Origin of the sequence: Massilia pseudoviolaceinigra, from assembly GCF_030846505.1 — a bacterium.
GTDB lineage: Bacteria > Pseudomonadota > Gammaproteobacteria > Burkholderiales > Burkholderiaceae_D > Telluria_A > Telluria_A violaceinigra.
This window is the reverse complement of sequence record NZ_JAVCWL010000028.1, coordinates 1-57,671: the sequence shown is the minus strand read 5'-3', so window position 1 is coordinate 57,671 and position 57,671 is coordinate 1. Positions and strand designations below refer to the sequence as shown.

The 57,671-nt window shown below is 63.8% G+C and carries 50 protein-coding genes and 1 pseudogene (1 of these 51 running past the window's edge); 27 read left to right on the top strand and 24 right to left on the bottom strand.

The features are described 5' to 3' along the window. Positions 1-137 carry the 5' end (the start) of a hypothetical protein gene (locus RBA40_RS24265; RefSeq protein WP_306650646.1) on the bottom strand. The gene continues 172 nt to the left of window position 1, outside the view, so only the first 137 of its 309 coding nucleotides appear in the window; its start codon is at positions 135-137; its stop codon lies off the left edge, out of view. A 252-nt stretch (positions 138-389) separates the two neighbouring features. On the opposite strand from RBA40_RS24265, the gene RBA40_RS24260 reads away from it, so the two are divergent. From RBA40_RS24260 to can, 8 genes are all read left to right on the top strand, one after another. Further along, positions 390-1,292, top strand: coding sequence for an NAD kinase (locus RBA40_RS24260; protein ID WP_306650644.1), 903 nt, complete (start codon positions 390-392; stop codon positions 1,290-1,292). Between the two features lie 53 nt (positions 1,293-1,345). Beyond that, positions 1,346-3,016, top strand: coding sequence for a DNA repair protein RecN (gene recN, locus RBA40_RS24255; RefSeq protein ID WP_306650642.1), 1,671 nt, complete (start codon positions 1,346-1,348; stop codon positions 3,014-3,016). 298 nt (positions 3,017-3,314) lie between these two features. Next, positions 3,315-4,421: a ferrochelatase gene (gene hemH, locus RBA40_RS24250; RefSeq protein ID WP_306650640.1), complete on the top strand. Its 1,107-nt coding sequence runs from the start codon at positions 3,315-3,317 to the stop codon at positions 4,419-4,421. 92 nt (positions 4,422-4,513) lie between these two features. Continuing rightward, on the top strand, positions 4,514-4,660 hold the full coding sequence (locus RBA40_RS24245) for a hypothetical protein (protein WP_306650637.1): 147 nt from the start codon (positions 4,514-4,516) through the stop codon (positions 4,658-4,660). 154 nt (positions 4,661-4,814) lie between these two features. Further along, entirely contained in the window at positions 4,815-5,351 is a 537-nt protein-coding gene (grpE, locus tag RBA40_RS24240) for a nucleotide exchange factor GrpE (RefSeq protein ID WP_306621977.1), read from the top strand. 91 nt (positions 5,352-5,442) lie between these two features. Further along, entirely contained in the window at positions 5,443-7,383 is a 1,941-nt protein-coding gene (gene dnaK, locus RBA40_RS24235) for a molecular chaperone DnaK (protein WP_099874925.1), read from the top strand. A 139-nt stretch (positions 7,384-7,522) separates the two neighbouring features. Next, a complete protein-coding gene (gene dnaJ, locus RBA40_RS24230; RefSeq protein WP_099874926.1) occupies positions 7,523-8,656 on the top strand; it encodes a molecular chaperone DnaJ in 1,134 nt (377 codons plus the stop codon). A gap of 88 nt (positions 8,657-8,744) precedes the next feature. Next, complete coding sequence (gene can, locus RBA40_RS24225) at positions 8,745-9,404, top strand: carbonate dehydratase (RefSeq protein ID WP_306650635.1); 660 nt, start codon at positions 8,745-8,747, stop codon at positions 9,402-9,404. A 95-nt stretch (positions 9,405-9,499) separates the two neighbouring features. Here can and RBA40_RS24220 read toward each other — a convergent pair whose 3' ends face one another. After that, positions 9,500-10,267: a carbonic anhydrase gene (locus RBA40_RS24220; protein ID WP_306650633.1), complete on the bottom strand. Its 768-nt coding sequence runs from the start codon at positions 10,265-10,267 to the stop codon at positions 9,500-9,502. A gap of 183 nt (positions 10,268-10,450) precedes the next feature. Between RBA40_RS24220 and RBA40_RS24215 the strand changes: the two genes are divergently transcribed. After that, a complete protein-coding gene (locus RBA40_RS24215) occupies positions 10,451-10,819 on the top strand; it encodes a nucleotide pyrophosphohydrolase (RefSeq protein ID WP_099874929.1) in 369 nt (122 codons plus the stop codon). A gap of 26 nt (positions 10,820-10,845) precedes the next feature. On the opposite strand, the gene gabD is transcribed toward RBA40_RS24215, so the two are convergent. After that, positions 10,846-12,300: an NADP-dependent succinate-semialdehyde dehydrogenase gene (gene gabD, locus RBA40_RS24210; RefSeq protein ID WP_306650631.1), complete on the bottom strand. Its 1,455-nt coding sequence runs from the start codon at positions 12,298-12,300 to the stop codon at positions 10,846-10,848. A gap of 455 nt (positions 12,301-12,755) precedes the next feature. Between gabD and RBA40_RS24205 the strand changes: the two genes are divergently transcribed. The 10 genes and pseudogenes from RBA40_RS24205 to RBA40_RS24160 all read left to right on the top strand — a co-directional run. Beyond that, a complete protein-coding gene (locus RBA40_RS24205; protein WP_306650629.1) occupies positions 12,756-13,520 on the top strand; it encodes a gamma-glutamyl-gamma-aminobutyrate hydrolase family protein in 765 nt (254 codons plus the stop codon). A gap of 146 nt (positions 13,521-13,666) precedes the next feature. Then, on the top strand, positions 13,667-15,037 hold the full coding sequence (locus RBA40_RS24200; RefSeq protein WP_306650628.1) for a glutamine synthetase family protein: 1,371 nt from the start codon (positions 13,667-13,669) through the stop codon (positions 15,035-15,037). A 58-nt stretch (positions 15,038-15,095) separates the two neighbouring features. After that, positions 15,096-16,529, top strand: a complete 1,434-nt coding sequence (locus tag RBA40_RS24195; protein ID WP_374710546.1) for an aspartate aminotransferase family protein — start codon at positions 15,096-15,098, stop codon at positions 16,527-16,529. Between the two features lie 23 nt (positions 16,530-16,552). Continuing rightward, complete coding sequence (locus RBA40_RS24190) at positions 16,553-17,662, top strand: polyamine ABC transporter substrate-binding protein (RefSeq protein WP_374710544.1); 1,110 nt, start codon at positions 16,553-16,555, stop codon at positions 17,660-17,662. Between the two features lie 67 nt (positions 17,663-17,729). After that, positions 17,730-18,863, top strand: coding sequence for an ABC transporter ATP-binding protein (locus RBA40_RS24185; RefSeq protein WP_306650625.1), 1,134 nt, complete (start codon positions 17,730-17,732; stop codon positions 18,861-18,863). A 7-nt stretch (positions 18,864-18,870) separates the two neighbouring features. Next, complete coding sequence (locus tag RBA40_RS24180; RefSeq protein ID WP_306650624.1) at positions 18,871-19,776, top strand: ABC transporter permease subunit; 906 nt, start codon at positions 18,871-18,873, stop codon at positions 19,774-19,776. Then, positions 19,773-20,636 carry an ABC transporter permease subunit gene (locus RBA40_RS24175; protein WP_374710543.1) on the top strand — a complete coding sequence of 288 codons (864 nt, stop codon included), beginning with the start codon at positions 19,773-19,775 and terminating at the stop codon, positions 20,634-20,636. Before RBA40_RS24180 ends, RBA40_RS24175 begins: the two co-directional genes overlap by 4 nt. A gap of 76 nt (positions 20,637-20,712) precedes the next feature. Beyond that, positions 20,713-22,083, top strand: coding sequence for a DUF3138 family protein (locus RBA40_RS24170; RefSeq protein WP_306650623.1), 1,371 nt, complete (start codon positions 20,713-20,715; stop codon positions 22,081-22,083). 10 nt (positions 22,084-22,093) lie between these two features. Further along, positions 22,094-23,593 carry an aldehyde dehydrogenase gene (locus RBA40_RS24165; protein WP_306650621.1) on the top strand — a complete coding sequence of 500 codons (1,500 nt, stop codon included), beginning with the start codon at positions 22,094-22,096 and terminating at the stop codon, positions 23,591-23,593. Continuing rightward, a pseudogene (locus tag RBA40_RS24160) lies at positions 23,586-24,134 on the top strand (HAD hydrolase-like protein); the annotation flags it as partial. The gene RBA40_RS24165 and the pseudogene RBA40_RS24160, both read left to right, overlap by 8 nt. Before the next feature lie 118 nt (positions 24,135-24,252). On the opposite strand, the gene RBA40_RS24155 reads toward RBA40_RS24160, so the two are convergent. Together RBA40_RS24155 and RBA40_RS24150 are read right to left on the bottom strand one after the other, a co-directional pair. After that, the gene (locus RBA40_RS24155; RefSeq protein WP_306650619.1) at positions 24,253-25,107 is read right to left on the bottom strand and encodes a fatty acid desaturase; all 855 of its coding nucleotides are present in this window, start codon (positions 25,105-25,107) and stop codon (positions 24,253-24,255) included. An 8-nt stretch (positions 25,108-25,115) separates the two neighbouring features. Continuing rightward, the gene (locus RBA40_RS24150; RefSeq protein WP_306650617.1) at positions 25,116-25,709 is read right to left on the bottom strand and encodes a hypothetical protein; all 594 of its coding nucleotides are present in this window, start codon (positions 25,707-25,709) and stop codon (positions 25,116-25,118) included. A 194-nt stretch (positions 25,710-25,903) separates the two neighbouring features. On the opposite strand from RBA40_RS24150, the gene RBA40_RS24145 reads away from it, so the two are divergent. Beyond that, positions 25,904-27,769: a sensor histidine kinase gene (locus tag RBA40_RS24145; RefSeq protein ID WP_306650616.1), complete on the top strand. Its 1,866-nt coding sequence runs from the start codon at positions 25,904-25,906 to the stop codon at positions 27,767-27,769. Beyond that, on the top strand, positions 27,766-29,109 hold the full coding sequence (locus tag RBA40_RS24140) for a sigma-54-dependent transcriptional regulator (protein ID WP_306650614.1): 1,344 nt from the start codon (positions 27,766-27,768) through the stop codon (positions 29,107-29,109). The genes RBA40_RS24145 and RBA40_RS24140 overlap by 4 nt, the downstream gene beginning before the upstream one ends. A gap of 50 nt (positions 29,110-29,159) precedes the next feature. Here the strand turns inward: RBA40_RS24140 and panB are convergent, their stop codons facing one another. From panB to hda, 6 genes are all read right to left on the bottom strand, one after another. After that, positions 29,160-30,020 (bottom strand): 3-methyl-2-oxobutanoate hydroxymethyltransferase, encoded by an 861-nt coding sequence (gene panB, locus RBA40_RS24135; RefSeq protein WP_306650612.1) that lies wholly within the window; start codon positions 30,018-30,020, stop codon positions 29,160-29,162. Positions 30,021-30,757: 737 nt separating this feature from the next. Then, positions 30,758-31,105 carry a DMT family protein gene (locus RBA40_RS24130; protein WP_306650611.1) on the bottom strand — a complete coding sequence of 116 codons (348 nt, stop codon included), beginning with the start codon at positions 31,103-31,105 and terminating at the stop codon, positions 30,758-30,760. Position 31,106: 1 nt separating this feature from the next. Continuing rightward, entirely contained in the window at positions 31,107-31,580 is a 474-nt protein-coding gene (gene folK, locus RBA40_RS24125) for a 2-amino-4-hydroxy-6-hydroxymethyldihydropteridine diphosphokinase (protein ID WP_306650609.1), read from the bottom strand. Then, positions 31,577-32,974 (bottom strand): polynucleotide adenylyltransferase PcnB, encoded by a 1,398-nt coding sequence (gene pcnB, locus RBA40_RS24120; RefSeq protein WP_306650606.1) that lies wholly within the window; start codon positions 32,972-32,974, stop codon positions 31,577-31,579. Before pcnB ends, folK begins: the two co-directional genes overlap by 4 nt. Further along, positions 32,967-33,641, bottom strand: coding sequence for a histidinol-phosphatase (locus tag RBA40_RS24115; RefSeq protein ID WP_306650604.1), 675 nt, complete (start codon positions 33,639-33,641; stop codon positions 32,967-32,969). The genes pcnB and RBA40_RS24115 overlap by 8 nt, the downstream gene beginning before the upstream one ends. Further along, complete coding sequence (hda, locus tag RBA40_RS24110) at positions 33,638-34,321, bottom strand: DnaA regulatory inactivator Hda (RefSeq protein ID WP_099874947.1); 684 nt, start codon at positions 34,319-34,321, stop codon at positions 33,638-33,640. The genes RBA40_RS24115 and hda overlap by 4 nt, the downstream gene beginning before the upstream one ends. Positions 34,322-34,584: 263 nt before the next feature. Between hda and purM the strand changes: the two genes are divergently transcribed. Continuing rightward, complete coding sequence (gene purM / locus RBA40_RS24105) at positions 34,585-35,628, top strand: phosphoribosylformylglycinamidine cyclo-ligase (protein WP_206090503.1); 1,044 nt, start codon at positions 34,585-34,587, stop codon at positions 35,626-35,628. Between the two features lie 482 nt (positions 35,629-36,110). After that, entirely contained in the window at positions 36,111-36,635 is a 525-nt protein-coding gene (locus RBA40_RS24095; protein ID WP_306650598.1) for a helix-turn-helix transcriptional regulator, read from the top strand. Between the two features lie 48 nt (positions 36,636-36,683). On the opposite strand, the gene RBA40_RS24090 is transcribed toward RBA40_RS24095, so the two are convergent. The 13 genes from RBA40_RS24090 to RBA40_RS24030 all read right to left on the bottom strand — a co-directional run bounded on the left by RBA40_RS24090 (position 36,684) and on the right by RBA40_RS24030 (position 54,579). After that, positions 36,684-37,514, bottom strand: coding sequence for an alpha/beta hydrolase (locus RBA40_RS24090; protein WP_306650597.1), 831 nt, complete (start codon positions 37,512-37,514; stop codon positions 36,684-36,686). 135 nt (positions 37,515-37,649) lie between these two features. After that, positions 37,650-37,910: a hypothetical protein gene (locus RBA40_RS24085; RefSeq protein ID WP_306650595.1), complete on the bottom strand. Its 261-nt coding sequence runs from the start codon at positions 37,908-37,910 to the stop codon at positions 37,650-37,652. A gap of 104 nt (positions 37,911-38,014) precedes the next feature. Beyond that, positions 38,015-40,450, bottom strand: a complete 2,436-nt coding sequence (locus RBA40_RS24080; protein WP_306650593.1) for an acylase — start codon at positions 40,448-40,450, stop codon at positions 38,015-38,017. 155 nt (positions 40,451-40,605) lie between these two features. Next, positions 40,606-41,247: a PEP-CTERM sorting domain-containing protein gene (locus tag RBA40_RS24075; RefSeq protein ID WP_306650591.1), complete on the bottom strand. Its 642-nt coding sequence runs from the start codon at positions 41,245-41,247 to the stop codon at positions 40,606-40,608. Between the two features lie 61 nt (positions 41,248-41,308). After that, the gene (locus RBA40_RS24070) at positions 41,309-42,526 is read right to left on the bottom strand and encodes a 6-phosphofructokinase (protein ID WP_099874953.1); all 1,218 of its coding nucleotides are present in this window, start codon (positions 42,524-42,526) and stop codon (positions 41,309-41,311) included. Positions 42,527-42,613: 87 nt separating this feature from the next. Next, entirely contained in the window at positions 42,614-45,073 is a 2,460-nt protein-coding gene (locus tag RBA40_RS24065) for an acylase (RefSeq protein WP_306650589.1), read from the bottom strand. A gap of 153 nt (positions 45,074-45,226) precedes the next feature. Beyond that, positions 45,227-45,592: an MmcQ/YjbR family DNA-binding protein gene (locus RBA40_RS24060; protein WP_306650588.1), complete on the bottom strand. Its 366-nt coding sequence runs from the start codon at positions 45,590-45,592 to the stop codon at positions 45,227-45,229. A gap of 15 nt (positions 45,593-45,607) precedes the next feature. Further along, a complete protein-coding gene (locus RBA40_RS24055; protein ID WP_306650586.1) occupies positions 45,608-47,623 on the bottom strand; it encodes an alpha/beta hydrolase family protein in 2,016 nt (671 codons plus the stop codon). 107 nt (positions 47,624-47,730) lie between these two features. Beyond that, positions 47,731-49,878, bottom strand: a complete 2,148-nt coding sequence (locus RBA40_RS24050; protein ID WP_306650584.1) for a S9 family peptidase — start codon at positions 49,876-49,878, stop codon at positions 47,731-47,733. Between the two features lie 135 nt (positions 49,879-50,013). Next, a complete protein-coding gene (locus RBA40_RS24045) occupies positions 50,014-52,062 on the bottom strand; it encodes a sodium:solute symporter family protein (protein ID WP_306650582.1) in 2,049 nt (682 codons plus the stop codon). Further along, entirely contained in the window at positions 52,059-52,355 is a 297-nt protein-coding gene (locus RBA40_RS24040; protein WP_306650581.1) for a DUF4212 domain-containing protein, read from the bottom strand. Before RBA40_RS24040 ends, RBA40_RS24045 begins: the two co-directional genes overlap by 4 nt. After that, the gene (locus RBA40_RS24035) at positions 52,355-53,872 is read right to left on the bottom strand and encodes a sensor histidine kinase (protein ID WP_306650580.1); all 1,518 of its coding nucleotides are present in this window, start codon (positions 53,870-53,872) and stop codon (positions 52,355-52,357) included. The genes RBA40_RS24040 and RBA40_RS24035 overlap by 1 nt, the downstream gene beginning before the upstream one ends. Continuing rightward, a complete protein-coding gene (locus RBA40_RS24030) occupies positions 53,869-54,579 on the bottom strand; it encodes a response regulator (protein WP_306650578.1) in 711 nt (236 codons plus the stop codon). Before RBA40_RS24030 ends, RBA40_RS24035 begins: the two co-directional genes overlap by 4 nt. A gap of 174 nt (positions 54,580-54,753) precedes the next feature. Here RBA40_RS24030 and recA point away from each other — a divergent pair, with 174 nt between their 5' ends. The 4 genes from recA to RBA40_RS24015 form a co-directional block, all read left to right on the top strand. Beyond that, entirely contained in the window at positions 54,754-55,833 is a 1,080-nt protein-coding gene (gene recA / locus RBA40_RS24025; protein WP_099874959.1) for a recombinase RecA, read from the top strand. Between the two features lie 15 nt (positions 55,834-55,848). Beyond that, complete coding sequence (gene recX, locus RBA40_RS24020) at positions 55,849-56,304, top strand: recombination regulator RecX (RefSeq protein ID WP_099874960.1); 456 nt, start codon at positions 55,849-55,851, stop codon at positions 56,302-56,304. 517 nt (positions 56,305-56,821) lie between these two features. Continuing rightward, on the top strand, positions 56,822-57,211 hold the full coding sequence (locus RBA40_RS33600) for a helix-turn-helix domain-containing protein (RefSeq protein ID WP_374710542.1): 390 nt from the start codon (positions 56,822-56,824) through the stop codon (positions 57,209-57,211). Between the two features lie 198 nt (positions 57,212-57,409). Next, a partial coding sequence (locus RBA40_RS24015; RefSeq protein WP_306650576.1) for a transposase occupies positions 57,410-57,671 on the top strand: 262 nt, incomplete at its 3' end.

Below are 57,671 nucleotides of genomic sequence, written 5' to 3'. Positions count from 1 at the left end.
GCCTGCTTCATGACGCCGCGCGGTTCCTTGTCGTGGCCGTCGGGCGACTCGTCGCGCTCGTGCGGCAGGCGCTTGACGTCGTCGTCATGGGTCTTGGCGTCGGTGTTGATTTTACGGTCTCGTGTTTCGGCTACCATGGCGCTGCTCCCTGTGGGTGAACTCATTGTGCAAATGGTATCGCTTCGTCGGGAAGGTGGCCGTTCAATTGACACGCCTGCGCACGGCGCCGATGCGCATCGCATGCACGCGCGACTTGCCCGCGCGCGCCGCCGCACTTATACTGCGCCACTGTGGATGCATACAGTATTGCCGCCGACAGCGGCCGTATGGCAGAAGCAGGCATTATGGGGTAATCTCCTGCGTGTCGCCCCTCAACCGCCGAGAAGTCTATGCCCGCTACGCCTGAATCGCACCAAACCATCGCGCTCGTCGTGCGGCATAACACGGCCGGCATCGGCGAGCCGGTCGGCCGCCTGCTCGCCTTCCTGCAGCAGGCCGGCTACCGCGTGGTGTTCGAGAGCGAAACCGCGGCCCACCTCGGCCTGCCCGGGATCGAGGCGATGAGCGTGAGCGGCATCGGCGCGGTGGCCTGCGCCGTCATCGTCATGGGCGGCGACGGCACCATGCTCGGCATCGCGCGCCAGCTCGCGCCGTTCGACGTGCCGCTGATCGGCATCAACCTGGGGCGCCTGGGCTTCATGACCGATATTCCCGTCGAGCGCATGATCCCGGTCGTCGGCGACATCCTCGGCGGCAAGGCGCGCGCCGAAAAGCGCACCCTGCTCGAAGGGCGCGTGCTGCGCGGCGGCGCCATGATCGCCTGCGGGCTGGCGGTCAACGATGTGGTGGTGGCGCGCGGCGCCGGCGCCGGCATGGTCGAGCTGAAAGTGGCCGTGGACGGCAACTTCATGTACAACCAGCGCTCCGACGGCCTGATCATCTCGACTCCGACCGGCTCGACCGCCTACGCGCTCTCGGCCGGCGGCCCGCTGCTCCATCCCAGCCTGGGCGGCATCGTGCTGGTGCCGATCGCGCCGCACGCGCTGTCGAACCGGCCGATCGTGGTACCCGACAGCAGCGAGATCGTGATCGAGATCGTCAGCGGGCGCGATACCAGCGTCAATTTCGACATGCAGACCTTCGCCAGCCTCGCGCATGGCGACCAGATCGTCATTTCGCGCGCGCCGAACCACATCACCTTCCTGCATCCGGAAGGCTGGAGCTATTACGACACCCTGCGCGAAAAATTGCACTGGAACGAATATCCGTCGGGCGAGGGCAAGCTGCGCTAACCGCGCTGTCCCGCACGCCATTCCCCATTCGAATACTGGACTGACACACCTTCATGCTGCGTACCCTTACCATCCGTGATTTCGTCATTGTCGATACCATCGAGCTTGAATTTTCCAGCGGTTTTTCCGTCTTTACCGGCGAGACCGGGGCCGGCAAGTCGATCCTGATCGATGCGCTGCAGCTGGCGCTGGGCGGGCGCGGCGACGCCAGCGTGGTGCGCGAGGGGGCGGCCAAGGCTGACATCACGGCCGATTTTTCGGTCGCCGCCTCCGCCCCGGCGCGTGAGTGGCTGGAACAGAACGAATTCGCCGTCGAAGAGGGCGGCGCCCTGCTGCGCCGCGTGATCGACAACGCCGGGCGCTCCAAGGCGTTCATCAACGGCGTCGCCGCCACCGCCGCCCAGCTGCGCGACCTGGGCGACATGCTGGTCGATATCCACGGCCAGCACGCGCACCAGTCGCTGCTCAAAAGCGACGCCCAGCGCGCGCTGCTCGATAACCAGGCCGCCTTCAAGGATGCCGGGGCCGGCGCCGATGCCCAGACCGTGGCCGCCACCCACAAGGCCTGGCGCGCCCTGGCCCGCCAGCGCGAGGAATTCGAAACCAATGCCAAGAATGTGCTGATCGAGCGCGAGCGCCTCGAATGGCAGGTGGCCGAGCTGCAGAAGCTGGCCGTGAAGCCGGGTGAATGGAGCGAAATCACCAACGAGCACAGCCGCCTGTCGCACGCCGCCAGCCTGCTCGAAGGCGCGCAGGAAGCGCTGGCCGCCATTTCCGAATCGGACCATCCGATCCTGTCGCAGCTGTCCTCGCTCAACCAGAAGCTGGGCAAGCTGGTGGCCGTGGATGCGCAATTGCAGACCGTGCTCGACTGCATGGAACCGGCCCGCATCCAGCTGCAGGAAGCGGTGTATGCACTGAATAATTACCTGGACCGGGTCGACCTCGATCCCGAGCGCCTGCGCCAGGTCGACGCGCGCATGGAAGCCATCCACACGACGGCGCGCAAGTTCCGCGTCACGCCCGACGAGTTGCCGGACGAATGCGCGAGCCTGTCGGAGCGCCTCCAGCAACTGGCCGAGGCCAGCGACCTGGACGGCCTGCGCGAGCAGGAAGAAAAAATCAAGGCCAGTTACATGACGGCCGCGGCGCGCCTGTCGGCTACGCGCGCGGTGGCGGCCAAGCTGCTGGGCACGCAGGTGACGGCGGCCATGCAGGAGCTGAACATGACCGGCGGCAGTTTCGTGGCCGGGCTCAACGCCTGCGAGCCGACCAGCAATGGCGTCGAGCAGGTGGAGTTTCTGGTGGCGGGCCATGCCGGCGTGGCGCCGCGTCCGCTGGCCAAGGTGGCTTCGGGCGGCGAGCTGGCGCGGATCGCGCTGGCCATTTCGGTCATCACCTCGAATGCGACCACCACCCCGACCCTGATTTTCGATGAGGTCGACAGCGGCATCGGCGGCGCCGTGGCGGAAGTGGTGGGGCGCCTGCTCAAGCGCCTGGGGCAGGAGCGCCAGGTGCTGTGCGTGACCCACTTGCCGCAGGTGGCCAGCCAGGCCAACCAGCATTTCCAGGTGGCCAAGGGGACGACGGGGGAGGGCAAGACCGTCTCGCACATCGACGTGCTCGACAACAAGGCGCGGGTGGAAGAGGTGGCGCGCATGCTCGGTGGGGTGGAGATTACGGCGACCACGCGCAAGCATGCGCGGGAATTGCTGGCGCTATAAGTTCCACAATACGATCGACCGCCGACCGCCGACCGCCGACCGCCGACCGCCGACCGCCGACCGTATAGCCGTCGTTCCTGCCATTGGCAGAAACGACTTCCCGCGCAGGCGGGAACCCATAGCACCTTCGTTTAGCAAAGGTGCTATGGATCCCCGCCTTCGCGGGGATGACGGAGCTACGAGCGGTGATCCCATCGGGTCATCCGCTCCTAAAACCGGTTCAACACGCGCTAAATAGTGCTGGGATTGAACCCAGAACCCTATAATATCGGCTCTCCTTCTCATGATCGCCGCTCCCATGCCCTTCCGCAAAGAACCCCCCTTCACCCACGGCACGCCGACCCGCAACGCCGTGGTGCTGGTCAACCTGGGCACGCCCGACGCGCCGACCACGCCGGCGGTTCGGCGCTACCTGAAGGAATTCCTGTCGGACCCGCGCGTGGTGGAAATTCCGCGCGCCATCTGGTGGCTGATCCTGCACCTGATCATCCTGCCGTTCCGGTCCAGCAAGTCGGCCGCCAAGTACGCCTCGATCTGGACCAAGGAAGGCTCGCCCCTCAAGGTGCACACCCAGAAACAGGCGATCCTGCTGCGCGGCCTGCTGGGCCAGCGCGGCCATGATTCGGTGAACGTGGTGATGGCGATGCGCTACGGCTCGCCCTCGCTGCCGGAAGTGCTGGACCAGCTCAAGGCCGAAAACTGCGACCGCATCGCGATTTTGCCGGCTTACCCGCAGTATTCGGGCACCACCACCGGCTCCATCAGCGACGCCGTGTTCGCCCACTACGCCGGGGTGCGCAACGTGCCCGAACTGCGCATGATCAAGCACTACCACGACCACGATGGCTATATCGACGCCCTGCGCGACACCGTGCTGGCGCACTGGAAAATCAATGGCCGCGGCGACAAGCTGGTGATGAGTTTCCACGGCGTGCCGAAGCGCACCCTGATGCTGGGCGACCCCTACCACTGCGAGTGCCACAAGACCGCGCGCCTGCTGGCGGCCAAGCTGGGCCTCTCAAGCGAACAATACCTGGTGACCTTCCAGTCGCGCTTCGGCAAGGCCGAGTGGCTGCAGCCGTACACGGCGCCGACCCTGGTGCGGATGGCCAAGGATGGCTTGAAACGCGTCGACCTGATTTGCCCAGGCTTTACCAGCGACTGCCTGGAAACGCTGGAAGAAATCGCGATGGAAGCGAAGCACGATTTCGAGGCGGCCGGCGGACGCGAGTTCCACTACATCCCGTGCCTGAACGAGTCGCCGACCTGGATCGCCGGCCTGGCGGACATCACCGAGCAGCACCTGCTGGGCTGGGACACCAAAGCCACGCCAGCGCAACGCGAGGCGCAAAAGCAGGACAAGGAAGCGGGACGGCGCAGCGCAGCCGCGCTCGGCGCAAGCTAGGCCAGCACGCCTCGCGGGCGTGAAATTGACAGGCTCTAATTGCCGCCTGTTAAAATAGCGACCCGTGCCCACTCAGACCGGCGTAGCAGATCATGACCAGCGCAAGCACGGTGTACGCAACAACGCTGGCGGCAATCAACGGCAACTTCATGTCGAACTCCCTGAAACAGCTTCGCGCGAGCGGGATTCGCGCGTGCAAGCTGGGTAACTTCATGGTAGTCCTGGCCGTCCTGAAATGAATCTCCTTATTGGTAAGATTTGTAACATTGCATGAAAAAGCAACGCTTCAGGATTCCCCTTGAAAATGTAGGTTATAGCCCCATCTGGGTGGCTGTGTGGTTAGCACGACACGTCAAACAAATCGCTAAGTCATTGATTCCAGGAGTTTTTCCGATGCAAGACCAAGAAAATCAGGAAGTGCAACAACCATCCGACGATGCCGTGCAGGCGGCAGCTCCGGTCAACGGCGAGCCGAGCCTCGAAGAGCAGTTGAGCGCCACCGAAGCCAAACTGGCTGAAATGCACGACGCCTTCATGCGCGCCAAGGCCGAAGGCGAGAACATCCGCCGCCGGGCCCAGGAAGATGTCAACAAGGCGCACAAATTCGCCATCGAGAGTTTCGCCGAAGCCATGGTGCCGGTGCGCGACAGCCTCGAAATGGCGCTCAAGGTCGAAACCCCATCGGTCGAGTCGCTGAAAGAAGGCGTCGAAATGACCCTCAAGCAACTGACTTCGGCGTTCGAGAAGAACAAGCTGGTCGAAGTGCTGCCGGCCCAGGGCGACAAGCTCGATCCGATGAAGCACCAGGCCGTCGCCGTGGTCCCGGCCGATCAGGAAGCCAATACCGTGGTCACCGTGCTGCAAAAAGGCTATATGATCGCCGACCGCTTATTGCGCCCTGCCATCGTTACCGCAGCGCAAGCAAAATAAATACAGCGTGCTCTCTTGCAAGGTCTTGAAAGCACGCAGTTTTTCCACATATTCAAGTCATCTGAAACTAAGTAATTAAAAGGAAAACATCATGGGCAGAATTATCGGTATTGACCTGGGCACGACGAACTCTTGCGTGGCCATCATGGAAAACGGTCAGCCAAAGGTAATCGAGAACGCAGAAGGCGCGCGTACGACGCCTTCCATTATTGCTTACCAAGAAGATGGCGAGATCCTCGTTGGCGCGCCGGCCAAGCGCCAGGCGGTCACCAACCCGAAGAACACGCTGTTCGCGGTCAAGCGCCTGATCGGCCGTAAGTTCGACGAAAAAGAAGTCCAGAAAGATATCGGCCTGATGCCGTATTCGATCATCAAAGCCGACAATGGCGATGCATGGATCGGCGTGCGCGACAAGAAACTGGCTGCACAGCAAATTTCCGCTGAAGTCCTGCGCAAGATGAAGAAAACCGCCGAAGACTACCTCGGCGAAGAAGTGACCGAAGCGGTCATTACCGTCCCTGCGTACTTCAACGATTCGCAGCGCCAGGCCACCAAGGATGCCGGCCGTATCGCCGGTCTGGACGTCAAGCGCATCATCAACGAGCCGACCGCGGCCGCGCTGGCTTTCGGCCTGGACAAGACCGACAAGGGCGACCGCAAGATTGCCGTGTATGACCTGGGCGGCGGCACGTTCGACGTCTCGATCATCGAAATCGCCGACGTCGATGGCGAAAAGCAGTTCGAAGTACTCTCGACCAACGGCGACACCTTCCTCGGCGGCGAAGACTTCGACCAGCGCATCATCGATTACATCATCGACGAATTCAAGAAGATCAACGGCCTGGACCTGAAAAAAGATCCGATCGCCCTGCAGCGCATCAAGGCCTCGGCCGAGCGCGCGAAGATCGAACTGTCGTCCTCGCAGCAAACCGAAATCAACGAGCCGTACATCGCCATGGCCAACGGCGCGCCGGTCCACCTGAACCTGAAAATGACCCGCGCCAAGCTCGAGTCGCTGGTTGAGGAACTGATCGCGGCCACCATCGAGCCATGCAAGATGGCGATCAAGGATGCCGGCGTAAAAGTCTCCGACATCGACGACATCATCCTGGTCGGCGGTATGACCCGTATGCCGAAGGTGCAGGAAAAGGTCAAGGAATTCTTCGGCAAGGATCCGCGCAAGGATGTGAACCCGGACGAAGCCGTCGCTGTCGGCGCCGCCATCCAGGGCGCCGTGCTGTCGGGCGAGCGCAAGGACTTGCTGCTGCTGGACGTGACCCCGCTGTCGCTGGGTATCGAAACCATGGGCGGCGTGATGACCAAGATGATTCACAAGAACACGACCATCCCGACCAAGTTCAGCCAGGTGTTCTCGACCGCCGAAGACAACCAGCCTGCGGTGACGATCAAGGTATTCCAGGGCGAGCGTGAAATCGCGTCCGGCAACAAGGGCCTGGGCGAATTCAATCTGGAAGGCATCCCGCCGGCATCGCGCGGCACGCCACAGATCGAAGTGACCTTCGACATCGACGCCAATGGTATTCTGCACGTCGGCGCGAAAGACAAGGCCACCGGCAAAGAGAACAAGATCACGATCAAGGCCAACTCCGGCCTGACCGAAGCGGAAATCCAGAAGATGGTGAAAGACGCCGAAGTCAACGCCGAAGAAGACAAGAAGGTCAAGGAACTGGCCGAATCGCGCAACCAGGCCGATGGCCTGGTGCACTCGACCCGCAAGTCGCTGACCGAATACGGCGACAAGCTCGAAGCGGGCGAGAAGGAAGCCATCGAAGCGGCCATCGCTGAAGTGGAAGCCTCGATCAAGGCTGGCGACAAGGCCGAGATCGATGCCAAGATCGAAACGCTGTCGACCGTCTCGCAGAAGCTGGGCGAGAAGATGTATGCCGACATGCAAGCCAAGCAGGCCGCGGGCGGGGCCGAAGGCGGCCAGCAGTCGGGCGGCAATGAAGGCAAGCCGGCGCAGGATGACGTCATCGATGCCGACTTCAAGGAAGTCAAAGACGCCAAGTAATGCCGGAGCCGGGTGCGGGCCGCTGCAGCTAAGCGGGCCGCACCGGATCGAGCAAAGGCCACGACAAGCCGAGCCCCCCAGCGGCTCGGTTTTTTTGCATAAACAGTAGCGTAGTAGCTAGACAGCAAGGTGCCGACAAATGGCAAAGCGTGATTTTTACCAGATCCTCGGGGTCGCCAAGAATGCTTCTGAAGAAGAGATCAAGAAGTCGTATCGCAAGCTTGCGATGAAATACCATCCGGACCGCAATCCGGACAGTAAGGAATCGGAAGACAAGTTCAAGGAAGTCAAAGAAGCGTACGAAATGCTGACCAATCCGGAGAAGCGCGAAGCGTACGACCGTTACGGTCACGCGGGCGTCGATCCGAACATGGGCGGCGGCGGTGGCTTCGGCGGCGCCGGTGCGGGCGGCTTCGCGGACAGTTTCGGCGATATTTTCGGCGATATTTTCGGCGGCGGCGCGCGCGGACGCAGTTCCGGACCGCAGGTGTACCGCGGCACCGATTTGCGCTTCAACCTTGAAATCACGCTGGAGCAGGCGGCGCACGGCCATACGCAAGACATCCGCGTGCCGAGCTGGGAAAAGTGCGACACCTGCCACGGCAGCGGCGCCAAGCCGGGCACCTCGCCCGTGACCTGCACCACCTGCGGCGGCAACGGCCAGGTGCGCATGCAGCAAGGCTTTTTCAGCATCCAGCAGACCTGCCCGAAGTGTCATGGCAACGGCAAGATCATCGCCGATCCATGCGCGCCGTGCGGCGGCGAAGGCCGGATCAAGCGCAGCAAGACGCTGGAAGTGAATATTCCGGCCGGTATCGACAACGGCATGCGCATCCGTTTCACGGGTAGCGGCGAGCCGGGCACCAACGGCGGGCCGCCGGGCGACCTGTATGTGGAAGTGCACATCAAGCCGCACGCGGTGTTCCAGCGCGAAGGCGACGACCTGCATTGCGAAATGCCGATCTCGTTCGTCAAGGCGACCCTGGGCGGCGAAATCGAAGTGCCGACCCTGTCCGGCAAGGTCTCGTTTACGATCCCTGAAGGCACGCAATCGGGCAAGACGTTCCGCCTGAAAGCGAAAGGCATCAAGGGCATGCGCTCCGGTTACGCGGGCGACCTGTTCTGCCACGTGGCGGTCGAAACGCCGGTCAAGCTGACCGACAAGCAAAAAGACCTGCTGCGCGAATTCGAGCGCCTGACGGTGGAAGGTGGCGGCAAGCACAGCCCGCAGAGCAAGGGCTGGATGGACAAGGTGAAAGATTTTTTCGAATAAGGCGGGCTTAAGCACGCCTTTTCATCCGAACCGCTGAATTCGGCCCTTGGGCCTCTCAGCGGTTTTTTTTGAGCAAACAGGACTGAACATGACTCAAGCACAACAAGAAATGGACGCGCTATTCAAACGCAATCGCGACTGGGCGGCGGCGATGGTGGCCAGGGATGAAAACTTCTTCAAGGCGCTCACTGCCCAGCAGTCGCCGCAGTATCTGTGGATTGGCTGTTCCGACAGCCGCGTGCCGGCCAATGAGTTGCTCGGACTGGCACCGGGCGAACTGTTCGTCCATCGCAACATCGCCAACGTGGTCGTGCATTCCGACCTGAACTGCCTGACGGTGCTGCAGTTCGCCATCGACGTGTTGAAGGTCAAGCACGTGATCATTTGCGGCCATTACGGCTGCTCGGGCGTGCATGCGGCCATGATCAACAAGCGCGTGGGGCTGGCCGACAATTGGCTGCGCCATGTGCAGGATGTGCAGCAAAAGCACGACAAATACCTGGGCGATGCCTTGCCGTCGCGCGCGCGTGCGGACCGTTTGTGCGAGTTGAACGTGACGGAGCAGGTGGTCAACACCGCGCAGACGACGGTGGTGCAGGATGCGTGGGAACGCGGGCAGCCGCTGACCGTGCACGGCTGGGTGTACGGCTTGCACGACGGCTTGCTGCGCGACCTTGGCATGAGCGTGAGCGGGGCCGATGAACTGGCGCCGAAGCTGGCGTCGCGCTTGCTGGAGTATCAGGAGTAACTGCTGCACCGTCGCCCACGCGCGCCTGCGCGGGGGCGACGGTGCCTTAAAGACGGCTCAAAAAAACCACGTCGACGTTCTGTGGATCCAGCTGATTAGTTGCTTTCCTTAACGACGCGCCCGTTCAGATGCTGCACCGGACGCGCATTGTGCTTGTACAGCTTGTGAAACTGCGCCAGCTGCGCTTTCGACATTTCCACCGGCGTTTTAAGCACGAACCAATTCGCTTCCTCGCTGCATGGCGGCGTGGTCAGCGATCCCGGGAAATTGTAATACCCTTGGGTCGGCGGCAGAATCTGCATCATGTTGATCGTCACGCCCTCGACGGCCTGCTCGACTTCGGCTTCCTTGGGCAGGTTGTTGAAGATAGTGGTCAACGCCGGGTTTTCCTTGCCCAGCTTGAACAGCAGCGCGACCACGGCCAGCTTGTTGTCCGCATTCCGGTGTACCAGGTGTAATCCCAACGGATACTGCTTGCCATTGATGCGCTCTTCGCTTGGCGTATGGAAGTGGAACTGCAGCAATTCATGACGCACGCCACCAATCGACATCCCGCTGCCCGGCGCATAATTGACTTGCACCGTATGGCCGTTGTCGATGATTTTGAGGGGCGATGGCTGGTACTCGAATACGATCGGATCGAGGTCGGCCTTGACGTTCGTCCTGGTGTGGATATCGATCGGCGACTGCTGGTGGCCTGTTTTGCAGGTCACATAATCGGACTTGATGCCGCCCCATTTCGCCGGTCCGGTGGCGCCCGCGTAAGTCCATTCGTGCTGGGCATGCTGGGCATGTTGCGCCTGGGCGGACAGCGGAAGAAGGGCGGACAGCGCCAGCGAAACGACGGTCATGCGTGAAATCATGTTCTTTCCTTGTAGTCGAATGGGGTACCGTAACGGAGTGGCCTCGTTGCGCGCTCTGTCTGGTCATAATATATTTCCTTGCAACAAGTAAATACAAAAAACTACACTTGCTGCAACAAAGCAACAAGATGCTGTCTTCTTCCGTCCTAGCCAAGTGTGGAAAATACTTAATGGAGATGAAATTTGAATCACGGAAACAACCACCTGCACGAGATCCGCGCCCTGGCGCGCACCTTTGTCGCCGAGCGCGACTGGGGACAGTTCCATACGCCGAAGAACCTGTCGTCGGCGCTATCGGTGGAAGCGGCCGAGCTGCTGGAACATTTCCAGTGGCTCAAGACGGGGACGCAGGAAGAGCTGGGCGCGGACAAGCTGACGCAAGTGCGTCATGAAATGGCTGATGTGCTGGTCTACCTGGTGCTGCTGGCGGACCAGCTCGATGTCGACCTGGGCGCGGCGGTGGAAGAAAAGATGGCGCTCAACCGGGCCAAGTACCCGGCCGACAAGGTGCGCGGCGATGCGCGCAAATACCACGAATACCCGCCGGACTGAGCCGGCGGGAGGCGTTCAGGGAGTGCTTACAGTCCGGCCATGCAGATGTACTTGATCACCAGATAGTCATCGATGCCGTAGCGCGAGCCTTCGCGTCCCAGTCCCGACTGCTTGACGCCGCCGAACGGCGCCACCTCGGTTGAAATCAGGCCCGTGTTGACCCCGACCATGCCGGACTCGAGCGCATCGGCCACGCGCCACACGCGCCCGATGTCGCGCGAGTAGAAGTAGGCCGCCAGCCCGAATTCGGTGTCGTTGGCCATGGCGATGACATCGTCCTCGGTATCGAAGCGGAACAGCGGCGCCAGCGGGCCGAAGGTTTCCTCGGTCGCCACCTGCATCGCGGAGGTCACGTCGGCGATCACGGTCGGCTCGAAAAAGCTGTGTCCCAGAGCATGGCGCTTGCCGCCGGTCAGCAGGCGTGCGCCCTTGGACAGCGCGTCGGCGATATGCTGCTCGACCTTCTGCACGGCCTTTTCCTCGATCAGCGGGCCTTGCGTCACGCCCATATCCTGGCCGTTGCCGACATTCAGTTTCTGCACCGCCGCCACCAGTTTCTCGGCGAAGCGCTCGTACACCCCATCCTGCACGTACAGACGGTTGGCGCATACGCAGGTCTGGCCGGCGTTGCGGTATTTCGACGCGATGGCGCCTTCGACCGCCGCATCGAGGTCGGCATCGTCGAACACGATGAAGGGTGCATTGCCGCCCAGTTCCAGCGACAGCTTCTTGATGGTCGGGGCGCACTGTTCCATCAGCACGCGGCCGACCTGGGTCGACCCCGTGAAGCTCAGTTTGCGCACCAGCGCATTGCCGGTCATTTCGCCGCCAATCGCTTTCGAATCCCCCGTGACGACGCTGAACACACCCTTGGGCATGCCGGCGCGCTCGGCCAGTTCGGCCAGGGCCAGGGCCGAGAACGGGGTCAATTCGGCCGGTTTGACCACCATTGGGCAGCCGGCCGCTAGTGCGGGCCCGGCCTTGCGCGTGATCATCGCCGCCGGAAAATTCCACGGGGTAATTGCCGCACAGACGCCGATCGGCTCCTTGGTCACCACCAGGCGGCGGTCGGCCCAGGGCGACTGCAGGGTATCGCCTTCGATGCGCTTGCCTTCCTCGGCGAACCACTCGATGAAGGAGGCGGCGTAAGCGATCTCGCCCTTCGATTCGAGCAGCGGTTTGCCCTGTTCGGCGGTCATGATCACGGCCAGGTCGTCGGCGTTCTCGATGATCAGATCGTTCCATTCGCGCAGGATGACGCTGCGTTCGCGCGCGCTCTTCTTGCGCCAGGCCGGCCAGGCCGCGTTGGCCGCCGCGATGGCGCGCGCCGTTTCCGCGGCGCCCATGCGCGGCACCGTGCCCAGCGTCTCGCCGGTGGCCGGATTGGTGACCGTGATGGTGGCCGCATTGTCCGCATCGCACCATTCGCCGTCGATAAAACATTGCTGCCGCAGCAGCGCAGGGTCTTTCAGATTCAACATAGGGGTGCTTTCGTCAGAGGCTTGGCGCGCAGGCCGGGCAACCATCTTAGCGGTTTTCCTCATCGATTGCCCGGCAGCGCGCGCGCCGGCGTGATGATGCCAACAAGCAGCATCCGGCCACTGCCGTCTTGACCGGGCGCAGGCCGCACGCCGCCGGCACGGCACCTTTTGTCACCGCACAAGCGTGGCCGCGCTGCCGGGACCATGCTCAACGGTGACGGTGCCGCGTGCGGCGTTGCAGTCGCCAAACTAGTTGCTGCAGTGGAAGATGGAGGTCCCCGGCGGTTCGTGTTGGCATGTTTGACAACTTGCCGGTAAGCTCTAACGGTGGCTCGATGCATTGACCTGCGTCAAGCCTATGTCGTCCATTTGAGATGGATCAAGCAGCACTCGCCATCAGGCCGATTAGCCATTATGATGAAACGAGTGCGTCATTCGTTCCTATACCGACAATCATGCGCCGCCCTATCGTCCTCGTTCCTGCCTGCACGCGCCAGATCGGACCTCATCCGTATCACGCCGCGCAGCTTAAATATGTCGACGCCGTCGTCCTCGGCGCCGACTGTGCCCCCATGATCCTGCCCGCGCTCGGCGCCGCGCTCGACCTCGAGGCGTCCCTGTCCGTGTGCGACGGCATCATGCTCACCGGCTCGGCCTCGAACGTGCACCCGAGTTACTACGACCAGGACGTGCTCGACCCGACCCTGCCGCAGGACCCGGCGCGCGATGCCACCACCTTGCCGCTGATCCGCGCCGCCCTCGAACGCGGCATCCCCCTGATCGCGGTGTGCCGCGGTTTCCAGGAGATGAACGTGGCCCTCGGCGGCAGCCTGCATCAGGCGGTGCAGGAAGTCGAAGGCAAGATGGACCACCGCGAAGACCCCGATGCGTCCATCGACGACCAGTACGGTCCGGCCCACGACGTCATCCTCACTCCCGGCGGGGCCTTCCAGCGCATGCTCGGCGGCGTAGAGCGCATCGCCGTCAATTCGCTGCACGGGCAGGGCGTGGACCGGCTCGCGCCCGGCATCGCCATCGAAGCGGTGTCGCACGATGGCCTGGTGGAAGCGTTTTCGGTGCCGTCCGCGCCCGGCTTTACCCTGGCCGTGCAGTGGCATCCCGAGTGGCAGATCCTCGACAACCCCGCCTCGATGAACATGTTCGGCGCCTTCGGCCAGGCTTGCCGCGCTTTCCAGGCCAGGCGCGAGGGGCGCGCATGAACACGCACGCCACCAGTCATTACGAAAAGTGGGCCTTGCGCAGCGTGCCGTAGCGCCGCTTGCCATCCTCGGTTCCACCGCACGACGGCGGCATCTGCCCGCACGCGTACGAGCAAATTACAAGCGCAAACTACAGAGAGAACATCATGGCAATTCGCGAAAACTTTACCTATACCGACATGGACCTGTGGCTCAACGAGAAACGGGTCACCGAAATCGAATGCCTGATCCCCGACTTGACCGGGGTCGCCCGCGGCAAGATCCTCCCGCGCGGCAAATTCACGCAGGAGCGCGGCATGCGCATTCCCGAAGCGGTGCTGGGCATGACCGTGACCGGCAACTATCCCGTAGACGACGAGGCTTACGACCGCGCCATCTCGGCCACCGACCGCGACATGATCCTCAAGGCCGACCCGACCACCATCACCATGGTGCCGTGGGCGGTCGACCCGACCGCGCAGGTGATCCACGACTGCTATTTCGCCGACGGCAAACTGGTCGACTTCGCCCCGCGCACGGTGCTGCGCCGCGTGCTGAAACTGTACGCCGACAAGGGCTGGAAGCCGGTCGTCGCGCCCGAACTCGAGTTCTACCTGACCGCCAAGAACATCGATCCGGACCTGCCGCTCAAACCGCCGATCGGCCGCAGCGGCCGCGCCGAAACCAGCCGCCAGGTCTACAGCATCGACGCCGTCAACGAATTCGATCCGCTGTTCGAGGATATCTACGATTACTGCGACCTGATGAACCTCGACGTCGACACCCTGATCCACGAAATCGGTGCCGGCCAGATGGAAATCAACTTCCTGCATGGCGATCCGCTCGGCCTGGCCGACAAGGTGTTCTTCTTCAAGCGCACCTTGCGCGAAGCGGCCCTCAAGCACGACATGTACGCCACCTTCATGGCCAAGCCGATGGCGGGCGAACCCGGATCGGCCATGCACGTGCACCAGAGCGTGGTCGATACCAAGACGGGCCTCAATATCTTCAGCAGCGAGGACGGTTCGGCTTCGCCCCTGTTCAAGCAGTACATCGGCGGCCTGCAGCGCTACATGCCGTCGGCCATGGCGATCGTCGCGCCGTACGTCAATTCGTACCGCCGCATCGTGCGCCACACGGCCGCGCCCATCAATATCCAGTGGGGCCTGGATAACCGCACGGTGGGCTTTCGCGTGCCCGAATCGGGCGTGCAGGACCGGCGCGTGGAAAACCGCATCATCGGCGCCGACGCCAATCCCTACCTGGCATTGGCCGTCACGCTGGCCTGCGGCTACCTCGGCATGACCGAGCAGCTCGAACCGACCCCGATGATGAACGGCAGCGCCTACGAAATGCCGTTCGAGCTGCCCCAGGGCTTGCCCGAAGCGCTGCATCTGCTGCGCGCCGAGGACAAGCTGCGCACGGTGCTGGGCGAGCGCTTCATCGACGTCTATGCGGCCATCAAGGACCTCGAACACCAGGAATTCATGACCGTCATCAGCCCGTGGGAACGCGAACATCTGCTGCTGCACGTTTAACCATCACGCAAGACCAACAACAATAACTACAACGAGGTTCATCATGACAGCCAATCCCATGGTCCCGAGCGCCGCGCTGGTCGCGTCGGTCAAGGCCGCCACCCACGACGTCTACGACACCGCCGAAATCCAGCGCCAGGATGCGGCGCACTACATGCATCCCTTCACCGACCACAAGGCGCTGGGCGAGCGTGGCGCGCGCGTGATGGTGCGCGGCGACGGCATCTATCTGTGGGATTCGGAAGGGCAGAAGATCCTCGACGGGATGTCCGGCCTGTGGTGCGTCAATGTCGGCTACGGGCGCACCAGCATCTCCGACGCGGTGTACCGCCAGATGCAGACGCTGCCCTTCTATAACAGCTTCTTCAACACCACCAACGTGCCGGCCACGCGCCTGGCCGCGCTGCTGGTGGAGATTTCGCCGCCCCAGTTCAACCACGTGTTCTTCACCGGCTCCGGCTCGGAAGCGAACGACACCAACCTGCGCATGGTGCGCCGCTACTGGGACCTGAAAGGCTTCCCGCAGCGTCGCACCATCATCAGCCGCTATAACGCCTACCACGGCAGCACCCTGGCCGGCGCGGCGCTGGGCGGCATGGCGGGCATGCACGAGCAGGGCGGCATGATCCCCGGGATCGAGCATATCGGCCAGCCGAACTACCTGGAAAACGGCGGCGGCATGAGCGCCGACCAGTTCGGCATCGTGGCCGCCGGCTGGCTGGAAACGAAAATCCTCGAACTCGGCCCGGAAAAAGTGGCCGCCTTCATCGGCGAACCGGTGCAGGGCGCCGGCGGCGTGATCATTCCGCCGGCCACTTATTGGCCTGAAATCCAGCGCATCTGCGACAAATACGGCGTGCTCCTGATCGCCGATGAAGTCATTTGCGGCTTTGGCCGTCTTGGTACATGGTTTGGCTCCGAGTTGATGCAGATCAAACCTGATCTGATTACGTTCGCCAAGGGGGTGACCTCGGGATATGTTCCTCTGGGTGGCGTGCTGGTCGGTGACCGGGTTGCGGACGTGCTGATCCACGAGGGCGGCGACTTCAATCACGGTTTTACGTATTCGGGCCACCCGGTGGCCTGTGCGGCGGCGCTGGAGAACATCCGCATCTTGATGGACGAGCGCCTGGTGCAGCAGGTGGCGCACGATACCGGCCCGTACCTGAAGGAGAAGTTCGAAGCGCTGATGGACCATCCGCTGGTGGGCTACGCCGACACCTGCGGTTTCGTGGCGGGGCTGAACCTGGTGCGCAAGAAGGCCGAAGCGGTGCACGACTGCGAGTTCTTCGACCCGGACCAGGGCGTGGGAATGCTGTGCCGCGGCTACATGTTCGCCAACGGGATCATCATGCGCGCCGTGGGCGACCGCATGATCATCGCGCCGCCGCTGGTGATGACGCGCGCGCAGATCGATGAAATGATTTTCAAGATCAGGTACTGCCTCGAGGCCACGCTGATCGACTTGCAGCAGCGGGGCTGGGTAGTTTGAACCGACGTTGAACCGGAGGCACGATGAAGACGATACGCCGCATCGCACAGTGCTTCATCCTCGGCCTCGCGGCCGCCGCCATGTTGGCGCGCGCTGCCCCGCCGGAAGAAAAAATCCTCAACGTCTACAACTGGTCCGACTACATCGCCGAGGATACGGTCCGCAACTTTGAAAAAGAAACCGGCATCAAGGTCCGCTACGACCTGTTCGACAGCAACGAGGTCCTGCACGCCAAGCTCACCGCCGGCAAAACCGGCTACGACATCGTGGTCCCCACGGCCCACTGGGCGCGCCTGCAGATCGACGGCGGCCTGCTGCGCCCCCTCGACAAGGCCAGCCTGCCCAACCTGGCCAATCTCGATCCGGCGCTGCAAGCGCTGATCGGCCGGCTCGACCCGGACAACAAGCACCTGGTGGTCTGGCTGTGGGGCTACACCACGCTCGGCATCAACGTCGACAAGGTCAAGGCGGCCCTGGGCAGCCTGCCGATGCCCGACAATGTGTGGGACCTGGTGTTCGATGCGCGCTACGCCAGCAAGCTCAAATCGTGCGGGATTTCCTTTCTCGATTCCCCGTCCGAGGTGCTGCCCGCCGCGCTGCTCTACATCGGCAAGCCCGCCTACTCGAAAAACAGCGCCGACTACCAGGACGCCGCCCGCATGCTGCAGGCGATCCGTCCATCGGTGACCCTGTTCAGTTCCGCCGGCTACATCAACGACCTGGCCAACGGCGCCCTGTGCGTCTCGCTCGGCTGGTCGGGCGACATCAACATCGCGCGCCAGCGCGCCATCGACAGCAAGAACGGCCAGAACATCGTGGCGCTGGTGCCCAAGAGCGCCGCCCTGATGTTCGACACCATGGCCATTCCGGCCGACGCCCCGCATCCGAACAACGCCCATCTGTGGATCAACTACATCCTGCGCCCGGACGTGCACGCGAGCCTGACCAACAAGGTCTTTTACGCCAACCCGAATGCGGCCGCCACGCGCCTGGTGCGGCCCGACATTGCCGGCAACCGCACGGTCTACCTGCCCGACGCCGACAAGCAGCGCATGGTGGTGCCCGAGCCCCTGAGTGCCGACGCGCGCCGCACCATGACGCGGGTATTCACGCGATTTAAGACCGGAATGTAATCATTTTGCCTGCATACCGGCGTATGTCCGATAAAATTGCGGTTTTGCCTATTCTTTCATCATTCATATGACGAATGCACAACCCGCAAGAGCGCAGCCTTTTCTCCTGATCCGCAACCTCGTCAAGGACTTCGACGGCGTGCGCGCCGTGAACGACATTTCGCTCGCCATCGACAAGGGCGAGATCTTCGCGCTGCTGGGCAGCTCCGGCTGCGGCAAATCGACCTTGCTGCGCATGCTGGCCGGCTTCGAGACCCCGACCGCGGGCGCGATCGAACTGGCCGGCCAGGACCTGGTCGGCGTGCCGCCCTACGAGCGCCCGGTCAACATGATGTTCCAGTCGTACGCGCTGTTCCCGCACCTGACGGTGTGGGATAACGTCGCCTTCGGCCTGCGCCGCGACGGCCTGCCCAAGGCGGAAGTGGCCGAACGGGTCGACCAGATGCTGGCGCTGGTGCAGCTGGGCGCCTACGCCAAACGCAAGCCGCACCAGCTCTCGGGCGGGCAGCAGCAGCGCGTGGCGCTGGCGCGCAGCCTGGCCAAGCGCCCCCAGTTGCTGCTGCTCGACGAGCCGCTCGGCGCGCTCGACAAAAAACTGCGCGAGCAGACCCAGATGGAACTGGTCAATATCATCGAGCAGGTCGGCGTGACCTGCGTGATGGTCACCCACGACCAGGACGAGGCCATGAGCATGGCCACCCGCATCGCCGTCATGAGCGAAGGGCGCATCCTGCAGGTGGGCGCGCCGGGCGACATCTACGAAACGCCGAATTGCCGCTTCGTGGCCGATTTCATCGGCAGCGTCAACATGTTCCACGGCCACGTGCGGGTCGACCAGCCCGACCACGTCATCGTCGAAACGCCCGAATGCCGCCATTACGTCAGCCACGGCATCAGCGGCACCAATAACATGCCGGTCAGCGTGGCGGTGCGGCCCGAAAAAATCGCCCTCCAGCGCGACATGCCGGGCGTGGAGCAGCGCGCCTCGGCCGCCGAAGACGGCTACAACTGCGTGGCCGGCGAGATCGCCAACGTCTCCTACTTCGGCAACGAGACCCACTACCAGGTGCGCCTGGCGCAGGGCGGCATCCTCAAGGTGGCGCGCACCAACGCCGCGCGCCATGAAGAGGCCCGCCTCGAACGCGGCCAGCACGTGATCGCGTGGTGGGATGGCAGCGACATCGTGGTCCTGACCAATTGAGGCGGCCATGAGTACAATCCTGCGCCCCCCGGCGGCCGGCCGCCGCTTCGTCATCGGCCTGCCCTTCGTCTGGCTGACGATCGCCTTCCTGATCCCGTTCCTGATCGTGCTGCGCATGAGTTTTGCGGAACTCGACGACACCGGCAGCCCGTTCGGTCCTTTGCTCACCTTTAGCGATGGGGTGATCAGCATCAAGGCCAAGATCGTCAACTACGTCGCCCTCACCGAGGACGACAACTACCTGTGGACCTTCCTGCGTTCGCTCGCCTACGCGGGCCTGACCATGGTCCTGTGCCTGGTGACCGGCTACCCCTTCGCCTACTTCATGGCGCGCGCCAAACCGGCGTATCGTCCGGTGCTGCTGATGATGGTGATGCTGCCGTTCTGGACATCCTTCCTGCTGCGCATCTACGCCTGGAAGGGCATCCTGGCCAACCAGGGCCTGCTCAACAATCTGCTGCTGTGGCTCGGCGTGATTACCGAACCGCTGAAAATGATGAACACCCCGTTCGCGCTGGTGCTGGGGATGTTCTATGCCTACCTGCCGTTCATGATCCTGCCGCTGTACGCCAACCTGGTGAAGATGGACGTGCGCTTCCTGGAAGCGGCGGCCGACCTGGGCGCCACCCCGTGGCAAGCCTTCTGGCGCATCACCGTGCCGCTGTCGAAATCGGGCATCATCGCCGGCGCCATGCTGGTGTTCATTCCGGCGGTGGGAGAATTCGTCATTCCCGAGCTGCTCGGCGGCCCCGAGACGCTGATGATCGGACGCCTGCTGTGGGACGAATTTTTCGTCAACACCGATTGGCCGCGCGCCTCGGCGCTGGCGGTGGTGGCGATCATGCTAATCCTGGTGCCGATGGCGATCTTCAATAAATACAAAGCCGAACAGGAAGCGGAGGGCCGCGCATGAGCAAGCAACTGAACAAGCGAATGGACAAGACCGCGCTGGCCCGCTGGTTCGGCTGCGGATGGCTCTCGCTGGGCTACCTGTTCCTGTACCTGCCGCTCGTGGTGCTGGTCGTGTTTTCGTTTAACAGCTCGCGCCAGGACATGGTGTGGAGCGGCTTTTCCACCCAGTGGTACCCGGAACTGTTCAACGATGCGGAACTGGTCAGCGGCTTCGTGCTGTCGCTGAAAATCGCCCTGATGAGCGCCACATCGGCCGTGGTGCTGGGGACCTTTGCCGCCTTTGCCCTGAACCGCTACAAGCGCTTTCCCGGCCGCCTGCTGTTTTCCGGGATGGTCAGCGCGCCGCTGGTCATGCCCGAGGTGATCATCGGCCTGTCGCTGCTGCTGATGCTGGTGTCGGTGCAGAAGATGTTCGGCTTTCCCGAACGCGGCGCCTTCACCATCTGGATCGGGCACACGCTGCTCGGCATGGCGTATGCGGCCGTGGTGGTGCAGTCGCGCCTGCGCGAAATGAACCGCTCGCTCGAAGAAGCGGCCATGGACCTCGGCTGCCGCCCGCACCAGGTTTTCTTTCTGGTGACGCTGCCGAACATCACGCAGTCGCTGGCTTCGGCCTGGCTGCTCACGTTTACGCTCTCGCTCGACGATGTGGTGCTGTCGAACTTCCTGTCCGGTCCGGGCGCGACGACCCTGCCGCTGGTGATCATGTCACGTGCGCGCCTGGGCCTGGACCCGCGCGTGAACGCGGTGGCGGCATTGACAATTCTGGTGGTGTCGACCGGCGTGATCGTCGCCGCCATCATGATGGCGCGCGCCGAGCGGCAGCGCCAGAAGCAGGTGGCGGCCGCAGTCAAGTCATAGCACGCTCTTCGGCCGCTGTTTACGGTGGTGGGCACGGCGTGCCCACCACCCTCACCGTTGGCCCGAGGAGTGATCCATGCACGTCTACCGCAACGCCGTCATCGCCATCGCCGCAGCTTGTCCCGTCATCGCGCAAGCCCAGACCACCCAAGAACTCAAGGCCGAACTCGACGCCCTCAAGGCGCACGTGCACAAGCTCGAAGCGATGATCGAAAGGTCCGAACGGTCCCAATCGGAGGACTCGGCCGAACTGGCGCGCCTGCGCGTCAAGAGCGACGCTGCCGACGATGCCGCCGAGACCAGCGGCTTGAAGGGCCTGAAGATCTCTGGCTATATCGATCCGACCTATATCCGCAACCGCAACGCCAGCACGTCGAGCTTCGTCTTCCTGAACAATAACAGCTCGGTCAACGGGTCCGGCGAGAGCTTCGGCTACGACAATACCTACTTCGGCAGCGCCATGCTCAATGTCGACAAGGAGCTCGAAGGGGGCGCCAGGCTGAAAATCTCCCTCATGCCCAGCAAGGGCACGGCGGCCGGCTACAACTTCGGCAACCTGGTGCATGAAGCGTCGGTCTCGATTCCGCTGGGCGGTTTGTCGACGCGCGTGTTCGCCGGCCAGATTCCCGACTGGAGCGGCTACGAATACATTGCCTCGACCCAGAACAAGCTCATTACCCACAACCTGTTGTTCGATTTCTCGGCCGCGAATTTCTATACCGGGGCCGGCCTGCAGTTCGTGCGCGGCAAATTCGATACCAAAATCATGGCCGGCAATATGAACAGCGCCCGCATCGACCACGCGCGCGAGAAAACCCCGGGCCTGTTCTACCGCGTCGATTACGCCAAAAGCGAGTTCGCCGGGCTGGGCATGTCAGGCACCCACTCGGGCTTCGACGACGACAGCTCGTTTGGGCGCCTCGACCTGCTGGAAGTGGACGGCTACCACACGCGTGGCGACTGGAATTTCCAGGGTCAGTTAAGCTATGGGCGCCAGCAGGCCACCCCCGCCAATCGCTACAACGTGCCGCGCCAGCGCTGGTACGGCCTGTCGTCGCTGATGTCGTACAAGGTCATGCCGCGCCTCGAAGCCATCGCCCGGCTCGACTACATCCACAACAGCAGGGGCGGAGGTGGCGTGTTCGGATCGACCCTGGGCAGCGGCTGCAAGGACCTGGGCGGGCTTGAAGCGAACTGCCCGGACGGGCGCAACGGCTTTGGCGCCGGCATGGTCTGGAGCGGCGAGGACTGGGTGGTGCTCGACCCCACCCGTGGCGCCAACCGCGCGGCGCTCTCGCTGGGCACGCAGTACTTGCTCATGCCGGGCGTGAGCGTGAAGGGCGAATACCGCTACGACCGCGCCAACGCCAGGGTATTCAAGACATCGGACGACCAGTACCGCCGCGGCAATCATGTTATCGGCGTATCGACAGTAGTGAGTTTTTAGGGAGCACAGCATGGCAGCTACACAATCGAACAAACAATGGCACGAACGGGCGGCAGCCCTCAGCATCGACGGGCGCGCATTCATCGGCGGTGAGCGCGTCTGGGCCAGATCGGAACAGCGGTTCGATAATCTCTCGCCCATCGACGGCCGCCAGCTGGGCCTTGTCGCGCGCTGCGACGGCCTCGATGTCGACGCGGCCGTGGCGGCGGCGCGCGCGGCGTTCGAGGACCGGCGCTGGGCCGGCCAGGCTCCGGCGGCGAGAAAGCGCGTCCTGATCAAATTCGCTGACCTGATCCTGGCGCACGCCGACGAACTGGCCTTGCTGGAGACGCTCGACATGGGCAAACCGATCAAGTACAGCCAGAGCGTGGACGTGCCGGCGGCGGCCAACTGCATCCGCTGGTACGGCGAGGCGATCGACAAGATCTACGACGAAATCGCGCCCACGGGCGAGAACAGCCTGGCGCTGATCACGCGCGAGCCGGTCGGCGTGGTGGCGGCCATCGTGCCGTGGAACTACCCGATGATCATGGCGGCCTGGAAGATCGCCCCGGCGCTCGCCGCCGGCAACAGCGTGATCCTCAAGCCGTCCGAAAAGTCGCCCCTGACGGCGCTGCGGCTGGCCGAAATCGCGCTCGAAGCCGGGCTGCCGGCGGGCGTGTTTAACGTCGTTCCCGGCTATGGCCATGAAGCCGGGGCGGCGCTGGCGCTGCACATGGATGTCGATTGCATCGGCTTTACGGGCTCCACCAAGGTCGGCAAGCAGATATTGCAGATGGCCGGGCAATCGAACCTCAAGCGCGCCTGGACCGAATTGGGCGGCAAATCGGCCAACATCGTCTGCGCCGACTGTCCCGATCTCGATGCGGCGGTGAGCGCGGCCGTCGGCTCGATCTACTTCAACCAGGGCGAAAGCTGCAATGCGCCTTCGCGCCTGTTCGTCGAGGCCTCGATCAAGGATGCCTTTCTTGAAAAAGCGCTGGCGCTGGTGCCCGATTTTGCGCCGGGCGACCCGCTCGACGAGGCCACCATCATGGGCGCCATCGTCGATGCGGCCCAGATGAAGACCGTGATGGGCTACATCGAGCAGGGCAAGCAGGCCGGCGCCAAGCTGCTGGCCGGCGGCGTGGCCGCACGTACCGACAGCGGCGGCTTCTACGTGGCGCCGACGCTGTTCGACCAGGTCGACGGCAGCATGAGCATCGCGCGCGAAGAGATCTTCGGACCGGTGCTGTCGGTGCTCAGTTTCACCGACATCGACGACGCCGTGCGCCAGGCCAATTCGACCCAGTACGGCTTGCAGGCAGCCGTGTGGACGGCCGATCTGAGCCGCGCGATCAAGACCGCGCGCGCCCTGCGCGCCGGAACGGTGCACGTGAACCAGTACGATGGCGACGACATCACGGTGCCGTTCGGCGGCGTCAAGCAGTCGGGCAACGGGCGCGATAAATCGCTGCACGCTTTCGACAAGTACACGGAACTGAAAACCACATGGATCCAGATTGGATGAGCGCACAGCAGCCCCGCGCCTGAAGTACCGGCTGGTCATTTTCGACTTCGACGGTACCCTGGCCGACTCGTTCCCTTTCTTCCAGAGCGTGTACAACGGCCTGGCGGACAAGCATGGTCTCACGCGCATCGAGGGCGATCAGGTGGCGCTGATGCGCAGCATGGGCACGCGCGAGATCATGCGCTACATCGGCATGCCTGCCTGGAAAATGCCGGTGGTCGCGAAAAGCTTCATCGGCTTGATGAGCGAGAATGCGGACAGCATTGCCCTGTTCGGCGGCGTGGCCGATGCCTTGCTGGCGCTGGCTGACGCCGGCGTCGTGCTGGCGGTGGTGTCGTCCAACTCGGAGCAGAATGTGCGTTGCGTGCTCGGGCCGGAGTTAAGTGGGCTGTTCAGCCGTTTCGAGTGCGGCATGTCGGTCTTCGGCAAAGCCTCGCGCATCCGCAAGGTGGCCAGGCAATGCCAGGTTGACGCGGGCGACGCGCTGTACGTCGGCGACCAGGGCACCGATGCCGACGCGGCCACGAAGGCAGGCGTGGCGTTCGGCGCCGTGGCGTGGGGATATGCGCCGCCCGAGGTATTGCGCGCGCATGGCCCGGCCGAAGAGTTTGAATCGGTATCGGCGATGCTGGCGATATGTTTAGCCGCCGGCGCGACGCTCAGTACACCTGCGTCGGCCGCAGTCCGCGCGCCTCGAAATGCGGGTCGAGCCGGCGCGACAGGCGCCGCAGATTCATCGTCGGCACTTGCGGATACAGATGATGCTCTAGGTGGTAAGTCAGGTTCATGAACAGCGCCGGAACGATGGCGCCGCGCATGGTGCGGGCCTGTTCGAGCGGCTTGCTGCCCGGTTTGTAGTGTGGCAGATAAGCCGTCGCCAGCGGATAGAACCAGCCGCCGATCCAGGCCATGGCGGCGTAGACCAGCGGCCCGTTGCTCCAGCGTGTCAGCCACAGGGCCAGCTGCGCCAGCGCCAACGCGGTGGCCAGTTCGGCGACCATCCAGCGCCGGTCGCGCGCCGCCCGGATCTTGCGCAGCGATTCGCGCCACAGGCGGGGCAGGTACAGCGGGCCGCAAAGCAGCGCGCCGAGCAGGCCGCCGCGTGCCGGTGCGCCTTCCAGGTCGTCATCTTCCAGGCAGTGGGCATGGTGGTGCAGATGCGTGTAGCGGAATGCATGCCCGCTTTGCAGCACCAGTACGCTGACGATGAACAGCGCCCAGTGCGTGGCGCGCGCATCGAGGCCCGCCGAGCCGTGCGCCACGTCGTGCAGGTAGGCCACCGTGACCACGAAGTGCATCAGCATCACCACCGGCAGCGCCAGATAAGCACCGTGCGCGTACAGCACTGCGAACGCGGCCAGCGTCAGCGCGGGCAGGGCGGCGAGGGCGATGCGCTGCCACGTGGCGACCGTCAGCAGGTCGTCGTCGAGCGTGCCCAGTTGCGGCATGCCGGCATTGCGCCTTGTCAGTGACGGGAAAACGAAGTGATTCGGTGCTGCGGCGAAGGCAAACATGATGGTGACTACCTGATCAGGTTAATGAAGGACGACATGAAAAAGACAATGACGATCAAGATGGCCACGCTGTCCGCGTTCTGGCGCATGCCCCAGCGCCGCAACGCCTGGACGATGGACGCTTCGAGGTGCTGGAACAGCGTCACCGGCATGCGCAGGAGCGGCCAGAAAACGATCACGGACGATGGAACGGCAACAATCCAGAGCAACCCCACGTAGGCGAGGTAGGAGGGCATGAGGCGCAGCGCCACGATCAGCGCCGACCCCAGCGCCAAAGACACCAGCGCCAATCCGAGCCGGTAACCGCTCAATAGAAACCGGTTGCGCGGACTCAGGCCTGGCGGCTGCCGGCCGAAGACGTGCATTGCCGCGCTGAAGCGGCGCGCCGGCGCTTTGGGCACGCCGAACAAGGCCAGCGACATCGCCGCATGCGCCACCAGAATCACCAGGTCGAGCGCCAGCCCGCGCATGAACGAGGTTCCGAGTGCCCACTGCGCCAGCGGCGAGACGATCAAGGCCCATGCCAGCACGCGGTTGACCCGCATCCAGATGATTTTGGATGGCACCAGCGCGTCGATGCCGGAGAAATTCAGTGTTTTCATGATGCTTCGATGCCTTTGCTGAGTCGTTCCGGCCTGCGCCGTACTACTCATCAATACGCAAGCCGCATGCCACCCGCGCCGCGATCTCTAAGCTGCTGTTTTTAAACAGAAAATTGCCAAGCGATACGCACTGGCTGTCAACTTGCTATATAGTTAGCCCGTTGCAACTATCAAGCTGCCTTACACTTGGGCCCATGGACATTTATCGCGTTTACTATTTCTCCCTGGTGTTCCAGAGTTGCATCAGCCTGGGACTGGCAGCCTGGCTGTGGGCCAAGGCGCCGCACCAGAGCGGCATCAAGCCGCTGGCGCTGTTCTGCGTCGGTATCGGCTGCTGGGCGCTGGGGCAGCTGGGCATGCACCTGGGCGACGACAGCGTGGCCGCGCTGGGCAAACGGCTGGTCAACTGCGGCCCGATCAACGCGGTGTTCTTCCTGCACTTCGTGTTCCGCTTCCTGCAGCGCGACCGCCCGCGCCAGCTGCTGGCGGTCTACCTGCTCGGCATCGCGACCCTCGTGCTGATCCAGCTGCTCGACATGGGCACGCTGGCGCCTTGGCTGGGCTTCCGGCGCTACTACTTTTTCCCGGTGTGGGGCTGGATACCCGGCATTGTCGTCAGCTCGATCAGCGTCTGGGCCTACCTGCTGCTGCTGGCGGCGTGGCCGGCGGCAGCGCCCAAACAGCGCGGCAAGATCCTGGCGATCTGGTTTGCGGGCGTCTGGGGATCGGGCGCCTCGCTGATGTTCCTCAACGCCTCGCTCGGGATCGACATCTTCCCCTACAGCGTGATCCTGCTGCCGGGCTACGCGCTGCTGCTGGTGTTCGGCATCCTGCGCTACGACCTGATGGTGGTGAACCTGTGGGCCAATCGCCTGCTGGCCTGGCTGGTGCTGATGGCCATCACGGTGGCCCTGGCCAGCCTGCTGCTCAGCGTGGCCGCGCGCACCGGCTTCGCGCCGCTGGCCGCCATGCCCCTGTGGCAGCTATGGCTGCTCGGCACCGCGATGCTGGGCGTGATGCTGGTGCTGGAAGGCCCGTCGCGCCGCGCCATGGAGCGGCTGGTGTTCCCCGGCGCGCATCTGGAAGCGGGCGTGCTGGCCGACTGGCGCCTGCGGCTCGACGCCGCCAGCAGCTGGCAGGAGCTCGAGCGCATCGCGGCGTCCACCCTCGGTGCGCACCTGCGCCAGCCGATGCGGGTGGTGCTGGGCGACGCCAGGCAGGCCGGCGACGCCGCGGGCAAGCCGGGCGTGCACTGCTATCTCGCCGCCGGCAAGGAAGGCGAGGCGCCGCACTGGCGCAGTGACCTGATGGAGTGGGAAGGCGCGACCCCGAGCGTGACCCGGGTGGGCGAAGTGTTCGGCGCCCTGCTGGCGGCTGCGGCGGCGCGGCTGGACCAGTTGCTGCGCTATGCGGAGCACGAAAAGGAGCGCCTGCAGCAGGCCCACCTGCTGGAACTGGGCGGCCTGGCGGCGACGGTAGCGCACGAACTGCGCAACCCGCTCAACATCATCAGCATGGCGGCGGTGATGGCGCCGGCGGAGGTGCGCGCCGAGATCCGCGCCCAGATCGAGCGCGCCGACCATCTGATCCAGGACTTGCTCAGTTATTCGGGCGAAGTGCGCCTGAACCGCCAGCGTGTGCCCGTGGCCGAACTGGTGCAGCGGGTCGCCGCCGGCCATCCCTCGCAAGCCATCGCGCTCGATGTGGACGAGGCCCTGTGCCTGCACATCGACCCGATGCGCGGCGAACAAATCCTCGGCAACTTGATTGGCAACGCCATGGCCATGCTGCGCGGCCGCCCGGACCCGCGCATCCTGGTCGCCGCCGAAGCGCAGGCCGATGGCTGGGTACTGCTGCGCGTGTGCGACAACGGCCCGGGCGTGCCCGCCGATCTGGCCGCCGACCTGTTCCAGCCCTTCACCACGCGCCGTCCCGGCGGCACCGGCCTTGGCCTGGCGATCGTCAGGCGCCTGGTCGAGGCCCACGGCGGCAGCGTCAGGCTGGGCGAACGGGCTGGCTGGAACTGCTGCTTTGAACTTCTTTTACCAGGCTCGCCATGACTACCGAACGCATTCTTCTCGTCGACGACGAACCCGCCTTCCAGCGCCTGTGCGGCAACTGGCTGGCCAGCCTTGGCTACGACGTCAAGGTCGCAGCGTCAAGCGAACAGGTGCTGGCGCTGTGCGCTGACCACACCTTCGACCTGGTGCTGCTCGACCTGGCGCTGCCGCCATCGTTCCGCCCCGATGAAGGGCTGGCGCTGCTGCCCGGCCTGGCCGCGGCGCCGGTGGTGGTGATGACCGGCCACGCAGACCGCGAACTGGCCTTGCGCGCGATGGCCGCCGGTGCCTGGGACTTTTTACCCAAGCCGCTCGACCCGGACCTGCTGCGGGTGGTGGTCGAGCGCGCGCTGACCAAGCGCCGCCTGGAACGCGAGCTGGCCGAGTGGCGCGCCCGCGCCGAACCAAGCGACGCCACCATGGGCCTGATCGGCATCAGCACCGACCTGCGCGACCTGCGCGCGCTGATCCGGCGCATCGGCCCGACCGAGGTGCCGGTGATGATCACGGGGCCGAGCGGCACCGGCAAGGAACTGGTGGCGCGCGCGCTGCACGCCAACGGCAAGCGCAGCGCCAAGCCGTTCGTGGCGGTGCACTGCGGTGCGATTCCGGCGGAGCTGTTCGAGAGCGAGTTGTTCGGGCACTGCAAGGGCAGCTTCACGGGGGCGGACCGCGACCGCATCGGCTTGATCGCGGCGGCCAACGGCGGCACCCTGTTCCTCGACGAGATCGGCGACATGCCGCTGGCGATGCAGGTCAAGCTGCTGCGCTTTTTGCAGGCCGGGAGTTTTTTCGCGGTCGGCGCGCGCAGCGAAACACGGGTCGATGTGCGCGTGGTGGCGGCGACCAACCGCGACCTGGCGGCGATGGTCGAGGAAAAATCGTTTCGCGATGATTTGTTTTATCGGCTCAAAGGCATCCAGGTCAGGACCACGGCGCTGGCCGAACGGGCCGAGGATGTGGCGCTGATCGTGCAGGCGGTGGCGGCCAGGCTGTCCCCGCCCAAGCGGCTGGCGCCGGACGCGCTGGAGTGGGTGGTGTCGAGGAACTGGCCGGGCAATGTGCGCGAGCTGCAGCATTCGGTGTCGACGGCGGCGGCACTGGCGGGGAGTGCCGATGTGATCACGGTCGACGACCTGGCGCTGGCCTGCGGCGAAGCGGCCGCGCCGGTGGCGGTGGAGGGGGATGGCTTGCTCGATGCGCAGGTAGCGGCGCTGGAAAAGCGCCTGATCGTCGCCGCGCTTGATGAGACGGCGCACAACCACACGCATGCGGCCAAGCAGTTGGGGATTTCGCGGGTGGGGCTGTTGAATAAAATGAAGCGGTACGGATTGCGCTAATCCCCGTCGTTCCTGGCAATGCCCGGAACGACGGAGTGGGGTGCGGTGGCTTAGAAACAGTGCTCCAGCGCCGGAAAACTGCCATCCTTGACCGCGTTAACATACGCGCTGACGGCGGCATCGATGCTGGTCTGCCCGTCCATGAAGTTCTTCACGAAGCGCGCTTTGCGCCCCGGGAAAACGCCCAGGATATCGTGCATCACCAGCACCTGGCCCGAACAGTCCGGCCCCGCGCCGATGCCAATCGTCGGCACTTTCAGCGCCTCGGTCAACTCCTTGCCCAAGGCGCTGGGAATCGCCTCGAACAGTACAATTGCCGCACCAGCGGCTTCCAGCGCCAGCGAATCGGCCTTGAGCTGGGCCGCGCTTTCGATGCTCTTGCCCTGCACCTTGTAGCCACCCAGCTGGTGCACCGACTGCGGCGTGAGCCCCAGGTGCGCGCACACCGGCACCGCGCGGTCGGTCAAAAAGCGGATCGTCTCGGCCAGCCACGCACCGCCCTCGAGTTTGACCATGTGCGCGCCAGCCTGCATCAGCTGCACGGCGTTGTTGAACGCCGCTTCCGGCGTGCCGTAGCTGCCGAAAGGCATATCGGCCAGTACCATCGCGCTCTTGTTGCCGCGCGCGACAGCGGCGGTGTGGTACGCGATCTCGGCCACCGTCACCGGCAAGGTCGATTGATGTCCATTGCAGACCATGCCCAGCGAATCGCCGATCAGCAGCACTTCCACGCCGCAGCGGTCCATCAAGGTCGCAAAGCTGGCGTCGTAGCAGGTCAGCATCGTGATCTTGGCGCCCGAAGCACGCATCGCGTTCAGCGAAGGAATCGTCACCGCCTTCGTCACCACCGGTTTGACAGGCGCCGGAGTGTCGCCGCCCGCCATGTCCTTACCCTGCAGATAACCGCTCATAATAGTCCTTTGATATCAAAATGGTCGCAACGGCGCATAGTGTAATCTCAACCGCCGTAATGTGCTTGGATCGGCTGGGGGAGATGAGGTCGAGCGCGCCTGGCACGCTCAGGCCGGCCTTGGGGATTGGTGCGGCGCGGCAAACCATGAGCGTTGACCGTGTCGGATGAAATAGTTATCATCAAAGGGCAAGCAGGAACAGGCGCGCCGAATACAATGGGCGCCAAGGTGGATGCACCAAACTTCAAAGGATTTTTGACGTGCTCAAGGCAATTGCAAAAGGCGCTCTTCATTAGGTTATTAACTAATGGAGAGTACAGTGAAACGACATGCACGCCTGATAAATGCCTACGGGTACAACGAATACGGCTTGGCGGATTTTCCCCGAAAAATATCCGGAACAAGTGTCTCCCGGGTAATGATTGGGAACGACAACGGTTGTTCTCGTTGTTTTCCACACGGATACGAAACCGTCAATAGCCACCTCCACAACCGACAACGCTGCTGGAAGCGTCAGCGCAAGACGCAGTGGAAATGATGCGGCGTTCCCTCTTGCCGACGCATTGCATGCAGGGGCGCGCGCGATCGATGCAAGATTGTTGATGACAGGCGAACAGAGGCTGCCCGGATTGTACGGAAGGCCGATGTCTCTCCCGCTTCCCGCAAAATCGGTCCGGCGTATCGATTTTATCTGCCTGCGCGCCGCATCGTTACAGCCAAGCGCAGGCATGTGCCGGTCAGCTGCGGAAGATGAAGTAGACGGCGCCGACCAGGCATAGCCCGGCCCATACGTAATCGAGCTTGAACGGTTCGCCCATGTAGAACATCGCGAACGGGACGAACACCGTCAGGGTGATGGCTTCCTGCAGGATCTTGAGCTGCGCCAGGCTGTATTGCGTATGGCCGAGGCGGTTGGCCGGCACCTGCAGCAGGTATTCGAACAGGGCGATGGCCCAACTGACCAGCGCCGCATACCACCACGCCTTGCTCGACATGTTCTTCAGGTGGCCATACCAGGCAATCGTCATGAAGATGTTCGACAGGACCAGCAGGCCCGCGGTCTGCACAAAAATCGGAATCTGCATATCAGTTCAGTCGTTCGATGGCCTGGCCGGCGACGGCGGCCAGGTAATCGCGTGCCGGGCCACTTCCCGGCACCTCGATATCGGGTGCGATTTCCAGCAGCGGCACCAGCACGAATGCGCGCTCGATCATGCGCGGATGCGGCACCTGCAGGCTGGCCGTGTCGATCCGTTCGTCGTTGTACAGCAGGATGTCGAGGTCGAGGGTGCGCGGGGCGTTGCGGTAGGGCCGTTCGCGCCCGTGCGCCAGTTCGATCGCCTGCAGCGCGGCCAGCAGGGCTTGCGCGCTCAGATTCGTGTCGATGCAGGCGACCGCGTTGATGTAGTCGTCGCCCGAGGAGTCGATCGGCGCGGTGCGCCAGGCCGACGATTGCGCCAGCAGGCGGCTGCCGTCCAGCGCGGCCAGGCGCGCCAGGGCGTCGGTCACGTTGGCGCGCGCGTCGCCCAGGTTGGCGCCGATGCCGACGTACGCGATCATTCGTCGCCGCTGGTGCTGCCGGTGGTGCTGGTGGTGGCGGTGTCGCCGCCGTCGCCGCTGGCGCGGTTGCGCGGCGCGCGGCGCGGCGCTCGCTTGCGCTTGGCGCCGGCCGGTGCCGCCACGGCGGTGGTGAGCAGGGTTTCGCGTTCGACCGCGTCCCCTTCATAAAAGGCGGTCCACCATTCGCCGATTTCCATCTCGATCTCGCCCGACTCGCAGCGCAGCAGCAGGAAGTCGTAGCCGGCGCGAAAGCGCGGGTGTTCCAGCAGCTTGTACGGGGCCTTGCCGTTGCGCCGCTCGAAACGCGGCTGCATCGACCAGATGTCACGCATGTCCGAACCGATCTTGCGCTGCAGGGCCAGTTTTTCGGTCTGCGAATCGAGCACGTCGTCGGCCGCCAGGTGCAGCGCCGGAATCGGCGACTCGCCTGCCGCGCGGTAGGCGGTCCATTTCTCGACCACCTGGTGCCACAGCAGCGACGCAAACAGGAAGCCGGGCGAGACGCCCTTGCCGGCCTTGACGCGGTTGTCGGTCGATTCGAGCGCCAGGGTGACGAACTTCATGCCGATCGGCTGCTCCAGCACCACGTCGAGCAGCGGCAGCAGGCCGTGATGCAGGCCTTCCTTGCGCAGCTGCTGCAGGCAGGCCAGCGCGTGGCCGCTCATGAGCAGCTTGAGCATTTCGTCGAACACGCGCGCGGCCGGCACGTTGTTGATCAACGGCGCCATGACAGGGATCGGTTCGCGCGTATGCGGCTCGATGGTGAAGCCCAGGCGTGCGGCGAAGCGCACCACGCGCAACAGGCGTACCGGGTCTTCGCGGTAGCGCGCTTCGGGCTGGCCGATGATGCGCAGGGTCTTGTCGCGGATGTCGGCAATGCCGCCGTGGTAGTCCAGCACCACCTGCGTGGCCGGATCGTAGTACATGGCGTTGATGGTGAAGTCGCGCCGCATGGCGTCTTCGTGCTGGGGGCCGAAGTTATTGTCGCGCAGGACCCGTCCGTGTTCGTCCTTGGGTGCGCTGGACTCGCCGGCGCCGCGGAAGGTGGTTACCTCCAGCAGGTCGGAACCGAACATCACGTGCACGATCTGGAAGCGCTTGCCGATGATGAAGGCGCGCCGGAACAGGCGCTTGACCTGTTCGGGCGTGGCATCGGTGGCGATGTCGAAGTCCTTCGGTTTGACCGCCAGCAGCAGGTCGCGCACGGCGCCGCCCACCACGAACGCCTTGAAGCCCGCCTCCTGCAATGTCTGGGTCACGCGGATCGCGTTCGACGACAGCAGCTTGGGATCGATCCCGTGCTCCGCCGCGCCCAGGATGATGGGTTCGGTCAGGTCGCGCACTGGCTGCTTCTCTTTGACGCCGAGCATTTTGCGGATGAATTTTTTAATCATTGAATAGATGGAGTAAAGGCCAGCCAAGGCGTGTGGCGTGGGTCGCCAGCACGGCGTTCGGGTTGGTCGCGACAGGATGGGTGACGACGGACAGTAGGGGGATATCGTTGTGGGAATCGCTGTAGAAGTGGCTGCGCCCGAAGCCATCCAGTGGCGTGCCCACCTGCGCCAGCCAGGCGTGGGTGTGGGTGACCTTGCCGGCGCCCGATGTCGGCACCCCTACCAGTTTGCCGGTCAGGTTGCCGTCGGCATCTTCTTCGGGCACCGCGGCGATCAGGTGCTCCACGCCCAGCGCCCTGGCGATCGGCGCGGTGACGAAGCGGTTGGTGGCGGTGATGATGGCCACCAGGTCGCCGGCATCAAGGTGCTGTTGGAGCAGCTCGCGCGCGCGCGGCAGGATGGCCGGTTCGATCACTTCGGCCATGAACTGCGCGTGCATGGCGTCGAGCTCCTTGCGCGGAAAGCGCGCCAGGGTGCCGAGCGCGAATTCGAGGTATTCGACCGGGTCGAGCGTGCCGGCCTGGTACTGGGCATAAAATTCGTCGTTGCGGCGCTTGAATTCGACGGGATCGACGGCGCCGGTGCGGACTAAAAATTCGCCCCATTCGTGGTCCGAATCGATCGGCAGCAGGGTATGGTCCAGGTCAAACAGCGCCAGGTTCTTCATTCTTTGGTGTCCGCTTGCGGGTTGGCTTGTAATAGTAAATCGCGCAGCAACGGCAGGGTGACCGGTCGCTGGGTTTCGAGGGAATACTGATCGAGTGCGTCTAGCATCGTCGACAGGGAGCGCATGTCGCGCTTGAAATGGGACAGCAGATAGGGTAACACGCTGGCCGACAAGGTCAAACCGCGCGCTTCGGCGGCATGCGTGAGCGCGGCGATCTTCTGTTCGTCGGCCAGGCCGTGAATCTGGTAGATCAGGCCCCATCCCATGCGCGTGCGCAGGTCTTCGCGCACCGGCAGCACCACCGGTGGCACCGGCCCGGTGCTGACCATGTAGGCGCCGTGTTCGCGGATCTGGTTGAACAGGGCAAAAGCGTCGATCTGGGCCTGGGGCGAGAGCTTCTCGCAGTCGTCGAGCAGGTACAGGGTGGTCTCGGGCGCGTACGTGAATTCGGATTCGGGGGCGTCGCAGGCGATGTAGCGCGAGCGCGGCGTGGCCGCCAGCGCCTGCAGCAGGTGGGTCTTGCCGGCGCCGGTTTCGCCCCACAGGTAGGCGAAATGTTCGCGCGAACGACGCTCCGCGAACTGGTGCATCAGATGCGCCAGTTCGGCATTTTGCCCTACCTCGAAGGTATCGAGGCTGTGCGCCTGCTCTGCGCCCAAATCGAGTACCAGCTGTTTCATGAGTTCATTCTTGCGCCGTCGTATACATCAGGCATTATAGAAGCTGCCACGCACATCGTGGTGGTGGTGATGGTGCTGGCAGGGTGCCGACGCTGTGCTGGGGTGCCGTGACTGTGAAAAAAAGCATCTTATTGTTGTAATGTGGGTTAAATCGGCTTAGGACGGGGCATTTTGATAAAATAGCGGATTGACCAGTTTTGGCCGCCCGCGGCTCGAATCGGTTCGCCGCCTTCTATTTTACCGCCTCCGCTGCCAAATACACCATGAGCCAACTTTCTAATGTTTCCCTCTCCTACCGCGACGCCGGTGTCGATATCGATGCCGGAGACGCCCTGGTCGAAGCGATCAAGCCGTTTGCCAAGAAAACCATGCGCGAAGGCGTCATGGGCGGCATCGGCGGTTTCGGCGCGCTGTTCGAGATCAGCAAGAAGTTCAAGGAGCCGGTACTGGTGTCCGGCACCGACGGCGTGGGCACCAAACTCAGGCTCGCGTTCGAACTGAACCGCCATGACACGGTCGGCATCGACCTGGTCGCCATGAGCGTCAACGATATCCTGGTGCAGGGCGCCGAGCCGCTGTTCTTCCTCGATTACTTCGCGTGCGGCAAGCTCGACGTGCCGACCGCCACCGCCGTCGTCAAGGGTATCGCCCAGGGCTGCGAGCAGGCTGGTTGCGCGCTGATCGGCGGCGAAACGGCGGAAATGCCGAGCATGTACCCGGCCGGCGAGTACGACCTGGCCGGTTTCGCGGTCGGCGCGGTGGAAAAATCGAAAATCATCGACGGCACCAAGATCACGCCGGGCGACGTGGTGCTGGGCCTGGCATCGTCGGGCGTGCACTCGAATGGTTACTCGCTGGTGCGCAAGATCATTGAAGTGGCCAAGCCGGACCTGAACGCCGACTTCCACGGCCGCCCGCTGGCCGACGTGCTGATGGAGCCGACCCGTATTTACGTCAAGCCGCTGCTGGCGCTGATGGAATCGATGGAAGTCAAAGGCATGGTGCACATCACCGGCGGCGGTCTGGTCGAAAACGTGCCGCGCGTGCTGCAGCCAGGGCTGACGGCAGTGCTCGATTCGAAGGCATGGACCATGCCGCCGCTGTTCCAGTGGCTGCAGCAGCACGGCGGCGTGGCCGACGCTGAAATGCACCGCGTGTTCAACTGCGGCATCGGCATGATCGTCATCGTGTCGAAAGAAAATGCCGATGCGGCGTTTGCCCAGTTGCAGGCCGCCGGCGAGAAGGTCTCGCGCATCGGCGTCATCCGCGCGCGCGAAGGTGACGAGCACCAGACGATCGTCAGCTGACCTGTTTGCGGTCACTCAAAAAACGGACGGCGCCTTCGGGTCCCGTCCGTTTTTTTTTGATCTTTCTCGTGTCGAATTGCCCATACCCGATGCCACCATCGAACGCTTGTTCCTGACGTACGCCAAAGGCAGGGCGTTCGCAGCGAATCAAATGCTGGTTGTCGATTGACAACCGGATTTTTGGTGGCGACAATCGGAGAAACGCACATGGCGCGCAGGTCCCACCCCAAGAAGGAGATCGAGCATGCTCTCAAACATGCTGAAGCAAACGGTTGGCGCATAAAAGTCGGTGGCAGTCACATCTGGGGAGAGATGTTCTGTCCCTATAACGATGCAGCGTGCCGGGGACACAAATATTGCATTACGTCGGTGTGGAGCACGCCGAAAAGCACTGGCGACCACGCCAGGACGTTAAAGCGGGCAGTCGATAATTGCATCGTCCACAAGCAAAGCAACGATGACGATTCCTTAAAGGAGTAGTTATGAATTTTCTCTTTGAACTCACTTATCAATTGTCTAGCGACGATAACGATCAACACGAGATTGTCGAGCGTCTGGGCGAGGAGGGCTGCACCGATGCCTTGGTCGGTATCGGCCACCCGGGGCGAGTCGCCCTGGAATTCATCCGCCATGCTGACAACGCGTTTGCCGCCATGACCAGTGCACTTGCCGATGTCAGGCGCGCCATTCCCACAGCAGTGCTTATTGAAGTACGCCCCGATCTGGTGGGACTCACTGACATTGCGGAGTTTGCCGAGGTAAGTCGCCAAAACATGCGCAAGCTGGCCTACAACAACGCCGAAACCTTTCCCGTGCCGGTGCATGCAGGAAGTACAACCTTATGGCACCTCGATGATGTTCTTCGCTGGATGATGCCGCGCGGGACTTACCCGATCGAGCCGGGTACGCTTGAGGTGGCGTCGATCGCCAAACAGCTTAATTTCGCCATCCAGGCGCGGCAGATCGAGCCTGAATTATTCCGTCAAGTACAGGCGTTGCTGGCTTGATACCTGACTGACGAGAACGCAGACGGCGCGATTGCCACTGGCGTCGGCCTACAGCTTGCGCACAAAGTCGCAGTACACCGGGCCCACGTCGGGATGCGCCAGGATGCCGTTGTGGCTCGCTCCTTTGGCCACATGCCACTGCTTGGTCTCACCCGGGATCGCGTCGTACACCTTGCGCGACATCGCCACCGGGATCAGTTGGTCCTTCTCGCCCGACAGCACCAGGCTGGGACCATGCCAGGCCCTGACGAGCGCCTGGTTATCCACGCCGCGCAGCGTGTCGGCCACGTCCACTTTCAAAAACAGCTTCAGATACCAGGGCACGTTGGCGTCGGTCCATTCCTGCACGGTGGTGGCGGTCGCTTCGAGCACCATGCCCCTGGCAACCGGCCGCTGGCTCGCCACGTAGGCCGCCATGAAGCTGCCCAGCGACTGGCCATGCACGGCCACCTTGCCCGGATTGATGGCATTGACATGGTCGAACACGCGCAGCGCGTCGGCCCGCATGTTTTCCACCGTCGGCACGCCGCTGCTGCGGCCATAGCCGCGGTAGTCGAACACGGCCACATTGCTGCCGCAGGCGGCCAGCAGCGGCAGCACGCCGCGCGCATGCTGGTCGAGGTGGAAGGCGTTGCCGCCGAAGTAGAGCACGGTGATGGCCGCGCCGGCACGCGCCAGATACACCCCGCGCAGGGTGGCGCCGTCGGGCGTGGCGACCGTTTCCTCGGTCACGCTGTAGGCGGGCAGCAGCGCCGCGACATCGGCGCGCGCCAGCGCGGGCGCGTCCTTGCGGTCGGGATGGATGAAATTTTTCTCTTCGATGTGCATGGTGCCGCATCCGGCCAGGCCGATGGCGAGCAATAAAACAAGAAAACGCATGGGGTTTCTCGGTGAGGGAGGTGAACAGGGACGTACCCGTCAGGGACGTGCCGGTGGCGCGCACAAGGCGCGTCCGGGCATTATCGGCGATTCCGATTGGGGCCGCCAGCGGGCGGCCCCGGTACGGCGGGGAGCTTACTTCTGGTTGCCGGCGAGTTCCTTGCGGCGCGCCGCGATGGCTTGTTTGACGGTCATCTTGTAATCGATGTCCTGCGCCATCGTATGCTGCGCGACGTAGGAAACAAGCAGCTCGGCTTCTTCCGGCGACAAGGCATCTTTCACTGCCTTGCCCTTGACCGGGTCGCCGCTCTCGGCCAGCGTGACGTCGAGCGGCCCGTTGCAGGCTGCCAGCAGCAGAGGGAAACACACACACGCCACGAACAGGTTTTTCATCATCGTTTCACTCCAATGAAAGTAACCATAACTTAACACAGCCCTATCAAAAATGCCTTTTTAAAAACATTTAATTTTTATTAAGCAACGTGTGTGTTGTTTGTGCGTTACTGCCTTGCTTTGCCCTTGTGGCTGATGGCAATACGCTTGTACGCCGGATCGGCCGCGATCTGCGTTTCCGTAAAAGGCAGGGTAGGCCAGGTTTTACGCGAATACAGCTCGGTCTGGTCGGAGTAGTGGGGCGACGCCGGGTCGACCGACTGGCCATAAGCGAGCACGGCTTGCGCCTGCGGGCCGTTGCGGTCGAACATCACGGTCTGCACGTAACTGCTGCCTTCGGTCGCCTCGCGCCCCCCGCCGGCCAGCGGATCGCTGGCAATCACGTTGTAGATGCCGTACTGGTAGCGCCCGCCGTGGATCGGAATGCGTTTGCCGCCGCGCTCGCTCTGCTGCAACTGGCCCCAGGTGGTATCGAGCCCCCAGCCGTTCGCTTCCATCTCGAGCACTGCGGTGGCCAGGGCGGTGCGCAGCGTGGTCATGCTGGCCGCGTCGTCCAGGCGCAGGCCGCGCGGCGTGTTGACCGGATCGGCCGGGTTGAAGGGCACGGCCCAGAACAGGGGCGTGCCGTACAGCTGGTCCCACATGCTGGAGAAGTAGCCGAAGCCGATATTGGCGTCCAGGTTGGCCGTGTGGTCCCAGGTGCGCAGCCTGGCGCAGGGCAGCGTCAGGTCGACCATCGTGCCGTCGGCCGCCGCCGCCAGTCGAGCGCCGTCGCAGGCGCGCAGCATGTCGGCCATGTTCTGGCTGGCGTAGTAGGCGCGGTTGCTGAACAACAGCCCTTGCAGCTGGCTCACCGACATGCGCCGTCCGGCCAGGCCGTCCGTGCCCGCCAGGCGCGCCTGCAACTGGGAAATGCCGATCCGCGTGCGCCCGCTTTGTTCCTGCGCGTCGATACTGACGATCGAGGGGAAGCCGGTCAGCGGCGCCGCCGGATTGCTCAGCCAGGCGCTGTCGTTCGAGTTCTGGACGTAATCGTCGCGTTCCAGGCGCGGCAGGCTGGCCCCGGCGAAAATGCCGCTCTGGGGCGCGGCCGGGTCATTGCCGGGATTGCAGGCGCTGGTCGAGGCGTCAAGCACCAGCACGCCGCCGGCCGCCAACTCCCTGAACGCGGCCGGCACACAGGCTTTTTCCTTGGCCAGCGGTACGTTCGGCACCACGGTCACGTCCATCAGCAAGGTCTTGCCATCCTTGTCCACCGCCACGGTGTTCACCCATGGCAAGCCGACGATGCGGTCGATGCCTTCGCGCAGCTCGCCCAGGCTGCGTGCGCTGTTCATCGCGCGCCATTGTTCCAGCATGCGGTGATTGCCCATGTTGGCGTCGAGCAGGGTGTAGGCGTTCTTGCGGTTCCATTCCAGCATGTTCGGCAGATGCATTACCACGCCCAGCGGGGTCTGGTAAAAATCATGGCTGCGCATGGCCAGGCTGCCGTCGGCCTGGCGCACCTCGACGTCGACCCGCTTGCGCGTCATGGTCTGGACCTTGCCGTCGACCACATACCGGGTCGGATCGAGCGGGTCGAGCTGCAACTGGTGCAGGGTGAAGTGGCTGGAGGTGTTGTTGGTGTGGGTCCAGGCCACGTCCTTGTTGAAGCCGATGCTGACCATCGGCATGCCGCCAAGCGAGGCACCCATCACATCGAGCTTGCCCGGAATGGTCAGGTGCAACTGGTAGAAGCGCAAGTCGCCCTTCCACCAGTTATGCGGATTGGCCAGCAGCATGCCTTGTCCGTTCTCGGTGGCATCTTTACCCAGCGCCACGCCGTTGCTGCCGGTGCGGGCGTGCTGCTGTTGCCAGTATTGCGGATCGACCGCGCTGGGGCCGCCGCGGCGCGGGAAGGCCGAGCGCGACGATGCCGGTGCTCCGGTCGTGCCCGGCGGCGCGGCGGCGAGCAGCATCTCGATGAAATGGCTGCCCGCGCCTTCGGCGGCATAGCGGCGCACGATTTTCACCATGTCGCTGGTGGTCATGCTGCGCACCCAGGCGCCGTTCTTGCAGGCATCCGGCAAGCCGGCCTTGCCGCGCTCGTCGAGGTACTGGTTGTAGCCGGCCACATAGCCTTCGACCAGCGCGCGCATGGGCGCCGGCTGTTCGCGCCAGGCGATAGCCACCGCTTCCGGTTCGTTGATCAGGCGATAGAAGTAGTCCGATGCCAGGTTGGGAGCCGTGTCCTCGGTCGCGCCGCGCGCGTCGGCACCGAAATACTTGGCGCGTTCGCCGTTGGCGGTGACGATGCGCTCGGCCATCAGGCAGATATTGTCTTGCGCGTAGGCGTAGCCGATGCCGTAGCCGAGGCCGCCGTCATCATTGGCCTTGATGTGCGCAATGCCGTAAGCGGTGCGGCGGATCTCGGCGGCGTAGCCAGGCCCCGGTTCGGACGCTGTGTTGTCGTCGTTGCCGCAGCCGGCGGTCAGCGTGAGCAGGATGGCGGCGGCGCTGGTGCGCAGCAAGCGCAGTTGAGCGGAGTGCGAGGGTGCGATCATGGCGGTCTTGTGTCGGTGGAGTAGACGGGAGCGCAGTGTCGCCAATTGACAAATATGTAACAAGGATTTTACAAAAAGCACCGCGCAACGCCACCGCACGGGGCGCTGCGCGCTACGTGCCGACGCAGCCTATCGCATCGGCACGGGGATGCGTGTCAGGCGCGCCGCCGGCTTGCCAGCGCGCCTACGCACAGCAGTCCCAGCGCCAGCATGGCGTAGTGCGATGGTTCGGGCACGGCCGGCACGCCGTTATCGACCGTGCTCACGAAATAGGCGTCGATCGGATTGGGCGTGAAGGTGGTATAGCCGAAGTCGGGATTGATGAAGAAGTCGCTGCCGCCGGTGTAGCTGTCGTTCCACGCTGAGTTGTTGACGCCGTAATACTCCACGACCTGCATGTCGCCCTCGGACTTGCCAAAAATTTCAAAGGCCAGCACATCGCCGGCTTTGACGGCGATGTTGTACGGCCGAAAATCGAACGTCACGGTGGACCAGGTCTTGTCGACCAGCTGGGAGGTCGAGATGATGTTGCCCGTGCCCTCCACGCGGTCGAGAATGTTCATATTATCGAAGGTGTCTTTCGTGCCGGTGGTAAACACCTGCACCGAATTGAGAAACCCCGACACGCCCACGGTAAACGTCTGGGCACGCCGGAAGGTGTTCCACGAGATCGATGCGCTGCCGTTCATGGCACCGACATTGTCGGGGACGTGGCTCTGGTCGATGACAACGACGGCCTGCGCGGAGGCCGTTGTGGCCAGCAGGCAGCAGGTGGCGAGAAGTTGAGTGGGATTCATGCGGTTCTCCAAGCGGTCAGTCGTGAACGGGGGGCGATGTGCAATCAACCGGGCTGCGAGATCAGCCCTTGTTGAGGATCTTGGCTACCGGTGCCGGACGCAGGCGGAACGCGTCCGGCATGCGCGAACCGAGCAGCGGGCGCAGGTACAGGCGGAAAGCGTCGGTGACGTCGGTGCCGCACTCGCTGATGAAGGCGTCGTCCATCACGCGCGTCTTGCCGGCCACGCTTTCCAGCGGCACCAGTTCGTAGTCGACCGAGTAGTAGCCGGTGCGCTTGATCGCCACCGAACCGTCGCGCTCGCCCCACATGGCGAACTGCACGGCTTTTTCGCCCACTTCGCGCGCCTCGCGCTGGTCCACGTCCGACACGCAGCCGATGAAGGAGCGCTGCAGGTAGCCGAAGGTGTCGCCGCGCACGCGCTTGATGCCGAGCTTGGATTTGATTTCGTCGCACAGCAGGTCGGCCAGCGCACCGGTGCCGGAGAGCTGCACATTGCCGTGCGCATCGCGCTCGACTTCGCTCGAGAGCAGGCTGGCGATCGCTTCGCCCGAGGCGTCGTGGATGCCTTCCGACACGGCGATCACGCAGCGCCCGTGGCGCTCGTACATGGCCTTGACGTCGGCCAGGAATTGCTCAAGCACGAAGGTGCGTTCGGGCAGGTAAATCAGGTGCGGCCCATCGTCCGGAAACTTCTTGCCGAGCGCCGCGGCGGCGGTCAGGAAGCCGGCGTGGCGTCCCATCACCACGCCCACGTACACGCCGGGCAGGGCCGCGTTGTCGAGGTTGGCGCCGGCGAAGGCTTGCGCGACAAACCGCGCCGCCGAGGGAAAGCCGGGGGTGTGGTCGTTGCCGACCAAATCGTTATCGATGGTTTTGGGAATGTGAATGCAGCGCAGCGGATAGCCGGCTTTTTGCGCTTCGAGGCTGACGATGCGCACCGTGTCGGAGGAATCGTTGCCGCCGATGTAGAAGAAATGCTCGATCTCGTGGGCGCGAAGCACCTCGAAAATCTTGTGGCAGTAAGCCAGGTCGGGCTTGTCGCGGGTCGAACCGAGCGCCGAGGAAGGCGTCAGGCCGACCAGCTCGAGGTTGTGGCTGGTTTCCTGGGTCAGGTCGACGAAGTCTTCGTCGACGATGCCGCGCACCCCGTGCATGGCGCCGTAGACGCGCGTGACGTTGCGAAAACGGCGCGCTTCGAGCACCACGCCGACCAGCGACTGGTTGATCACGGCGGTGGGTCCGCCTCCCTGTGCGACCAGAATTTTTCCTGACGACATGTGCATCTCCTTGATGTGTGGAACAAGCAGCTTGCAGGCAGTCTACCGCCAGGGCGGCAGACTGCCGGTTTCGTTACGCCGGAGGGCTTATGGCTTGCCGTTCGGCTTGGCGTGCGGCGTGGCCACCGCCTTGCGCGACACCGTCATGGTCGAGAACGCCGGATCGGCCTTGATCTGCGCTTCCGTGTACGGCTGGGTGATCCATTCCTTCTTCGAGAAGCGCTCGGTCTGGTCGGCGTAATGCTTGGAGGCCGGATCGGTCGATTGCGAGTAGGCCAGCATGGCTTGCGCCTGCGGGCCGTTCTTGTCGAACGACACGGTCTGGATGTAGCTGGTGCCGTAGATCACTTCCAGCTTGCCGTCCGCGCCCGGCACGGTGCCGATCGCGTTGTACACGCCATCGGTGCCCTTGCCGCCGTGGATCGGGATCTGCCTGGTGCCGCGCGTGGAGACCTGCACATCGCCCCAGCGCGCGTCCTGCGATACACCCATGCGCGCCACGTCCAGCGCCGACGAGGCCAGCGCCTGGCGCACCGTGTTGGCGGCGAGCACGTTATCGATGTTCAGGCCGCGCGGGGTGTTGACCGGATCGGCCGGGTTGAACGGCACTGCCCAGATGCCCGGCACGCGCACGATGCGCTCCCACAGGCCGGTGAAGTACAGATAGCCGATGTTGCTGTCGAGGTTGACCGTGCGGTCCCACTGGTTCAGGCGCGCGCAGGCGCTGGTGAGGTCGACGCTGGTGCCGTCGGCGGCCTGGGCGTTCTTGTCGCCGCGACACAGGGTCAGCACGTCGTCCATGATCTGCTCGGCGTAGTAGACGCGGTTGCTCAGGGCCAGGCCCTGCAGTTGCGCGACCGTCATGCGGCGGCCGGCCAGGCCATCGGTACCGGCCAGGCGTTTCTCCAGCTGCGAGATGCCCAGGCGGGTGCGGCCGAACTGCTCGACATTGTCGACGCTGACGATGTCCGGGAAGCCCGCCAGCGGCGCGTGCGGATTGGAGAGCCAGGCGCTGTCGTTGGAGTTTTGCACGTAGTCGTTGCGGGTCAGGCGCGGCAGGCTGGCGCCGGCGAAGATGCCGCTCTGGGGCGCATTGCTGTCGGTGCCGGGGGCGCAGGCGCTGGTCGCGCCGCTGAGCACGAACAGGCCGCGCGCGGCCAGCGGTTTGAACGGCGCCGGCACGCAGGCGTTCTGCTTGGCGGTGCTCACGTGCGGCACCACCGTGACATCCATGAACAGGGCGCTGCCTTCCTTGTCGACGGCCAGGGTGTTCACCCATGGCAGGCCGACGGTGCGGTCGATCGAGGCCTTGAATTCGTCCAGGCTGCGCGCGCTGTTCATGCCGTACCACTGTTCCAGCATGCGGTGATTGCCCAGGTTGGCGTCGTTGATGGCGTACGCCATGCCGCCGGTCCAGTCGAGCTGGCCGGGAATGACGACCATCGGGCCGAACTGGCTGCTGTAGAAGGTGCGCGATTGCTGGCGCACCACGCCGTCGGGACCCTTGACGTCGATGGTGACGGTCTTGCGCTCCATGCTCTGCGGCTTGCCGTCGAACAGGTACTTGGTCGGGTCGGACGGGTCCAGCGGCATTGCGTGCACGGTGAAGTGGGCCGAATTGTTGACCGTGTGGCTCCACGCCAGGTTCTGGTTGAAGCCGATATTGACCATCGGCATGCCGCCGAGGGCGGCGCCCATGGCGTCGAGCTTGCCGGGGATCGTCAGGTGCAGCTGGTAAAAGCGCAGCGCGCCGCGCCATGGGAAGTGCGGGGTGCCGAGCAGCATGCCCTGGCCGTTGTCGGTGGCATCCTTGCCCAGCGCCACCGCATTACTGCCGGTGCGTTCGCGCATCGCGGTCCAGTAGTCGGGGTCCATCGGGTTCATGCCGGCCTTGGGCGGGACGGCCGGCATCAGCGGATTCTGGCCCGGCGGCGCGGCGCCCACGATGGCGGGAATGAACTGGCCGGAACTGGCTTCGGCGGCGTAGCGGCGCAGCAGCTTGACCATGTCGGCCTCGTTCACCTTGCGTACCCAGGCGCCGTTCTTGCACGCGTCCGGCAGGTTGTTCATGCCGGTCTTGTCGAGGTAATCGTTGTAACCGGCGACGTAGCCTTCGATCATTGCCTTCATCGGCGCCGAATGGGCATTCCAGGCGGCCTTGACGGCATCCTCATCGTTGATGATGCGGTAAAAGAAATCGGTCTGCAGGTTCGGAAGGTCCGAGGTCTGGCGCGTCGCGGTCGGGCCGAAGTGTTTCGAGCGCTCGCCGCTGACGGTGGTGAATTCGTCGGCCATCAGGCAGACATTGTCTTGCGCGTAGGCGGTGGCCACGCCGTAAGCGAGGCTGCCTTCATCGTGTGCCTTGATGTGCGGCACGCCGAACGAGGTGCGGCTGATCTCGGCCTGGTATTTCAGCGCCGGGTCGTTCGGCTTTTTGGATTCGTCTTTTTTGTCTTCGTTGTTGCAGCCGGCGGTCATGGCCAGGGCAACAGCGCCAGCCAGCACCAGCAGACGCGGCGCGTGGGGATTCTTGAATGGGATGGTCATGTAGGTCTCGTGTTAGATACATTGATGGCGCAGCAGTGCGATATTTTATATCGAAATTACATCAAAATTGTAGAAATAATAACTTTGCGCCACCGCTGCGGGCGTGGTAGAAATGGGCGTCCGGCGGGCCTCCGGCCGGCGCTGGCGCCGAGCTCAATGTGCTTCTTTCTCCAATAAAGCGAGCTCTGCCTTGCTAAGCGCAGCGCGCGCTTTCTGGTACGACCATGCCAGCAAATCGGCCAGGAAATCGGCCGGAAAAGCACGTACGTCGATGATCGTCACCCAATGAAACCGCCCCATGTAGCGGGCTGGCTTCACGCCAGGCATGCCGGTCAGTCCGAGGAACTGGTCGGGCGCGACACGGATGCTGAACCGCCCCATTTCCGGTTCGCTGGTCTTGAAGTAGGCAAACTTTTTTCCGCCCACCGCATACACCAGGATATTGCTCGGACTCGCATGCAAGGTTTCAGTTGCATGCGGAAAGGCCCGGCAACGCTGTTGTAACTGTTGCGTGTTCATGACAGTGGAAGCGTTTCAGGGCGTGCCGATATGGCGGCCCAGAAATTTTTCGACCCGTCCCCAGAAGTCGATGCGGTTTTTTGGCAACGACCAGCCGTGGCCTTCTTCCTGGTACACCACCCATTCGATGTTCGGATTGTGAACCTTGAGCGCTTCGTAAAACTTCTTGCCGTGGTACAGCGGCACGCGCCGGTCGGCCGCGCCGTAGGCCATCAGCAGCGGCTGGGTGATGCGCGCCGCCTGCAGCAGGGGCGAGGTGGCGCGCAGCTGGGCCGCATCTTTGTCGGGATCGCCGATCAGGGTCGGTGCGCCGTACTTGAGGTAGGAACTGCTCAGGTCGGAGGTGAAGCTCCAGTGGCCCGTGTAGAGCAGGTTGATGTCGGTCACGCCGACCCAGTTGACGCCGCACTTGTACAGGGCCGGATCGTTCGCCAGGCCCATCAGGGTGGCGTAGCCGCCGTAACTGGCGCCGGCGATACAGATGCGCTTGGGGTCGGCGATGCCTTGGGCGATCGCCCATTTGGTGGCGTCGGCGATGTCGTCCTGCATCTTCAAGCCCCACTGCTTCCAGCCGGCACGATAGTGCTTGGTGCCGAAGCCGGTGCTGCCGCGAAATTCGGGTTCGAGCACGGCGTAGCCGCGCGATGCCAGGAACTGGCTGTCGGCCGACCAGGCCCATTCGTTGCCGCGCACGTAAGGGCCGCCGTGGACCAGCACCACCATCGGCAGGTTCTTGCGCTTGCCGTTGGGCAGGGTCAGCCAGGCCGGCACCGTCAGGCCATCGCGCGCCGTGGTGCGCACCAGTTCCTGTTCGGCCATCTGGGCCGGCACGATGCGTTCCTGGGTGCTGCCGACGCTGGTGAACTTGGCGGTATCGAGGTTGTACAGGGTGTAGTGCGTGGGTTGTTTATCGGAATACGCTTGCACCAGCACCCACGGGCTGTCGGGGCGCGTGGGCGGATTGATCATGTTCGCGGTGGCGGGCAGGGCGGCGTCGATGGTCGCCTGCAGCGTTTTCATCTTCTCGTCGAACCACACGGTCGCGCGCGCGTCGCTCAGGTAGCGCACGCCGAGCATCTGGTCGCGCGTGGTGATCAGCCGGCCGCTGAAGTCGTAATCGGCCAGGGCCACCAGCGGTTTTTCGTTGACCTGGCTGGTCTTGAGGTCGAAGGTATGCAGCGCCGCCTTGTCCTTGCCGGCGTCGCTGAGCACGTACAGGGTGCCGTCCGGGCCGAAGGCCAGCGGCGTGAAGGCTTCCTTGCCGCCGAGGTAAGCGTCGAAGGAAGCGATCTTGCGCCATTCCTTGCTGGCCGGATCGAGATACCAGATGGTTTCGATGTTCTTTTCCAGCGCGATGCACAGGCGCGGCTCGCCCTTGTGGTCGAGCAGCCAGCCTTGGCACGGCCCGGGCCGCTTGACCGTTTCGGCGCGCCCGGTCACCGTGTTCACGCGGACCAGGTTGACGTACTTGATGTCGCCGGCTTCATCGAGGCCGTCGCGTTTGGGATTGATCACGTAGACATCGTCGGAGGCTTGCGCGCCTAACTGCTCGACCAGGTAGTGGTCGGCCGGCAAGGTGGTGCGGGCCACGCCGTGCTCCTGCACGAAGTTGCCGCTGACCTGCACCAGCTGCTTGAAACCGCTGCCGTCGCGGTTGACCGCGAACAAGCCCGGGCCGTAGATGGCGTCCCCCGGGCCGATGGATTTATCGGTCGAGTCCAGTACCAGGCGCTCGTCGTTGACCCATTGGAAGGTGTCGACATCCCGATCGGCGAACTGGGCCACGACCTTGATCGCGTTGGTGGCAAGGTCGATCACGATCAGGCGGTCGCGCTTGTTGTCGTTGGAAAAGCGCACGGCCAGATACTTGCCGCTGGGTGAGAGGTTGGCGGCGCTGAAAGCCGGGTTATCGAAGAAATCGGCAATCGGCGGCGGCGCCGCTGGCACGGCATCGGCGCTGAAGGCAGGCGTGATCAGGGCGCAGGCGAGCAGGGCGGCGCCGCGCAGGAAGGCTGGAAAGCGGGTGGACATGGGGCGGCTCGGTAGGATGGAAACAGGCTGGACAGTTGCTTCCTGTCCAGTCTGTCAATACTATCGTTTTGCCAACCTTAGCGCCAGCCTTATCGCTTGGCCGGGTGTCAGGGCGTGCCGATATGGCGCTGCAAGAATTTTTCGACCCGGGTCCAGAAGTCGATGCGGTTCCTGGGCAAGGACCAGCCGTGGCCTTCTTCCTGGTACACCACCCATTCGACGCTGGGGTTGTGTTCCTTGAGCGCTTCATAAAACTTCTTGCCGTGGTACAGGGGCACGCGCCGGTCGGCGGCGCCGTAGGCCAGCAGCAGCGGCTGGCGGATGCGCGCCGCCTGCTGCAGGGGCGAGGTGGCGCGCAGCTGGGCCGCATCCTTGACCGGATCGCCGATCAGGGTGGGGGCGCCGTACTTGAGGAAGCCGGCCGAGGCGTCCGAGGTAAAGCTCCAGTGGCCCGTGTAGAGCAGATTGATATCGGTCACGCCGACCCAGTTGATGCCGCACTTGAACAGGGCCGGATCGTTCGCCAGGCCCATCAGGGTGGCGTAGCCGCCGTAGCTGGCGCCGGCGATGCAGATGCGCTTGGGGTCGGCGATGCCTTGGGCGATGGCCCATTTGGCCGCATCGGCGATGTCATCCTGCATCTTCAAGCCCCACTGCTTCCAGCCGGCCCGGTAGTGTTTGCTGCCAAAGCCGGTGCTGCCGCGAAACTCGGGTTCCAGCACCGCGTAGCCGCGCGATGCCAGGAACTGGCTGTCGGCCGACCAGCCCCATTCGTTGCCGCGCACATAAGGGCCGCCGTGCACCAGCACCACCATCGGCAGGTTCTTGCGGTGGGCATTCGGCACGGCGGTAGGCACAGCGGTAGGCACGGCGGTAGGCACAGCGGTAGGCACGGCGGTAGGCACAGCGGTAGGCACGGCGGTAGGCACAGCGGCAGGCACGGCGGCAGGCACCGCGGCAGGCACGGCGGGAGGCAGTGTCAGCCAGGCAGGCACCGGCAAGCCGTCGCGCGCCGTGTAGCGCACCAGTTCCTGCTCGGCCATCCGGGCCGGGTCGACGCGTTCGTGAGTGCTGCCGACGGGGTTGAACTTGCCGGTATCGAGGTTGTACAGCATGTAGCGGCCCGGCTGGCGGTCGGAATACGTGCGCACCAGGACCCAGGGTGCCTCGGCGCGCGCGGGCACGTCGACCAGGTTGACGGTAGCGGGCAGGGCGGCGTCGATGGCCGCTTGCAGCGCCTTCATCTTGGGATCGAACCACACGGTCGAGCGCGCATCGCTCAGATAGCGCACGCCCAGCAGCTTGTCGCGCGTGGTGATCAGGCTGCCGCTGAAGTCGTAGTCTGCCAGCACCACCAGAGGCTCGGCGCTGAGCTGCCCGGTGGCGAGGTCGAAAGTATGCAGGGCTTGCTTGTCCTTGCCCCTGGTGCTGAGCACGTAAAACGTGCCGTCCGGGGCAAAGGCGAGCGGCGAGAATGCATCCTTGCCGCCGAGGTAGGCGTCGAACGTGGCGATCCGGCGCCACTCCTTGCTGGCCGGGTCCAGGTACCAGACCGCTTCGGTATTCTTGTCGCGGGTAACGCAGATGCGCGGCTCGCCCTTGTGGTCGAGCAGCCAGGCCCGCGCCAGTCCCGGACGGCGCACCGTTTCGCTGCGTCCGGTGACGGTATTGAGGCGGATCAGGTTGACGTATTTGACGTCGCCGGATTGATCGATGCCGTCGCGCTTGGGGTTGGTGACGTACACATCGTCCGAGGTTTGCGCGCCTTTCTGCTCGACCAGGAAATGATCGGCCGACAGGACGTTGCGGGCCACGCCATGCTCCTGCACGAAGTTGCCGCTGACCTGCACCAGCTGCCTGAAATTGCTGCCGTCGCGGTTGACCGCGAACAGGCCGGGCCAGTACACGACGTCGCCGGCGCCGATGGTCTTGTCGGTCGAGTCGAGCACCAGGCGTTCGTTGTTGACCCACTCGAAACGGTTGACGTCGCGATCGGTGAACTGGGCCACGACCTTGACGGCATTGGTGGCCAGTTCGATCACGATCAGGCGGTCGCGCTTGTTGTCGTTGGAATAGCGCACGGCAAGGAACTTGCCGTTGGGTGAAAGAATGGCGCCGCTGAAGGCCGGGTTGTCGAAAAAATCGGCGATCGGCGGCGGGGCCTTCGGCGCCGCATCGGCGCTGAAGGCGGGAGTGAACAGGGCGCAGGCGCACAGAAGCGCGGCGCGCAACAAGGGCAGGAGATAGCTGGACATGTGGACTCGATCGTCTGGGAAGCAGGAAACGGGAAGAACGGCGGCGGCGAAGCGGCGCACGCCGTTAATCCTAGCGCCTTGGCGGGGACGATGCCAGCGCGTTTCGCGACGGCGCTGCGTTGTCGCGACAATTCGTCATTCGGGCGCGCGCAAGTGGTCGATCAGGCTGCCCGAGCGGGCGTCCGGGGCGGGTGTGAGCAGGCTGACCACGATCAGCACCAGCACCCCGGCCGGCACCCCGAACACGCCGGCCGACATGGGCGCGATGTGGAACCACTGGCCGGCCGCGCTGCCGCCGAGGATGGGATTGGTGTGCAGCATGTAGTACAGGCACACGCAAAAGCCGGCCGCCATGCCGGCCAGCGCGCCGGCATGGTTGGCGCGCTTCCAGAACACCCCCAGCGCCAGCGCCGGGAACAGGGTCGAGGCCGCCAGCGAAAAGGCGGCGCCCACCAGCGACAGGATATCGGCCGGCTTCTGCGAAGCGGCGTAGGCGGCGATGAAGGCCACCGCCAGCAGCAGCAGCTTGGAAATGGTGACCCGCTTCTGGGTCGAGGCGCCCGGATCGATCACCTTGTAATAGAAGTCGTGCGAGAGCGCATTCGAGATCGCCAGCAGCAGTCCGTCGGCGGTGGACAGGGCCGCGGCCAGCCCGCCGGCCGCCACCAGCCCTGAAATCACATAGGGCAGGCCGCCGATTTCGGGCGTGGCCAGCACCAGCATGTCGCCGTCGATGGCGATTTCGGCCAGCTGGACGATGCCGTCGGCATTGATGTCGGCAATGCTGATGAGGGGATTCGTCTTGTCCACATTGGCCCAGTAGCTGATCCAGGTGGGCAGCTGGGTGAATTTGGTGCCGACCAGCGCGCTGTACAGGTCGTACTTGATCAGCACCGCCAGCGCCGGGATGGAGAGGTAGATGAGCAGGATGAAGAACAGGGTCCAGAACACCGATACGCGGGTGTCGTGCACCGAGGCGGTGGTGTAGGAACGCATCAGGATGTGCGGCAGCGCGGCCGTGCCCAGCATCAGGCAAAACACCAGCGCCAGAAAATTGTTGCGGCGGATGTCGGAGGCGGCGCGGTCGGTGCCCGGAAACGGCGTCGCGTGCGGCTGGGGCGGCCGCGCGCGCGCCAGATTCGCCGCGCGGGCCGCGTTCCAGGTGCGCGCGGCCTCTTCCGCATTCTTGGGCCAGGCGATCAGGGCGCGCTCGGCGGCGCGGATCTCGCCCAGCGCGGCATTGCGCAGGCGCACCGCGTCGAGGCGGCGCTGCACATCCTGGCGCCCGTTTTCCCACGAGGCCGGCAGCGCCGTCACCATTGCGTGGTAATACTCGGCGCGCTGGGCGAAGATGGCGCGCACTTCGCGCTCGCGCGGGTCGCGCTCCAGTTCGGCCTCGCGCGCGGCCAGCTTGGGCATCACGCTGCCGTACGCCACCTGCGGCACCGGATTGTCGGCATGCTTGAGCGAGAGCCACATGGTGGGCAGCAGGAACGCCACGAGGATGATGATGTATTGCGCCACCTGGGTCCAGGTAATTGCCCGCATGCCGCCCAGGAACGAGCAGACCAGGATGCTGGCCAGCCCGAGGAAAATGCCGACCGAAAAATCGACCCCGGTAAAGCGCGAGGCGATCAGCCCGACCGCGTAAATCTGCGCCACCACGTAAGTGAACGAGACGATGATGGTGGCGCCGACCGCCATCACCCGCACCGGACCGCCGCGCCCGCCCGCGCCGCCGCCGTAGCGCGCCGCCAGGAAGTCGGGGATGGTGTACTGGGCGAACTTGCGCAGATAGGGCGCGATCAGCAGCGCCACCAGGCAGTAGCCGCCGGTCCAGCCCATGATGTAGGCCAGGCCGTCGAAGCCGTGCAGGTACAGCCCGCCGGCCAGGCTGATGAAGCTGGCGGCCGAAATCCAGTCGGCGGCGGTGGCCATGCCGTTGAACAGGGCCGGCACCCGGCGCCCGGCCACATAATATTCCGTCACGTTCGAGGTGCGGCTGATGACGCCGATGGCCGCGTACAGCACGATGGTGGCGAACATGTACAGGTAGCCGAGCCAGACGCGCGGCATGCCTTCGCGTTCGAGCAGGGCCAGCGAGAGCACGAAGGCGATGAAACACACCGTGTACCACAGGTAATAGCGGCTCAGGCGCCCGAACTGCGAGCCGGGCGCGCTCATGCTGCATCCTTGAGGGCAGCGACGAAGCGGCGGTCGGCGCGCCGCATGGCCAGCACGTAGAGGCCGAGGATGGCCAGGTACACCAGCGAGGCGCCCTGGGCCGCCAGGTAGAACGAGAGCGGCCAGCCGAACAGCGACCAGGTGGCCAGTTCGCGCGCGAAAAACACCGTGCAAAAGCCCGTGGCCAGCCACAGCAGCAGCAGGATGGCCGTGATGCGGCGCGTGCGCGCCCAGTGCACCCGGCGCGCGGCCACGAGGCGGCGGCGCTGGTCGGCCACGGCGCTCGTTTCCATCAGCCGGCCTCCTCGTCGGTGACGCGCGGCGGCGGGAAGCTCAGGCGGAACTGGCAGCCGGGCGCTTTTTTCTGCCCGCTGCGCGGATTGTTGAAAATGTCGACAGCGGCGCCGTGCTGCTGGGCGATCTCGCGCACGATGGCCAGCCCCAGGCCGCTGCCGGGCGCGCTGTTGCCGAGGATGCGGTAAAAGCGCTCGAACACGTGGGCGCGCTCGTCCGGGGCGATGCCGGGGCCGGTATCCTCGACTTCCAGGATGGCCAGCTCGTCCTCGCGCCGCACGCGCACGGTGACGCTGCCGCCGGCCGGGGTGTAGCGCAGGGCGTTGTCGATCAGGTTCGACAGCAGCTCGCGCAGCATCATCGGGTTGGCCGCGATCAGCACCGGCTCGTCGGGCGCCTCGAAGCCGAGGTCGATGCGGTGGGCGAACGAGGCTTGCACCCAGTCCTGCACGGTATCGCGCGCGCGCTCGCACAGGTCGAGCTCCTCGTAGGCCAGGCCGGCGTTGGGCTGGTTTTCGGCGCGCGCCAGGGCCAGCAGCTGGTTGACCAGGCGCGTGGCCGATTCGGAACTTTTGGCCAGCTGTTCGAGCGAGCGCCGGATTTCCTCGGGGTCGAGCTGGCGCAGTGCCAGTTCGGACTGCATGCGCATGCCGGCCAGCGGGGTTTTCATCTGGTGGGCGGCGTCGGCGATGAAGCGCTTTTGCATTTCGATGGTTTGCGAGAGGCGTTCGAGCATGTCGTTGAGCGAGCCGACCAGGGGCGAGATTTCTTCCGGCACCTGGCGCGAATCGATCGGCGAGAGGTCGTCCGGACGGCGCGCGCGGATGCGTTCCTGCAGCTGGGCCAGGGGCGAGAGGCCGCGCGTCAAGGCCAGCCAGACCAGGGCCAGCACGATCGGCAGGATGATGAACTGGGGCAGGATCACGCCCTTGATGATTTCGTTGGCGAGCTGGGCGCGCTTGTCCAGCGTTTCGGCCACCTGCACCAGGGCCGCGTAAGGCTCGTCGCCGCGCTTGGCCAGCGGGCGCAGGTTGACGTAGGAAAAAGCGATGCGCACCGGCGTGCCGTGCATCAGCTCGTTGCGGAAATGGACGCGCCCGTTGCGCAGGCGTTCCTCGTCGGGCGGCAGCGGCAGGTCGCGGTCGCCATCGATGTGTTCGCGGCGCGGGCCGATGATCTGGATATACACCTGGTCGACATCGTCGGCGCGCAGGATGTCGCGCGCGCTGCCGGGCAGGCGCGAGAGCACCTTGCCGTCGACTTCGCGCACCTGCTGGGCCAGCACGGTGATGCTGTCTTCGAGGGCCCGGTCGAAGGGCTCGTTGGCGATCGACTTGGCCACCAGGTAGGTGATGGCGATGCTCATTGGCCACAGCAGCAGCAGCGGGGCCAGCATCCAGTCGAGGATTTCGCCGAACAGGGAATGCTGGATGTTTTCGTCCGGCTCGGCGCCGGGCGGCACGTAGATGGGGTCGGAAGGGGCGAGCGCGGCCGGGGCGGCCTCGCGCACGCTCACTTCGATTCCACGCCTGCCTCGAGGCTGGCGCGGGTGGCGTCGGCGTATTTTTCCAGGCAATAGCCCAGGCCGCGCACGGTGGCGATGCGCACCCCGCCCACCTCGATCTTCTTGCGCAGGCGGTGCACATAGACTTCGATGGCGTTGTTGGATACTTCCTCGCCCCATTCGCACAGGTGGTCGACCAGCTGTTCCTTGGACACCAGGCGCCCGGCGCGCGCCAGCAGGATCTCCAGCAAGCCCAGTTCACGCGCCGACAGGTCCAGCATCTGGTCATTGATATAGGCGCTGCGCCCGACCTGGTCGTAGGCCAGCGGGCCATGGCGCACCACGGCCGCGCCGCCGCCGGCGCCGCGCCGGGTCAGGGCGCGCACGCGCGCCTCCAACTCGGACAGGGCGAATGGCTTGGCCATGTAATCGTCGGCGCCCAGGTCCAGGCCATTGACGCGCTGCTCGATCGAGTCGGCCGCGGTGAGGATCAGCACCGGCAGGAGCGAGGCGCGCGCGCGCAGGCGGCGCAGCACTTCCAGCCCCGATAGCTTGGGCAGGCCCAGGTCGAGGATCAGCAGGTCGAACTCCTGGGTGGACAGGGCCGTATCGGCTTCCTGACCGTTCTTCACACAATCGATGGCGTAGCCGGACTGGCGCAAAGAGCGCGTCAATCCATCGGCAAGCACGCTATCATCTTCGGCAAGTAAAATACGCATGAGGGCACCGGAACGTCTAATTAGGGCTATTGTGTTTCATTTGGCGCAACGCCGGGAATTTTTTTGAATCGGGGGCGCGTGCCGCTTGCATAAACCACTGTTTATTTGTACAGTGTTGTCTGTGACGTGACTTCTGCCCTGGATCTGGACCACTCTCTGGACTGAAAGAAAATTATGGATGATAAAAAAACCGTATTAAATGCTGGCGAGAAAGGCAAGGCGCTGGCCGCTGCCCTCGCGCAGATTGAAAAGCAGTTCGGCAAGGGCTCCGTCATGCGCATGGACGCCAACGCGCCCGTCGAAGATGTGCAGGTCGTCTCGACCGGTTCGCTCGGCCTGGACATCGCGCTGGGCGTGGGCGGCTTGCCGCGCGGCCGCGTGGTCGAGATCTATGGTCCTGAATCGTCGGGTAAAACCACCCTGACCCTGCAGACCATCGCGCAAATGCAAAAACTGGGCGGCACCTGTGCCTTTATCGATGCCGAGCACGCGCTTGACGTCGGTTACGCCCAAAAATTGGGCATCAACCTGTCCGAACTGCTCATTTCGCAGCCGGACACGGGTGAGCAGGCCCTGGAAATCACCGATGCGCTGGTGCGTTCGGGCAGCGTCGACCTGGTCGTGATCGACTCGGTGGCGGCCCTGACTCCGCGCGCCGAGATCGAAGGCGACATGGGCGATTCGCTGCCGGGTTTGCAGGCACGTCTGATGTCCCAGGCACTGCGCAAGCTGACCGGTTCGATCAACCGCACCAACACCCTGGTTATCTTCATCAACCAGATCCGCATGAAGATCGGCGTCATGTTCGGCAGCCCGGAAACCACCACCGGTGGTAACGCACTCAAGTTCTACGCTTCCGTGCGCCTGGACATCCGCCGCACCGGTTCGATCAAGTCCGGCGACGAAGTGATCGGTAACGAAACCAAGGTCAAGGTCGTCAAGAACAAGATCGCGCCACCGTTCAAGGAAGCGCACTTCGACATTCTTTATGGCGAAGGCACGTCGCGTGAAGGCGAGATTCTGGATCTGGGTGCGGATAACAAGATCGTCGAGAAGTCGGGTTCCTGGTACAGCTACAACGGCGAACGTATCGGCCAGGGTAAGGATAATGCGCGCATCTTCCTCAAGGAGCGTCCGGCCCTGGCGCGCGAGATCGAAAACAAGGTGCGCGTGGCCCTGGGCGTGCGCGAGCTGCCGCCGGTCGGTGGCGAGGAGCCTGTCAAGGTCGCCAAGCTGAAAGCAGTCCCCGAGTAATCGGCGGCGGCAACGATGGCAGCACCCCAACTGAGCCTGAAAGGCCGTGCCCTGCGCTATCTCTCGATGCGCGAGCACAGCCGGCTTGAACTGGGGCGCAAGCTGGCGCGCCATGCGGAGGAGGGCGACGACGTCGACGCCCTGCTCGATTTCCTCGAAAAAAACAATTGGCTGTCGCAGGAACGGTTTTCCGAATCCCTGATTCACCGCCGCTCCGCGCGCTTCGGCAACAGCCGCATCATGGCCGAGCTGCAAAGTCACGGGGTCAAGGGCGAAGCCTTGCAGGAGTTGAAGGCCGGGCTGGCCGACAGCGAGACGGCGCGCGCCTGCGAAGTGTGGCAGCGCAAATTCGGTACGGTGGCGAGCGATCCCGCCGAGCGCAACAAGCAGATGCGGTTTCTGATGCAGCGGGGGTTTTCCCAACGCGCGGTCCGGGCGGCGATGCAGGGGCGCGATCCGGATGATGACTAGATAATTTCTCTGAAGTGTTGTCCCGCTTGCCGCCCCCTGGCGCCTGAGCGTGAGCAAGTGCGCCGCAGCGCTGGCGCCGCTGCCCTGGGCGGAAAAGCGGAGCGCCTTTCGCCGTATGCCGGAGGTGTTACACCGGCATACTCCTCAACGGTGGAAGGCGCTACGCTTTTCCGCTCTGGAGCGATAGCTATCTTCTCTCTACTAAGTTAGTACCATTGTTTCTTCTTTGGCCAAATTCCCGTTGGGCGCCGGTCCAAAAAATTGTATGACCGAGATGAAAATTGCGTCTACGCTGGGTGTTGTTTAAGCGCCAGAATCGTCGCCAAGCAAAAAAATGACTAAAAGTAACAGAAATTGTGTTATTCATGAGATAATTCTTGTCTACTTTTTGCTACACTAACTCGGCGTTTCCACTTCTTGCGGATGTGCTCTTTTGCGCACGTATTCCCCGTATCCTAAGTAGTCGACCAATTTTTGTTGTCAAAGTCAAATAGGTAATCTATTTGGAATTGATATCATGAAATTGTTAGTGCTATCGAAGGACGAGCGGCGGACGTTGCGGGAGATGGGAATTTTTCACAGCCACCCACGAACTCGAATGCGGGCGCAGGGGATTTTACGGCTGAGTCAAGGATTGACGTTGCAGCAGACGGCAGATGAATTCATGGTGCATTTGAGCAGCGTTGAGCAGTGGAGGCAGCGTTGGAACAGGTTGGGGCTGGCCGGGCTATATGAAGGTCGCCGTACGGACGCCCGCCGAAATGGACAGAGCAACAGAGACAAGCGCTACGCGAGTTGGCGCAGTCTGACGGTGGAATGGCAGCAGCCTTGCTGCGTCACATCGGGCAGCGCCAAGAGGCGGTATCGATTAGCGAGAGCACCGTCAAACGCTATCTCAAGGAAATGAATTTCAGCTACAAACGTTACCGGTACGGTCTAAAAAAAGCGCAGCGAGGACGCTTTCGAGCGCGCCCGTCAGGTAATTGCATCGTTGGGCAAGCTGGACCGAAACGGCCAGTGCGAACTGCTATATTTTGACGCATCAGGCTTCAGCCCCAACCCGCCGGTGCAATACGGGTGGACACAGCGTGGCTAGTCGCGCGCCGTGGAACCTCAAGCACACCGACAGCGCGTCAATGTACTCGGAGCCCTGCGTCACGGGGGCGAACTGGTGTGGACCACTCAGCAGCGGCCAACTGTGCGCGACGATGTCATTGCCTTCTTTAACCAGATAGCGGGACACCCACACTCCGTGCCCCGCATTGTGGTACTGGATAATGCAGCGATTCACAAAGGCGATGTCATGGAAAGCAAACGCCGGAAGTGGGCAAGGCAAGGGCTTCAACTGTATTACCTGCCGCCCTACA

Excerpts from the sequence above, each read along its gene's own strand:
- recN (WP_306650642.1), top strand. The coding sequence starts at position 1,346 with ATGCTGCGTACCCTTACCATCCGTGATTTCGTCATTGTCGATACCATC.
- RBA40_RS24065 (WP_306650589.1), bottom strand. The coding sequence starts at position 45,073 with ATGACCATCCCATTCAAGAATCCCCACGCGCCGCGTCTGCTGGTGCTG.
- RBA40_RS24075 (WP_306650591.1), bottom strand. The coding sequence starts at position 41,247 with ATGAATCCCACTCAACTTCTCGCCACCTGCTGCCTGCTGGCCACAACG.
- RBA40_RS24180 (WP_306650624.1), top strand. The coding sequence starts at position 18,871 with ATGAGTACAATCCTGCGCCCCCCGGCGGCCGGCCGCCGCTTCGTCATC.
- RBA40_RS24090 (WP_306650597.1), bottom strand. The coding sequence starts at position 37,514 with ATGCGTTTTCTTGTTTTATTGCTCGCCATCGGCCTGGCCGGATGCGGC.
- RBA40_RS33600 (WP_374710542.1), top strand. The coding sequence starts at position 56,822 with ATGAAATTGTTAGTGCTATCGAAGGACGAGCGGCGGACGTTGCGGGAG.
- RBA40_RS24030 (WP_306650578.1), bottom strand. The coding sequence starts at position 54,579 with ATGCGTATTTTACTTGCCGAAGATGATAGCGTGCTTGCCGATGGATTG.
- RBA40_RS24190 (WP_374710544.1), top strand. The coding sequence starts at position 16,553 with ATGAAGACGATACGCCGCATCGCACAGTGCTTCATCCTCGGCCTCGCG.
- RBA40_RS24130 (WP_306650611.1), bottom strand. The coding sequence starts at position 31,105 with ATGCAGATTCCGATTTTTGTGCAGACCGCGGGCCTGCTGGTCCTGTCG.
- RBA40_RS24085 (WP_306650595.1), bottom strand. The coding sequence starts at position 37,910 with ATGATGAAAAACCTGTTCGTGGCGTGTGTGTGTTTCCCTCTGCTGCTG.
- hda (WP_099874947.1), bottom strand. The coding sequence starts at position 34,321 with ATGAAACAGCTGGTACTCGATTTGGGCGCAGAGCAGGCGCACAGCCTC.
- hemH (WP_306650640.1), top strand. The coding sequence starts at position 3,315 with ATGCCCTTCCGCAAAGAACCCCCCTTCACCCACGGCACGCCGACCCGC.
- RBA40_RS24185 (WP_306650625.1), top strand. The coding sequence starts at position 17,730 with ATGACGAATGCACAACCCGCAAGAGCGCAGCCTTTTCTCCTGATCCGC.
- RBA40_RS24080 (WP_306650593.1), bottom strand. The coding sequence starts at position 40,450 with ATGATCGCACCCTCGCACTCCGCTCAACTGCGCTTGCTGCGCACCAGC.
- dnaJ (WP_099874926.1), top strand. The coding sequence starts at position 7,523 with ATGGCAAAGCGTGATTTTTACCAGATCCTCGGGGTCGCCAAGAATGCT.
- RBA40_RS24245 (WP_306650637.1), top strand. The coding sequence starts at position 4,514 with ATGACCAGCGCAAGCACGGTGTACGCAACAACGCTGGCGGCAATCAAC.
- purM (WP_206090503.1), top strand. The coding sequence starts at position 34,585 with ATGAGCCAACTTTCTAATGTTTCCCTCTCCTACCGCGACGCCGGTGTC.
- RBA40_RS24165 (WP_306650621.1), top strand. The coding sequence starts at position 22,094 with ATGGCAGCTACACAATCGAACAAACAATGGCACGAACGGGCGGCAGCC.
- folK (WP_306650609.1), bottom strand. The coding sequence starts at position 31,580 with ATGATCGCGTACGTCGGCATCGGCGCCAACCTGGGCGACGCGCGCGCC.
- RBA40_RS24175 (WP_374710543.1), top strand. The coding sequence starts at position 19,773 with ATGAGCAAGCAACTGAACAAGCGAATGGACAAGACCGCGCTGGCCCGC.
- RBA40_RS24150 (WP_306650617.1), bottom strand. The coding sequence starts at position 25,709 with ATGAAAACACTGAATTTCTCCGGCATCGACGCGCTGGTGCCATCCAAA.
- RBA40_RS24200 (WP_306650628.1), top strand. The coding sequence starts at position 13,667 with ATGGCAATTCGCGAAAACTTTACCTATACCGACATGGACCTGTGGCTC.
- RBA40_RS24145 (WP_306650616.1), top strand. The coding sequence starts at position 25,904 with ATGGACATTTATCGCGTTTACTATTTCTCCCTGGTGTTCCAGAGTTGC.
- pcnB (WP_306650606.1), bottom strand. The coding sequence starts at position 32,974 with ATGATTAAAAAATTCATCCGCAAAATGCTCGGCGTCAAAGAGAAGCAG.
- RBA40_RS24140 (WP_306650614.1), top strand. The coding sequence starts at position 27,766 with ATGACTACCGAACGCATTCTTCTCGTCGACGACGAACCCGCCTTCCAG.
- RBA40_RS24115 (WP_306650604.1), bottom strand. The coding sequence starts at position 33,641 with ATGAAGAACCTGGCGCTGTTTGACCTGGACCATACCCTGCTGCCGATC.
- RBA40_RS24095 (WP_306650598.1), top strand. The coding sequence starts at position 36,111 with ATGAATTTTCTCTTTGAACTCACTTATCAATTGTCTAGCGACGATAAC.
- RBA40_RS24205 (WP_306650629.1), top strand. The coding sequence starts at position 12,756 with ATGCGCCGCCCTATCGTCCTCGTTCCTGCCTGCACGCGCCAGATCGGA.
- RBA40_RS24060 (WP_306650588.1), bottom strand. The coding sequence starts at position 45,592 with ATGAACACGCAACAGTTACAACAGCGTTGCCGGGCCTTTCCGCATGCA.
- RBA40_RS24050 (WP_306650584.1), bottom strand. The coding sequence starts at position 49,878 with ATGTCCAGCTATCTCCTGCCCTTGTTGCGCGCCGCGCTTCTGTGCGCC.
- RBA40_RS24045 (WP_306650582.1), bottom strand. The coding sequence starts at position 52,062 with ATGAGCGCGCCCGGCTCGCAGTTCGGGCGCCTGAGCCGCTATTACCTG.
- RBA40_RS24260 (WP_306650644.1), top strand. The coding sequence starts at position 390 with ATGCCCGCTACGCCTGAATCGCACCAAACCATCGCGCTCGTCGTGCGG.
- RBA40_RS24155 (WP_306650619.1), bottom strand. The coding sequence starts at position 25,107 with ATGTTTGCCTTCGCCGCAGCACCGAATCACTTCGTTTTCCCGTCACTG.
- RBA40_RS24195 (WP_374710546.1), top strand. The coding sequence starts at position 15,096 with ATGGTCCCGAGCGCCGCGCTGGTCGCGTCGGTCAAGGCCGCCACCCAC.
- recA (WP_099874959.1), top strand. The coding sequence starts at position 54,754 with ATGGATGATAAAAAAACCGTATTAAATGCTGGCGAGAAAGGCAAGGCG.
- RBA40_RS24070 (WP_099874953.1), bottom strand. The coding sequence starts at position 42,526 with ATGTCGTCAGGAAAAATTCTGGTCGCACAGGGAGGCGGACCCACCGCC.
- RBA40_RS24170 (WP_306650623.1), top strand. The coding sequence starts at position 20,713 with ATGCACGTCTACCGCAACGCCGTCATCGCCATCGCCGCAGCTTGTCCC.
- gabD (WP_306650631.1), bottom strand. The coding sequence starts at position 12,300 with ATGTTGAATCTGAAAGACCCTGCGCTGCTGCGGCAGCAATGTTTTATC.
- RBA40_RS24040 (WP_306650581.1), bottom strand. The coding sequence starts at position 52,355 with ATGGAAACGAGCGCCGTGGCCGACCAGCGCCGCCGCCTCGTGGCCGCG.
- dnaK (WP_099874925.1), top strand. The coding sequence starts at position 5,443 with ATGGGCAGAATTATCGGTATTGACCTGGGCACGACGAACTCTTGCGTG.
- can (WP_306650635.1), top strand. The coding sequence starts at position 8,745 with ATGACTCAAGCACAACAAGAAATGGACGCGCTATTCAAACGCAATCGC.
- panB (WP_306650612.1), bottom strand. The coding sequence starts at position 30,020 with ATGAGCGGTTATCTGCAGGGTAAGGACATGGCGGGCGGCGACACTCCG.
- RBA40_RS24220 (WP_306650633.1), bottom strand. The coding sequence starts at position 10,267 with ATGATTTCACGCATGACCGTCGTTTCGCTGGCGCTGTCCGCCCTTCTT.
- RBA40_RS24055 (WP_306650586.1), bottom strand. The coding sequence starts at position 47,623 with ATGTCCACCCGCTTTCCAGCCTTCCTGCGCGGCGCCGCCCTGCTCGCC.
- grpE (WP_306621977.1), top strand. The coding sequence starts at position 4,815 with ATGCAAGACCAAGAAAATCAGGAAGTGCAACAACCATCCGACGATGCC.
- recX (WP_099874960.1), top strand. The coding sequence starts at position 55,849 with ATGGCAGCACCCCAACTGAGCCTGAAAGGCCGTGCCCTGCGCTATCTC.